Below are 57,511 nucleotides of genomic sequence, written 5' to 3'. Positions count from 1 at the left end.
CGCATTGCTGTATTCATAGCGCGCCCAGCGCCGCTCCCCCACCTTCTGGAGGCCGGCGTTCTCCTGCATCAGCTCCTGCATCAGGCGCCGGGCCTGGTTGCGATCAAAGCGGGTAATTTGCCGGATGTCCTTGTTGCTCAGGCCCGGCTCGTTACGACGGGCACGCTCCATCAGAATACTGAGTACGCGGGTTTTGGCGGCTTCCCAGTCGATTCGGCGGCGGGCTTCGCCCTGGCCGTCCTCGGCCAACCGATTGTATAGCTCGGGCTGAATGCACCAGTAAGCGCCTCGCCCGGTACCCCCGTGTTCGATGTAACCTGCCGACTCCATTGTGGATAACTTTTCGCGCATCTCCGCTTCGCCACGCTGGCACAGACTGGCTGCGGTGTTGGTGTCTATTTCCGGATGCTGGAGCAGGTATTGCAGCAGCATCAGTTCATCCACGCCCAGGTTACGCCCGTGCTCACTTTCCTCCGCCACAAACAGGCGGAAGGTGGCGTTCAGCTCCCGCTTGGGAAAACTGACCTGCACCGAGTCACCAATCTCCCGGATCTGAGGCGGTTCTTTGCCTTCCATCAGCAAGGCGGAGAACATGCGGTTAATGCCGAGGTTGCTGCGGTTTACCAGGCGCAGCCGGGTAAGGGCTTCCACCAGTAAAGGGTTTCGGGCAGCGGGTTGGTGATGAAGGATGTTGTTGGGGGTAATACCGGCAATAAAGCCCCCGTTATTGCTGATTTCCAGCCGATCAGCATACAGCTTGACCATCACCGGCCCGGCTATGCGCAAGTCCGCATGGCAGAAGGCGTTCATCAGCGCTTCGCGCACGGCTATTTCCGGCCAGGTTCGGTATTCGTAGTGGAACATGCCCTGTTTGTAGGTGGTGATGGGGTTAAAGGGCACCAGCAGTTCTTCTATGCGCTGAACGGACAAAGGCAAAGCGCTGACCCGATCCTCCCGGATGCCGTAGTCGGTATCCGAGGTCATTTGCAGGAAAGTCCAGTTGTGGCCGGGCAGGTGTTCCCGGATGGCCGCCTCGGTGCCGGCCAGCAGAATAGCGGCCCTGGTGAGTTTGCCCTGTTTGATCAGCCCGAGAGTGGACAGAAGTTCAGTGTCCGATAGCCTCAGCAAGTCTTCCGGCGCACGCTCCTTACTTGCCTGATTGCGCAGTGCTTCCAACGCTGTGGCGGACAGCAGGGAGTTATCCACAGGAGCAACGGCTTCTGCGGTGTAATCGGTTTCGCCGGTTTCGACACTGATCTTCCGGCGCAGTGTGCCGGTCAGCGGAACGCAGTCTTTGCTGACGCGAATGGTCCCTCGCCCTGCGGTGTCCGTGTACGGCGGCATACCAGGGTGAATCTGCATCAACAGTAACCGGCCGGTGCCTTCCGGCACGGCCAGCTCTTCGAATACCGGCATGATTTTTGGATCGGTCTGGTCGTAGACGGCCTTTTTCAGCAGGTTTGCGTCGATTTCTGGTGGCACTCCCAGAATGGCGCTACTTCGGCCCTGTATGCGGTCGGCCACGCCAAACACCACGGTACCGCCACCTCCATTGGCCATGCACACGGCCATCTGGACCACGGTTTTTACCGCGTTGTCCCGGCTTTTCAGGTCCCACTGTTTGAAGTCGAGGTCCTGGTCTTCCAGTTCGTCGGCTATGCAGTGGTCCAGCTCTGGCAGCAGGGCCTCAATGTTGGCGGCGGTTCTCATGATATCTGTCGCACTCTTTATTTGACGGAAATCGGGCCTTTTTCCAGGGCCTTTTTCAGCTGTTCTTTCACTTCTTCCGCCCAGGCATCAACGTCTGCCTCGGTTTTAAGCGTGCGGCGTGGTACCGATACAAATTGAATTTCCGGCTCGCATAACTCGGCGGCAGATACCGCTACGTTATCGAAACGACTGGGTAGCGCAGCTACCCTGTCTGCGAACATGGCCAGTGAGCATTGGTCCAGGGTGTTCAGTACTTCCTCCGTGGACTGAACGGCCACTTTCGGCTGATCAGCCAGGGTCAGCTTCTGCTCGGACAGCAGCTGGTTACGCTGCTCCGGCTCCAGCTGCTTCCAGTTTCCGTCTCCCTCCAGGCGGTTCATGCCCTGTTCGTGCCGGGCCTGGTAGTCCTGGTTCAGGGTGTTCAGGGCTTCGCGCAGGCTCTGGGTCAGGCTGGTGATCAACGGGTTGATCGGGTCTGGCTCTTCCAGCAGTTGGCGCTGTTGTTCGATGGTGTCTACCTGGGCGCGATACACCTCGGCATCGGCCAGAGCGGATGCGTGGTTTACCAGGCGTTTGAGAACCATCCAGCTCGGCCAGCGTTGCTGGATTTGTTCTGCCAGCTTCTCCCAGTGCTCAATGCTTTGAACGAGTTCTTCCCGGCGGTTATACAGGGCCAGCAGTTGTTCGTTACCGGTTGTCAGGCGGATATCATCAAGGAAGCGGGTGTCCGGGCGTTCGGGTTTGGGGGCTTCGCCACCGGCTTTGTCGGCCAGGTCACTGACTTTCTGCAGGAACGATGGCACGTGCGCCAGTTCTTCGCCCTGCTTGGCGGATACACCCACTTTCTGGAGCACTTTGCGGATCTGGATACGCTGCGGTGTGGTGACATTGGCGGACTCCACTTTGAATAGGGTTTTACCAATGCTCTTGCGCTCCAGGGCGGAAGGCTCGATGGGTTGCCCACGGTCGTCCTGGGCCCGGATGATTCCAGCCACCAGCAGTACCTGTAGGCCGCCATCCACTGCATCGCGGGACCAGCCGAAATCTTTTCCTTCAAAGTGAGCGCGTATGTCCGCACCTTTTTTGCCACCGGCAATGAAGCCCAAAATGGCTTTACAGACCGGGTTCTTGCCGGGTTCGCCGTCATCCCCGACGGCTTTGAGTGCATCCGGCGCGCCAGTCTTCGCCTTTTCGTAAGCTTTTTGCCAGCCGCTGTGGTCAGCAATGTGGAAGTTGGGGTACAAGCGTTGCAGCGAGTTGCCAGCCGCTTCCAGCACCATGTCCTGCAAATTGTTACCGAGGATTTCATTTCCACCACCCTGGAAGACCCGGGCGCCGGAGAAGGCTTCGCTGAGCAATTCCCGGATTTTGCCTTCGGCGGTCTGTTTGGTGGTTTCCATGGCCGCTTTGGCTTCAGTGCCTTCCGGCGTGTTGGGGGAACCGCGCTTGTCCAGGGTTGCGCTGGCCGCTTTGTAGTCGATCAGGTGATGGCGCAGATCGTCCGCCGAACGCTTGGGGATGAACACAAAAACGGTAGGCGACTGGTTCCCGGCTTGCCGGGCATCGGCCCGGACGGAGTTTTCATCACTGCTCCAGCCATCACGTACCCACACGCAGATACGCTCGTTGGCATCCGCCGGTAGCTGGGCATCAAACACCGGGTAGATATCCCGGGTAACCTTCGCGTCGCCCTGCATCAGCGACAGTTTGCGCGCGACCTCGCCGAACATGCGGCGTATGCGGTCGTCCCGTTCTGCGTGAATGCGATGGGCTTCATTGGAGAGCGCGGAACGCTGGCTGAGGAATTCGTCGGTCCAGGCGGAGCTTTCTTCAGTCTGGATGCGATATTCCTCGCCCACTTTCATCAGCAATTCGCAATTATCCAGCAGGCCAGGGAGCTTGCTGCGCAGGCTGCTGCTACCACTGGACAGATCTTCTACCAGCAGATCTGCCAGTGAATCGACGTTCGCACGAATGCCGATTTCATTGTTCTGACCGCCCAGCTTGTTGATCAGAAACACCAGGCCGCAAGCACGGGCCATCAGGCGCTGGTCTTCCGTCCCTTTTATCCAGCTCATGGTTTTTTCATGAACCTTGCGGGGCAGAATTCGGGCTTGCAGCAGTTTGTCTGCGGAATCGAAGTAAAGATAATCCGCCGGTACCACATGGCCGAGTGGATCATCCAGGTTGGTCTGGATGACTTTGTGAATCATGCTGAGCTGGTTACGCAGCTGACTGTCGGTGCCGGTCTGGTCCAGTATTCTCAGGGTGTTTTCCCAGAAGCGGCGACGCACCGGCAATATCGGGTAGTCCTGAGGGAAGTAAGCCAGATCATCCTGCCGGTGGCCAATGGTGGTGCCCGCCAGGTGCCGGGATATTTCCCCAAGGTTGGTTTGCATAACCTCGTCAATCGGGCCTTTCGCTTCCGGCTTCTTCGCGAGAATCACCTGTCGGATAACGGCATCAACGTCGGCGTCGGACAATTCGACGCGGATAGTGAAACGCCCTTCGAGTTTTTTCAGGTTGCTGGTGCCGGTAACGGCAGTCTGCCCGGTGCCAATAAAGAGCAGTTTTCCACCGAAGCTTTTGCTGCAGGCCTCGACCGCTTCCTGCACTGCAATAGAACGCTGACTATCCTCGCCAATGAACTGCTGCACTTCGTCCAGAACGATCAATGTGAGCGGAAATTTGCCATCTACAGTCAGCGCGTGGCGAATGGCTTTCAGCATATCGTCGCTGGAAATGTCCTGAACGAACGGATACAGGTTATTCAGGGTTTCCACGCAGGAAGCGGGCGAGGAGAACAGTCCGGGCTTGGCTTTAACCAGTGCTTCATGGAGGCCTTCGGCTACGTAGAAATTATCCAGCTCTTCCTGCCAGTCGTAACCGTTAGACTCAACACCCTGACGAACTTGATCGTAAATACCTTCGTGCTTCAACCACATCACGAAGCGGGCCACGGGGTATTGTTCTGGCAAACCAACCGACTTGAACAAGATTCGCAGCAGTGCCAGGCGCACACTCCCGCTGGCCCCAGAACCCAGAGTTCCGGATGCGGCATGCAAGCCGCCGTGGCGTTTGGCCTGTACGCTTAATTCTTTGAAGTTTTCCTTTACGCCTTGGGGGAGTCTGGCAATGCCCCTGGCGGAAGCACCGTCTTCGAACGGAGTATCTACCCACAGCGCTCTTAGCATTTTGACGAGGTGAGACTTACCAGAGCCGTAAAACCCGCTGACCCAAACGGCGGGCTGCTGCGCCTGGTCTACGTTCTTCAGAAAGGTTTCCAGAATGTGGGACATGCCTTTTTCGTACTGACCGTCACAAACGAAGGTTTCGAGCTCGTAACGGAGCACTGCCAAGGCGTGGCTGGTAGTTTCATCGTTAACATTGGCCACCCCTTCGTTGGCCAACTTTTGGGTGGTCGGATCTTTCTGATAAATCTCACGATTCTTCATGAACAACCTCTTCCTTAATCCTTGTCTGCGGTTATTGGTACTGCGAGATAGTTCCACCCGTCGTAACCATCCAATAACCGGTAGTTGTTGTTTTCATAGCTGCCTGGAAATAGAACCAGCAGCCGCCCCTCAACCAGGGGAGCCAACCTATCCACAACGTCTTTGACCTTCAGAAAACCGAATAGCGAGCCAACACCCTGCACAGCCACTACCGTGTTGTCGTCTGAATTTTTTTCCTTCAGAGCGCTCTCAAACTCGTTGACGATGTAGTCCAGGTATTTGGGCAGCACGGTGGCCAACAGGTGCGGTTTCTGGAAATAGCTCTTTGCGTATCTCTGGGTAGCTAGCCAGGCTGCAAAAGTATTGGTCAAATCAAACAGAACCCATTCATGACCCGCCTGCCGGGTGACAATTTCAAACTCGTCTACCCGGGCTCTGAGCCAACGCTCTTCGTTTTCATTGTAAACGCAGAAAACCACCCGCTGGGCTGCGGCGGCATCATCCCTCCAGGGGATAGCAATGTGCCGTCCGTACGATTGAATCAGGCGCTTAACCCTGCTCACGCAACCACTCCTGTTCCTGCTGATTGATTAGGTTGGGAAAAAGCACTTCGATCACATCCCCCACCCGCTTGTAGGTTATCCAGCCTCTACGTGAGGCCTGCTCGGCCAATTCAATGGTCTTTTCCCGGGAACAGTCCAGCAGCTTTGTGTATTCCGTACTGAACAGGCCTTGTCCCCGTGCACCGGCCAGGTAGCCCAGCAACAGAGCGTACGCCGCACTGCCTGCTGTAGGGGCAGCTCGGTTACGGGTTTTCTTGTTTCGGCCTGTAAGGTGGCCGGATTTGGTCCAGCTGGAGTTGATGTTCTGGGCTGTGGATTTCAAAGTCGCTTTGCTGAACCGGCCTGGCTCCAGGCTGTCGATCAGTTCCTCTACCGACTCACGGGTAATAACTGAACCTTCGGGAGTCTTGAGAATCATTGGTGCGCTGGCACGGAAGATAGAGTCTCTGGAGTAAGTAGCCAGCAGCGCCAGCATCGGCCGACCTGCTTCATCTCGCTGCCAGAAGTACAGCAAGGCACGGAAAAGCACATGGGCTGTGTCGAGCGAATAAAGCTCAGCCAAATGCTTGTACGTGAGGCGACGGGTTTTTCCTGAGCGTTTGCCGAGGCAGTTGTCTTCATCTATGGCATTCAGGTAATCGGCCTTGGTGGCCTCTGGACGGTTCACGTAATCGAGCAGTGCAGTTAGTTCATCAAGCATCATTGTACGGGAGCTGTGGGCGCCTCCGCGCTCAAACCGAAAACCGAAACGGGCAAGCTGTTTCTGATCAGGCATCGGCGCTACTTCCATCGCTTGCTCCGCCACTGCGTACCCATGCATCTACCTCGTCTTTCTTGAACTTCCAGGCTCGGCCTACCCGATGAGCTGGCATGGCTTGCTTATCAATCCACCGATAGATCGTGTCGCCACTGACCCCAAGGTATTTCGCGATTTCATTGACTGACAACCATCGGTCATCCAGCTCAGTCATCTACTCATTCCCCGTCTCTTGTTCAGGCTAGCTCACGTGATCTGGCGCTCACGGTGCTCACTTCGTTAGGGAACAATATATAGAGGCAACTGGAGTGTAACAACTGCATTGTGCTGCATAGACCTACATTGATCGGCAGCAAGAGGGGTTTTAGGCAGATATTACTTGTAAGCCACGACAGAGAGCATCGTTCTTCCTGCCTTCTCAAAGTGGTCAATGTAAATGGAGGAACAAAACCCGACGGCAAGAAAGCTTGCCGTCGAGAACCGACAAGCAGTATGCGACTCTGTCTCCAAAATCGACATCAGGAGTCCTGCTTGTCCCTAGCATTCATTCGCTCAATGAGCCAGCAGCGGACTTCTTCGTAGACGTAGAAAGCTGGGGCCTGCTGGGAGTTGCCATCTTTAATCGGCTTGGGAAAGCTGGGATCACGCTTACGAAGTTCGTAGAACCCACTACTGGAGAGATCGAGCATCTCCATCAGGGTTTTCTGGCGGATAAGGATTTTTTGAATCTTTCTGGACATAGGTGTCGCTCCTGAGTTTGTTAAGAACGACACCTATATTATTAACGCTTTGAGCACTTGTGTCGGGTCTAATTTCGCAAAAAGATGATTTAGACGAGGGCGGCCAACTTTAAGCAGCGATGTTTTGGGAGGCATCGACCGGCCGGTAGCGCTGCATGGCCTGAATAACACGTTGCTCGAAATCCGCTCTCTTGTCTTCTGTGAGCCCCTCTCTGAGGGCATCCAGATAGTCCGCATACCATTGCATCATTACCCGACATGCATCCAGGTAACCGGCCTGGTTGTATACCCCTGCCACGCCGGGCATCTTATGGGAAAGCTGAGCTTCAATGTGGAAATGGTACCAGCCATGCTCATGGAGGAGGGTAGAGGCTGTGTGACGGGAACCATGGCCGGTCAAACGTCCTTTATAACCGATTCCACGAAGCATCTTGTTTATTGAGTCTGTTGGCATGGTTGGGTTCTTTGGTCCAATACACGGAAACAGATAGCGAGATCGGCCCGTGATTGCCTTGAGCTCTCTCAGCAGGGCCACGAGCTGGGTGGAGAGCGGAACAATGTGCTGTTTTCTGTTTTTCATGTTTCCGTCTGGAACAACCCAAAACGCCTGGTCCAGGTTTACGTGAGTCCACTCCGCTTTCACAACCATTCCTGGTCGTGACGCGGTTAGCAGAGTCATTTTCGTCGCTATGATGGTTTGCGTCCGCGCGTTGGAGCACTCCAGAGCCTTCAGAAAATCAGGCAGCTCTGGCTCCAAAAGATGGGGAAACGGCGTTTTAGAGCCTCTCCGTGTGGCGATATACCTAAGCTCAGACGCCGGATTGTTATCGCAAATTCCGCGACCAATGGCATAGCGAAAGATCTGGTTCAGTGCCTGGCGAACCTTCTTACTTTTGTCGAGGCTTTGACTCAGTTCGATCTTGTGCTGCAGATCAGCGCACTGCTTCGGCGTAATCTGCCTGACAGGGAATTTTCCAAGCTCCGGCAAGATGTCGTTGTCGAGATACCCCCGCATCTGTTTGGCAGTGCTCTTTGCATAGCCTTCCTCAAGCTTCTTGTTGTACCAAAACTCGCACGACTCTGAGAAAGGATGTTCAATCAAAGTCTTTTTAGCTTCCGCTTCAGCGCGACGGACCTCCCGCGGATCCTTCCCATCCGACACAAGCGCCTGAATAAAGTCGGCCTGTTTTCGGGCAAGCTTGGCGCTCACAGCCGGATAACCACCAACACCCATCCAGCTCCATTTACCATCAAGCCTCTTGAATCTGACTTCCCAGCGCTTCGATCCGTTGACAGCCACGGTGAAATGAAGCTGGTTTGAACCGTCCTTGATCCGGTAAAGTTTGTTTTCAGGTTCAAGACTCCGCAGCACCGTCTCGGCGAGGGGAGTTCTTTTGATTTCATGACGCTTCATTGCGATCCCTGTATTTGTATGGCTGAGTTCGCCTTTGAAATTACCATACAAATCGCTATACACAACGGGGCCCGACGTACAGGGATCTATCAAGACGTACAAGGGTAAGAATTAGTCTTAATGCATTGATAAAAAAGACTTTAATGGAGATACGAGGGCGTAGAAGAATAGTGGTTTGGAGCGGGTGAAGGGAATCGAACCCTCGTATGCAGCTTGGGAAGCTGCCGTTCTACCATTGAACTACACCCGCAAAAAAAGGGCCGCGAAAGCAATATAAGCGGTCCGCCCGGCAATGGGCAAGCATTCTGTCTGGAGCAACAATGGATCCCACCCTGACTCTGATTGGCGCCCTGATGCTGGTCATCAGTATTGTGCTCAGCCCGCTTTCCAGCCGGGTGGGCATGCCGGTGCTGCTGATCTTTCTGGTGGTCGGCATGATGATGGGCGAGGACGGCCCGGGTGGCATCCAGTTCGACGATTTCGAGCTCGCGTTCCTGATTGCCAATCTGGCGCTGGGCGTGATCCTGCTGGACGGCGGCATGCGCACCCGTGCGGAAACCTTCCGCGTGGGGCTGAAACCCGCCCTGGTGCTCGCTACACTCGGGGTCGCGATGACCGCCGCTGGTGCCGCAGTTGTGGCCTGGTGGGTGTTCGACCTGCACTGGCTGACGGCCCTGCTGATTGGCGCCATCATCTCATCCACCGATGCCGCAGCCGTGTTTTCGCTGCTTCAGGGGCGGGGCCTGCACCTGAACGAACGGGTCAGTGCCACCCTGGAGATCGAATCCGGCAGTAACGACCCCATGGCGATTTTCCTGACCCTGATGCTGGTCACGCTCATCGGTAACGATGGCGATCACGCGGGCTGGGCCGCCCTGACCATGCTCGTGCAACAGTTCGGCATCGGCGCGGTTGCCGGGATTATTGGCGGTTTTGCCGTGGTGGAGCTAGCCAATCGTATCCGCCTGACGCCCTCCCTGTATCCCTTGCTGGTGGCAGCTGCGGGCATTTCGGTGTTTTCCGCCACAAACGCCCTCGGCGGCAGCGGGTTTCTGGCCATTTATCTGACCGGGGTGGTGATCGGTAACCGCCATGTCCGGATGATGCCGATGATCCTGCAGGTGCACGATGGTCTGGCTTGGCTGGCCCAACTGTGCCTGTTCCTGATGCTGGGACTACTGGTAACCCCCTCGGACCTGATTCCGCTGGCCGGCGGTGGGTTAATACTGGCCCTCTCCCTGATTTTCATTATCCGCCCGCTGACCGTCATTTTGACCCTCTGGCCGTTTGCCTTTAACCGCCGCGAGCTCGGCTTTATCAGCTGGGTCGGCCTGCGAGGAGCTGTGCCGATCGTGCTGGCCCTGTTCCCGATCATTGCGGACTTGCCGGAAGCCCAGCTGGTGTTCCACGCCGCCTTCTTTATCGTTCTGGTCTCGCTCCTGGTGCAGGGCACCACCATGACGCCACTGGCCCGGAAACTTCGCCTGGAAGTGCCCGCCGGTGAAGACCCGTACCGAAGGCTGCCCCTGGATGCCCCGGCGGCGGGCGACCACGAATTGATGCTGTTCCCGTTGCGGGGCGAAATCTGGGAAACGCCACGCCGACTCAGCCAGTTGCGCTTTCCGGAGAACACCGCTGTGGCCGGGGTATTCCGTAACCGGGTCTGTTTACAGCCGAAAGCCGATCTTGAGGTATCCAGCGGGGATATGGTTGCCATGTTCGCAACCCCCAGCGTATTGCCGGAACTGGGCAAGGCACTTAGCGGCCGCCACGCGCCCAAATACCTTGCCGAGCGGGCATTCTTTGGTGATTTCGTGCTCAACGGCGATGCCCTGCTCGGCGATGTCGAGCAGGTCTACGGCATCGAATTTGATGACCTGCCACCGGAACTGTCCCTGGCCGAGTGCTTTGCCCGGCGCACCAAAGGTCACCCCGTTGTTGGCGATGTTGTGACCCTCGGCCCGGTGACTCTGGTTGCCCGGGCCACCAGCGCTGACCAGGTGACCAAGGTGGGTCTGAAGATGGACAGTTCACAAAATGGCTGAACAACGAACCAGATAGCCAAAAAAGTTAACAAAACCCCTTAACAGATCCCTTGCAGGCTGTGGTATAAAACGCCTGTACAAAGATTAATCATTGGTAAGTTAAGGACATGAGTATTTTCCGCGCCCTGCTATCCACTCTCGCCCTGCTCTGTCTGGGGCTCGCGCCGAATGCCTTCGCCACCGAGCTGCTGGCGAAAGCCGACACCCGCATGCCCGGTGCGTCCCTGTATGAGCCCGCGGATATCGGCAGTGTCAGCAAGGTGGTCGTCCGTAAGGGAGAGCGTCGCCTGTACCTGATGGACGGCGAAGACGTGGTTCGCAGCTACCGCATTTCCCTGGGCGACAACCCGGAAGGTCACAAGCTGTATGAAGGTGACGAACGCACCCCCGAAGGCGACTACACGCTGGACTGGCGCAATGCCGAGAGCGATTTCTACAAATCCATCCACATCTCCTATCCCAGTGAGCGGGATCGGGAACTGGCATCCGCCTGGGGCCTGGATCCCGGTGGCAGCATCATGATCCATGGCCTGCCCAATAACGTGGGCGACATGGCCTTCGCCTACACCGGTCTGGACTGGACCGATGGCTGTATTGCCGTGACCAACGAAGAGATGGACGAAATCTGGCAACTGGTGTCGAACGGGACCCCGATCAGCATTCACCCCTGAGAAAAGCCTGACAGCAGAATTAAGTTGTTGTCATACGCTAAGAATATTTACCTATCCTGAGTTAACATTTTGGCTTACAGTGTTTTACACTGTTTAACGACTCCGGTAGTCAATGCCTATTATGCCTATCGGGCACAGGTTGACAGGAAGTCGTCTATACTGACTTTCGGATCACAGGAAATAACTCGACCAATAAGGGGATTTACAATGCGTAAACTGACGATCGCCGGGATTGCACTGGCCACTGCTCTGACTGCAGGTTGTGCCACGACTGACCAAGGCGCCCTCGACGAAGCGAATGCAACCGCCAGCTCCGCTGAGCGCACTGCTGAAAATGCAATGAACACCGCTAACAGCGCTGCAAGCTCTGCACGTACTGCCCAGCAGACTGCAGAAGAAGCTCTGGCCGCTGCCAAGGCAGCCCAGAAAGCCGCTGACGAAGCAAACGAGCGTGCCAAGCGTATGCTCGAGCGTGCCAGCCAGAAGTAAGGCTGATACGTAACAGAAAAGGCCGGCAATGCCGGCCTTTTTTTATGCCTCGGGTTCGGGTTTGTCCGGATCGGGCTTATCAGGCGTAAAGGGTTTGTTTTCCTTCAGGAACGTGGTCATCAACTCCATTGGCAGCGGAAACACAATGGTGGATGAATTGGTATTGCTCATATCCGCCAGGGTCTGCAGGTAACGCAGCTGCATGGAACCGGAGTTGGTAGACATGACATCCGCCGCTTCCACCAGCTTCTTGGACGCCTGTAATTCGCCCTCGGCGTGGATGACCTTGGCACGCCGCTCGCGCTCGGCCTCGGCCTGGCGGGCAATGGCACGAATCATGGACTCGTTGAGATCCACGTGCTTGATTTCCACGTTGGCCACCTTGATGCCCCATTCCTCGGTCTGGGCATCGATGATTTCCTGGATATCCGAATTGAGCTTGTCCCGCTCTGACAGCATTTCGTCGAGATCGTGCTTGCCCAGCACCGACCGCAGCGTGGTCTGGGCCAGTTGACTGGTCGCGGAATTGAAATCCTCCACCCGGATAATCGCCCGCTCGGGATCCACGACACGGAAGTAAAGCACGGCATTCACCCGTACCGTCACGTTATCGCGGGAGATGACGTCCTGGCTGGGAACATCCAGGGTGATTACCCGCAGATCCACCCGCACGATCTGCTGAATGCCGGGAATGACGATGATCAGCCCCGGGCCTTTGACACCCTGGAACCGCCCGAGAAAGAACACAACGCCACGCTCGTACTCCGGCAGGATCTTGATGGCCGAAGCAAGAATGAGCAGTAACACCACCGTTGGTGCCAGATAGGGAATCAGATCGCCAATCATACGGCCTCCTTGTATTGCCGTTACTTTGTCTGCCGGGTCAACCGCTTTCCTGGATGACCCTGACGGTTACCGTCAAACCTTCAATTGCTGTCACTTGAACCCGGTCACCCTCCTTGACAGGCGCTTCGCTGATGGCATTCCAACGCTCACCGCTAAGCCGGACATGACCACGGTAGTGGCCATGCTCTCCCGAGAACTCGTCCAGTGCCACGGCTTCCTCATGGGTGATCTGCTCGGCCCCACTGACCGGATGCCGTCGACGCAGGCCGATGAAGCGGGTCACCGTCCAGAGGATAAAGCCACCGGCCACCACGGCGGTGCCGCCAATTGTCGGTAGCGAAATATCCCGGTGACTGCCATCCATCAGGATGATCGAACCGGTCACAAAAGCGACAATGCCGCCGACCCCCAATATCCCGAAACTGGGCACAAACGCCTCCCCCACGATGAACGCCAACCCGAGGATGATCAATGCCAGGCCGGCATAATTCACCGACAGAACCTGGAAGGCAAAGAGCGCGAGAATCAGCGAGATAGCGCCAATCACGCCCGGCACCACGGCACCGGGGTTGGCCAGTTCGAAGATGATGCCGTAGAAGCCGATAATCATCAGGAAGTAGGCAACGTTCGGATCGGTGATCACCGACAGCAGGCGGGTGCGCCAGTCCGGCTGGGACCGGGCGATTTCCAGACTGGCCGTATTCAGGGTCATGTCGCCCGACGCCATGCGAACGGTCCGGCCATCCATTTGCTGCAGCAAGTCCTGAATGTTGGGTGCGACCACGTCGATGACGTTCTTTTCCAGGGCCTCATCGGCACCGAGATTCACCGCCTCACGGACGGCTTCCTCGGCCCACTCGGCATTCCGGCCGTGACGTTCCGCCAGCCCGCGAATATAACTGACCGCGTCTTCCAGAACCTTGCGTTCCATGGCGGTACCACCGCGCCGTTTGCCGTCATCGTCGCTGGCTTGCTGTTCGCCGTCAGACGAAGACCCGGATTCGGAATCAGAGCCTTCCTCCGTTTGCGGCTCGCCGGAGGCCGGATCGCTCTCCGGTTCCGGGCTGCCCGGCAGGCCGCCCATCTGAACCGGCGTCGCAGAGCCCAGGTTGGTCGCAGGGGCCATGGCGGCAATGTGACTGCCATAGAGAATAAACGTGCCAGCGCTGGCGGCCCGGGCGCCCTGCGGGGAAACATAGGTAGCCACGGGAACTTCAGAGGCAAGAATCACCTTGATGATATCCCGCATGGAATCCATCAGGCCGCCCGGGGTGTCCATTTCAATGATCACCAGGCCGGCACCCTCAGATTCGGCCCTGCGAATACCCCGGGTGACATAGTCCATGGTCGCGGGGCCAATGGCGCCCTCAACTGTAAGCACCAGAGCGGTCTCGGAAGCCTTCTGCTGGGCAAAAACCTGATGGGCGAGGGAAGCCAGTGCCAGCAGGGCGCCGGTCATCATCACCAGGGCCCAGCGCCGAAGCCGGGCAGGGTTCTGTGATCGCATGGGATGGTTTACCTGCATGACGCCTCCCCGGATCCGGAAAAATTCTGATTGCTGGACATACGATGGCACAGTGGCCGCGGTTCTGTCTCAGGCACTCACGCAGCGCGGCACTCTTGCCCGGAACTCTATGTCAGAAGTATAGCCGCTGCTCCGGCTCGTTGGCCGATTCCGGTGACTTCTCTTCCACGGTCTTGTCTGCGGCCATTTGGGTAACCCGTTCACCAATCATGGTTGGCAGACCATCGGCCTGGTCCACTGCCAGCTCAATGGCGCCACGCTTGACCTCAACGCCTGGGTGCTGGCTGCGGAAAGCTTCAACTTCAGCGAAGACCTGCTGCCATAAACGGTCGCGATCTTCTCGGGGGTAGTCTTCATGGGGGCGGTGCACCTCAAGCCAGACCTCACCATCCGAGAAACCGATCTTGACGGCATCGTGGACAACCTGAACCGGTGTACCTTTCTCAACCTGGTAAACAAACCGGGAGATATCCTCGTTGTACATCCGGAAACAGCCATGGCTGACCGGCATGCCCACACCAAACTTCTTGTTGGTGCCGTGGATCAGATAGCCTTTCTCGCTCAGCAACAGGGCGTGGGTACCAAGCGGATTCCCGGGGCCCGGAGGAATCATACGGGGCAGGTACTCACCTGATGCCTCGTACTCCGCGCGAATACTGGCCGGCGGATACCAGGCCGGAGATTCCAGCGGCATGGTGACTTCGGCATCGGTCAGCGGAGAGGGATTTTCAGCCGTTCCCACTCCAACCGGGTACACCTGAACTCCCCCATTGGTGAAGTAATACAGGCGGTACTCCGCAAGATTGATGACAATGCCCTCGCGCCGGGAGTCGGGCAGCACATAATGGCGCGGCAGGGTAATCGTAGTGCCTTCTCCGGGTAGCCAGGGGTCGACACCGGGATTGGCCTTCACCAACTCCAGATAGCCCATGGCCAGACGGTTGCCAATGCCGGCAAAAGTGTCCTCGTAACGGGTCTCGAATACGCCAAGCTCTCCGGCCAGGTCCCCCTGGATCGGGAAGGTGGGCACACGAGGGCTTCTGTCGGGTTTCTCCGGGGTATCCGAATTACTGACAGCCTCCACAGGCTGTTCCGAACCGATGGTCGGAAATGCCAGGAGCTGTGCCAAAGCAAAAACCATTAAGAATCTGAACCACATAGAAAACATTCCGAAAGCATCAGGCAACCGGGTACAGTGACAGCAAGTACCCTCAGGAGTTCATAAAGGTTGCCCACACTGTTACAACGGCAAGCACCACGAACAGAACGCTTGCGCCAATCCGGGCTGTGGCAAGGGGCAACCGTTCCATCAGCCAGCGTCCTGCCATGATAACCGGTATGTTGGCCAGCAGCATCCCCACCGTGGTGCCCAGAATAACCCAGAAGGTTTCGGTAAAGCGGGCGGCGAGAACGACCGTTGCCACCTGGGTCTTGTCGCCGATTTCCGCCAGGAAAAACATGATGGTGGTGGCCATGAACGCCCCCATGCCCAGAAACTTCGAGTCTGCGCTGTCATCCTTGTCGGGCACCAGTAGCCACAGAGCGATGGCGACAAAGCTGCCGGCCAGAATCCAGGGCAGCCAGGCTTCTGGAATAAAGGAAGCGACCCAGGCACCGAGCCAGGCAGATAAGGCGTGGTTGAGAACCGTTGCGACAAAAATGCCGAGAATAATAGGCAGGCGTGTGGCGTATCTGGCAACCAGGAAAAGCGACAGCAACTGGGTCTTGTCACCAATTTCCGCTATGGCAACAGCAACCGTCGAGGCGAGAAAAGCGTCCATGAAAAACTCCAGGGCGGATAACCAGACATGAGGCAGCCCACCTTCCGCCCAATGGAGGTGAAACCGCCTCAGGTCTTGCCAATATCACCGGTGTTGCGGTGAAACATGATAGCCATGGGGATTTGGCCCCAAGTATGTTGACTATCATCCGCTCGGACATTCCGATGCGGAGGCTACTCCCCTGAAGAGATGCCGGCATAATAATGAATCCGGCGCGGGGCCGCAACCAAAGGTCTTCCTAGACCCGCATTCGCCAAACCGGGATCGCCGCAACCGCTACGAATGCCGCCACCAGCCACCAGGCGGAATGGAACGCATTGATCGTTGGCATGCCCGCACTGTGCTCGCCGAACTCGATGGTCAGGGCCACCAGGTTGACACCAAAGGCGCCCCCGAGCTGTCGCATAAAGTTCAGGCTACTGGAGCCGGCACCTAACTCCTGTGGCTCCAGCGGGTTCAGGGCACCGGTCGACAGAGCCGGAAGCATGAATCCGATGCCAACGCGCCCCAAAACGGTCCAGAGAACCAGCCAGCCGAACGCCAGCTCGAGGTCTGACATCGCGAACAGTACGGCTGAAAGGGCAAATACACCAATCCCGAAGACAACCAGAACCCGGGCGCTATGTCTGTCCGCCAGCCGACCGGCCAGCGGGAACGTCATACCCAGGACAATCCCTGCAGGCAGCATCAGCAACCCTGCCTCCGTCGCACTGAACCCGAGGGCTGTCTGGACAAACAACGGAATAAGATAAGTGGATCCGAACAGCGCCAGCCCCAGCGCCATGGCCCCGAGGCAGGCGAACAGGAATGCCGGTTTGCGCAGCAAGCCGATGTTCACCAGCGGGTGCGCAGTCTGCCGTTCACGCAACACAAAGAACACCAGCCCGCAAAGGGCCAGCAATGCTTCAGCAAGAATCCACGTCTGCTGTCCTGACGCCTGCTGCAGTCGGTTGAGGGTATCCAGGGACAGGGCAATGGTGAGGCCGAGCAGTAACAAACCGGGCAGATCAAACCGATAGGGCGCCGGCCGGGAGACCGGCAAAGGCAGGAAACGCCAGGCCATCAACACACCCAGAAGCGTAACCGGAGCCGGTGCAAACATCACGTAGCGCCAGTCCAGCTGATCAACCAGAAAGCCTCCCAGCACCGGACCGAGGGCCGGGGCCAGAATCACCCCCATACCGTAGATACCCATGGCCTGGCCGCGGCGATCGCGGGGGAAAATCCGGAACACCAGATACATGCCCATGGGCTGCATCAGGCCGGCCATGGCACCCTGGCCGATCCGGGCGGCGATAAGCTGCCCCGGCGTCTCGGCAAAACCGCCGGCAAGGGAAATCAGGGTAAAGAGAAACATGGCTACGGCAAGGGTCTTGCGAACCCCGAAGTGATCCAGCAGCCAGGAGGAGGCCAGCATGGTGGTGGTCATGGCGGCGATAAAGCCCGTTGCCAGCCAGTGAACCTGGCCCTGGCGAATGCCGAACTCCACCATGATATCGTGCAACGCCACGTTGACTACGGTGGCGCTGAGTACGGTAGCCATGGTGCCTATCATCACCGTGGCCACCGCCAGCCAACGCCAGCGATCCCCGTAGCGGGCTTTCAGACCCTCAACTGAGTTATCAGCCAAGGGTTATTTCTGCTTTTCGGCGTTTTCCAGGATCTTGTGGAACACCTTTACGGTGCACTCGATCTCTTTGTCGCTGATGCCTTCCAGCATTTCCTCGCGCAGCACCTCGGCTCGCTCGGAAAGGTCATCCATAAACGCCCGGCCGGCGTTGGTCAGATGCAGCCGCCGCGCACGGCGATCGTTCGGGCAGGGCCGGCGCTCAATCAAATTCTGTTGCTCGAGACTGTCCAGCAGTCGAACCAGGGTCGGATTCTCGATCGCCATCAGGCTTGCCAGCTCACGCTGTGTGAGGCCCTCACCGCCTTTTTCCAGGTACACCATCGTGCTCCAGCGCGCCTGGGTGACGCCCAGATCCTTCAGGCGCTCGTCCAGCATTTTTCTCCAGCGCCGGGTAACCCGCGCTACCGCAAAAGGAAACTGGTCTCTCATTTGTCGTCACTCCATATCAAAAGAGGGCTTGGCCCGGGCCGGGCGCTGCCGCGCCTTCGGCCAATTAATCACATTATCGGAAAGTCACCAATAGTATGCTAACCATTGTGATAAAAACAGATACGGAAGTAAAAACAAAATTGGGGAAAACCGAAAGCAGCGTCAGCTCGCCTGACGCTGCTCTTCGTGCATTTCCTCGACTTCAGGAGACTCATGGAACTCGCTGTTCCGCGGATCGATTTCAGCAAGCACCGGCGACGCTTCCGGCATGGCAGGTACGAAGTGCTCCTGATCTGCAACGGCAACGTCCTCGGTATGACTGATCCGGTAGCTGGTAATCAAGGCCAGCAGCAGCAGGAAGCCGGCATTACCGAAGAACAGGCCTTTCGGCCCCAGGAGATTGATCAGCTCCGCCATGACAACCGGCCCGATGACACTGCCAACGCCGTAACTGAGCAACAGGGTGGCACTAGCGGCCACAATACGGGTGCTTTCCATACGGTCATTGGTGATGGCCACGGCTACGGGGTACAAAGCGGCTGAAAGCCCCGTGAACACACCAACCAGAAGGGTCAAAAGCCACGCATTCCCAGCCCCGAGAACTCCAACACCGCCTGCGGCTGAAGCCGCTACCAGAGCGATCCAGAACATCACGCGGCGCCGGTCGAAACGGTCGCAGAGCCGGCCCAGCGGCCAGGCAAGGATCATGGCCGCGACAATGGCACTGGCCATGAACGTGGATGTCCGTGCAACGTCCAGCCCGACCAGTGTTGCGTACACCGGCCCAAGCGCATAAAAGCCGCCGATCATGACGCCGCAGATCAGGGCGCCGGCAACACCGGAAAAGGATTCCCGGGCCAAAGTGAAAATAGAGATGCGCTGAACCTGCTCAATAACGGGCGCTTCCATTTTGGTCAGTGCCAGCGGCATCAGCGCCAGCGCCAACAGAATCGCGGCAATCGAGAAAGGCATGAAATTGGCGGGGTCGCCGATATTCACGATGAGCTGGCCGCCGGCGGCGGACAGATAGAAAACAATCTGGTACACCGCAAACAACGCACCGCGGTTGGCATTGGTGGCACGGCTGGAGAACCAGCTCTCGATGACCACCAGCACACCGGCAATACTGAACCCGGAGAGTACCCGCAGAACAGCCCAGAAAATCTCGGAAACGGCCATCGGATAGAGTAACGACGTGACAGCGGCAGCGGCGGCAAACACCGCGAACGCCCGGATATGACCAACCCGGCCGATAATCCGGTGAACATAGAGCGTACCCAATACAAAACCGATGGAATAGCAGACCAGAATCCAGCCGATAATATCCGGCGATATCGCCTCGATACTCAGACGGATGCCCAGCAGTGTCATCAGGAATGCATTGCCACTGACCAGCAGAATAATGCTTAGAATCAGGGCAGACAGGGAGGTGACCATTCGGGTCATTACATCGGCTCCGGGCGTTACAGGGTATTTTCGCTTGGATGACAAACAAAATAGCAACAAGTCCCGGACTTTGCCGGCGACGTATTAGATCAGTAGCGGGAAGTGAAGCCACTAGGCACTTCCCGAAACCTGTTAACTGCATCACAAAAACCCGCAAAGGCCGCCGTGTAGCGGTTTAACAGGGTTTTACATTAATGCGCCGTAACAGACCATGAGTGCCGGAGCAGGTAACATGAAAACGAGCTATTCATTGGACCGTGAGCGCCTGGTTATGAAAAAAACGGACTGGCCCATCCGCTGGGATCTGCTGCTTCGCTATCGACTTATCGAAACGATTGCCCTGTGGGAAGGTCGTCTGACTACCAACCACATCTGCCACAGTTTCGGGATCGGTCGTCAGCAGGCGTCCAAGGATATCAACACCTATCTGCGCGAACTGGCGCCGGGCAATCTGGTTTACGACCGTCACCTGAAAGGTTATGTCCCGGCAGATAGATTTCGCCCGGTGGTCACCCGAGGCGTGGTCAATGAATATCTGGACCTGCTTGCCCGCCAGCAAAACCTGAGCACCACATTTGAATCCCTGAACATTGGCCTGCCGGACAGCACCGTGGTTCAGGGTCCGAATCGCGTCATCGCGCCGGAAACCATGCGTGCGGTGGTGACGGCAACACGACAGGGAAGACAGCTGCGGGCCAGCTATGCCTCCCTTAGCCGACCGGAAGCGGTGGAAAGCATACTTGAGCCGCACACTCTGGTTTGTGCCGGCGACAGCTGGCACTTGCGGGCATGGTGCGACTCAAACCGGGAATTCCGGGATTTCGCCCTGAGCCGATTCCGGACCTCGCCGGAGGCTCTCCGACAGCGCGCCAGACACAATCGGGACCAGGACGAGCATTGGAACCGGGAGGTTACCCTGGTGGTTACCCCGGATCAGCGCCTGACCCAAGCCCAGCAAGAGATCATTGCCCGTGACTACGGCATGGAACAGGGTCGCCTGGAAGTTGCTACCCGTGCCGCGCTTGCCCCCTACGTGCTATCACGGCTCGGTATTACCTTCGACAATCAGCACCCGGATCCGCTGGTGCAACAGCTTGAGTTGGCCAATCCCGACCAGTTGGGATTTGGCAGCAAACGCGAACAGGCCCTCAAAGCCGTTGCCGGCCTCAGCTAAACTGCCAGTGTGAGCCCTGGGACCTGGCGGTATGTCTTTCTCGGCGTTCTGATTCTGTCATTTCTGCCCGCAGCAGGGAGGGCAGAATCGGCCTGTGGTGATCCCGCAACGCCCATTTCCCGGGTCCAGGGCACTGGACCGGCCTCACCCATGGCAGGAGCTACCGTCACCGTCGAGGGCATCCTGACCCAGGATTCCCGGGCAAAGGGCGGCTTTGGTGGTTTTTACCTGCAGCAGGCCGACCATCAGACCGACGGAAATCCCGCCACTTCCGAAGCGCTGTTTATTTACACCGATCGTGAAATCGCCGATGTCGGCATGCGAGTGCGGGTAACCGGAAAGGTGAAGGAATACCACGGGCTGACCGAACTGGTGTCGGTTCGGAGCATCCGGGCGTGCGGGCGTGGGCCGCTTCCAGCGCCCATTGCCATCACCCTGCCCTGGGCCGTCGATCCGAAACATCTGGAGAACATGAGAGTTACCTTTCGCCAGCCCCTGACGGTGGTGGACAACTACAACCTGGCTCGCTACGGCGAGCTTGGGCTGGCGGCCTCAGACCAGGTCCAGCCTACGGAATACCTGCCCCCCGGCAAAGAAGCACACCGGGCATTCACCCGGGCCGGGGCAAACCGCGTTCTGCTTGATGACAACCGGTCCAGGAGAGACCCCCGCCCGGTACCCTGGCCCCCGGGCGGCCTGTCTTCGGCAACCGTAAGGGCCGGGGATCAGATTAAAGGGCTCATCGGTGTGCTGGATTTCCGCTTCGATGCCTGGCGGCTCCAGCCCTCTCAGGAGCCGGCTTTCCTCGCCACCAATCCCAGAGAAACCGCACCCGGGCCGCGGCATGAGGCTTCGGTGCGGATCATGGCTCTGAACCTTGGTAATTTCTTTAACGGAGATGGCCGGGGCGGCGAGTTTCCAACGAGTCGCGGGGCCGGGACACCGGCGGAATTCCGGCGCCAGCAACAACAACTGGTGAACACACTTCTGGCCCCCGATCCGGACATTCTTGCGCTGACCGAACTTGAGAACGACGGCTATGGACCGGCAAGTTCCATAGCGGAACTTGCAGAGGCCTTGGGCGGCACCTGGCGGTTCGTCAGCACGCCCGGCCAGGACGGCGATGACGAGATCCGGACCGGCCTGCTCTACCGCAGCGACCGGATTAGCGCGGTTGGCTCGCCAGAACGGCTTGCCAAAGGGCCATTTGAATCGGGAGGCCGGCCTCCCCTGGCTCAGGATTTCGGCCGAACGGACGGTGATGCTACCGTTCGGGTCATTGTTCCTCACCTTAAATCGAAATCCTGTCGGGGCGCCCGTGGCGATAATCAGGACCAGGCCGATGGCCAGGGCTGCTACGCGAGCCGGCGGACCAACGAAGCGAAAACACTGGCGGCCTGGTCCGGCAGCGATACCCGCAGGCACCATTCAGTCGGCACCCTGATAATCGGTGACCTCAACAGCTATGCCCGCGAACATCCCATCGCAGTGCTGGAGCAGGCAGGTTTTACCAGCATGGTGCACCATTTCCATCCCTGCACCGAAAAGATCTGTGGTCACTACACCTACCGTTACCGTGGTCAGAAGGGCTCGCTGGATTTCGCACTCGCCTCCGAGACCTTAAAACCAAGGGTTACGGGCGCCTGGAGCTGGCTGGTGAACGCCGATGAGCCCCGGGTACTCGACTACCGGAGCGATCACCCGGCATCCGGCCGGGGACCCTGGCGATCCAGCGACCATAATCCGGTGATTGTCGACCTGAAGCTCTGACTTTCGACGCCCCGTCACGGGCAATCTGTTGCCCATTCGCCGACGTCCACGGGCACTGTGGCCAAGGCTCCGGATACTGGTCCCGGTAGACTGGTGGTCAGACCCAAAACCGGTGATCGCTGACAACCATGAGAATTCCTGCCCCCAACTTCTGGCCCGCTGCCCGCACGGGACAACGATTACTTCTCCAGGCCCGCCGCCATGAAACCATGGTCGATGGCCACAAGATGGTTTTCCTGGAACGGGGATCGCCAGGTGTCGGCCGCCCGACGATCGTCCTGATTCATGGCTTTGCCGCCATGAAGGAAAACTGGGGGCTGTGGCTGCAAAGACTGCCAAGACGCTGGCATCTTCTGGCGCCGGATCTGCCGGGATTCGGGGAGAGTGATTACCGGCCGGAGGCCTGCTACCGCTACGAAACCCAGGCCCGTCGACTGGCTCAGTGGCTTGCGGGCGTTAACACGGACAACATCCATCTGGCCGGCAGCTCCATGGGTGGCGCGATTGCCGCAATACTGGCCCACACACTGGATCCGGCGCCCCGCTCGGTGACGTTGCTCAACAGCGCCGGCATCCCCGAACATAAAGAGGCAGACATTCACGCCCCCCTGAAGCCTGACCGGGATGGCATCCTGATTCCACGGGACTGGAAAGGCGTCTACCGCATGTTCAACAGTGTTGGCACCGGCAAGCCCACGGTCTCCGGACTTGCCATGGCCGGCCTTCTCGGACCGGATCTCCTGGGCCGCACCGAGGCCCTCCGGCATATCTTCAGTGACATGGTGGCAGACGCGCTGGCACCGGCCCGCTACCTGGGCCCCGAGACACCACCACTGCAGGTTCAGTGGGGCGACCGTGACGTGATTACCCCGACCCGCTGCGTTGACTGGTTCAGCTCGGCCACGCCTCAGGCAGAAATCCACATGTTCCGGGGTGTCGGACATCTTCCGATGCTGGAAACGCCCGGGCGATCTGCCGCAGCTCTGGAACACTTCGTCCGCCGTCATGGCCAGTGATCGATCCGGATGCTTCCTGCCAACCGGCCGATGATTGGCCTTTCAGGCCATTTATTCCGTCACCGAAGTCATGGGGCAACGAGCCGCGAGGCGCCATAATCGTCGAAACCAAGCGTTCTGCGACATAACAAGAACAGAATCAGACGAGGAAATCCCATGCGCGCCTCCGTTTCAACGGCACAGGACCTGGGCATGCCGGCCATCTACCTGCATCTTCTGGCCCAACTGCTGAACACCATCGGTGTTGACGAACAGGACCTCCTCCTCCGGGTCGGTCTTGACCCGGTCCGCCTGCAATCCACCGATCGGCGGGTGAGCCAGACCCAGGCCAGCGAATTCGTCACCCGGGCCATTATCGAGAGCGGCGAACCGGGGCTCGGTATCATGCTCGCCAGGGAGCTGAAGCTGCCCCTGCACGGCGCCCTGGGTACGGCCGTCATGAGTAGCCGTACCCTGGGCGATGCCATGGAGCTGATGACCCGATACCTGACGCTAAGGGTGCCTCACCTTCGGGTCTGCAAACGGGAGACCGGCAACCTGGCCTGGTACGTTGTGCATTGTGATATCGACCTGGGGCCTCTGCACGGCTTTATCATGGATGCCATGCTGTTCGGTTGCGTTTCCATGGGGGCACAGTTGACAGGCTCGGTCATTGACGGTTTGCGGATTGTTCGCCGGGGAACGGAGCCGGCCTATTTCCAGCGTTTCCGCTCACAGATCCCGGTGCCGGTGGAATTCGGCGCTACGGAGAATGCCCTGGTGATTCCGGTTGGCCGTCTGAGCCTGCCCGTGCGCTTCACCGATGATCAACTGGCGGCCTCGTCCAAAGCCCAGTGCGAGGAGGCGCTGCGGCAGCTGACCGAAGACGCCGGATTTGCCTGTCGCGTCCGACGGGTAATCGAGACCAGCCACCCCTTCCCGCCAAAACTGGCCAGGGTAGCGGCCACCCTGTTTGTGTCCGAGAGAACGCTCAAGCGGCGGCTGCAGGAAGAAGACGCCAGTTTCCAGCAGCTGGTAGATCAGGTCCGCCTGGAACGGGCACAGGATCTGCTCCGCAGTACCACCATGAATCTGAGCCAGATTGCCGATGCCCTCGGTTACGCCGACGCGGCGAATTTCACCCGGGCTTTCAAGCGCTGGACCGGCAGCAGCCCCAGCCATTACCGAATTTCGCAACCCGGCCCTGGGCTGATTACCGCCAGGCGGGCACTGGCCACGGGGTAATCAGTCGATGCCGATGATCTTGTGCATTTGCAGGGTCAGGCGCCACTGCGGATGCGCGAGACAATAATCGGTGGCGCGTCGGGTATTGCTTTGTTTGATCTCATCCACAGCCGTTTCCGGTATCGAGGGAGAGGCCATCGGCGACAGGAAATAATGGCTTGCGCGAATGCCCAGGAATCGCTCCGGCATCGCCAGGGGCTGGGGATAGACCAGCTTCAGCTCGTCACAGGCCTCAAGCACCACCGGGGCATCGGCTTTCGGACTGACGCAGAGCCAGTCGATGCCTTCGGGCGCGGGCAGGGTACCGTTGGTCTCTACCCCTACCTCGAACCCTTCCCGGTGCAGAGCCTCGATCAGGGGAGCATCCAGCTGCAGCAGGGGCTCGCCACCGGTGCAGACCACGTAGGGCTTGCCGGGTGCCTCCGGCCAAAGATTGCGTATGTGACGGGCCAGTTCCTCCGGGGTTTCAAAGCGACCACCATTCTGGCCATCAGTACCGACAAAATCGGTATCACAGAAATTGCACACGGCAGTGGCGCGGTCCTTCTCGCGACCGGTCCAAAGGTTGCACTTGCTGAAACGACAGAACACGGCAGCACGCCCGGCCTGGGCACCTTCACCCTGCAACGTGTAGAAGGCTTCCTTGACCCGATACATCAGCTTGCCGCCTCGTAGTCCAGGGGATCTTTGACACCATTGGCAGCGAAGGCTTCCAGTCGTTCAACACAGGAGCCGCAGCGTCCACAAGCCCGCTCCCGGCCGTTGTAGCAGGTCCAGGTCTGTGCATAGTCCAGTCCCAGGCGCAGGCCTTCAGCCAGGATCTGACCCTTGTCCATGGTCATGAAAGGCGCCTCAATGCCGACCGGCTCGTAGTTGGCCACGCGGCAGACCGCGTCTATTTTATCCACAAACTCCGGGCGACAGTCCGGGTAGATAGCGTGGTCGCCACCATGAGCTCCGTACCAGACGGCGCCAGCACCTGCGGTCACGGCGTAACCGGTCGCCAGGGACAGGAGAATCATGTTTCGGTTAGGCACCACGGTCGCTTTCATGCTGTCTTCTTCATAGTGGCCTTCCGGCACATCGATATCCGAGGTCAGCGATGAGCCGGCCATCACCTCACTCATGGCGCGGATATCGATCACCTTGTGGGGTACACCCAGCGCTTCACAGACCGAACGCGCGCACTCAAGCTCCCGGACATGGCGCTGCCCGTAGTTGAAGGACAGGGCATGAACCTGGTAGCCGCGCTCCCGGGCCAGATGCAGCAGGGTGTAGGAGTCCATGCCTCCGGAATAGATAACGACTACGGTGTCTGTCATTCGGGCTCCCCGTATGGTGCGGTTCGGATTTGGCTGGTTTACTGTCGCGCCCGAGGCCTGTTGCTGTCATCGGGCTTTTACAATGAATGGACATATTGTAACAGTGCAGGAACAGGTTGGGTTCGCGTCTCGCTTGCGGGGCGGGTAATCTCAGCGAAAAACAACTCATCAGCTACACTGACTCCATGACCACTATCCAGCCGGCATTCATCGATTTCGAGGCATCAAGCCTTGATCTGATCGCGAGCTACCCCATTGAGGTGGGAATCTGCATGCCGGATGGCACTCTCCACAGCTGGCTGATCAGCCCCCACGTGCTGTGGCAGGACTGGTCACAAAGCGCTGAGCAGATTCACGGCATTTCCCGCGAGACCCTGGAAGCGGATGGTATTGCGGTGAGCGAAGTCGCCAGTGCCCTCAACGAACTGCTGCCGGAACAGGTGTTTTGCGATGCCTGGACCTTCGACAGTTTCTGGCTGCACCGTTTGTTCAAGGCCGCCCGCATGACGCCAACGTTTCAGCTTGAATCCATTTCAGCGCTGTTGGACACGAGGCAGGTGCGCGAATGGTCAGCACTTCGCCAACAGGTGATTACAGAGCTTGGCCTGCCTGTGCATCGGGCCGCAAACGATGCCCTGATTCTCCACAAGACCTGGGAACGGATTGCGCCGAATCAGGACGAACTGGCGCCGTTAACGGGTCAAACCCGGCAGGCCTGACGCATTCCCGGTTGATCAGTGCCTGGCGTGACGGACACGCAGTGCGATGACCTCGAGACCATCCCGAAGGGTATTCAGCGTCCAGTAGGTCACCAGGGCCATGAGCGCGGCTCCGGTCACGGTAAACACGAGATTCTCACCCACGACCTGCTCCTGCGCGACCAGCAGGTAAAGACCAAGTGCAATAATCAGGGCGAGTTCAATCAATGCGTGGGAACGGAACTTTTTACTGGCAGATCCGGCTTCGTCGGACATTTTGCTAGGTTTCAACCTCTGTCTGTTGATGGCGATTAATCGAATATTAGTGTGCGAATTATCGCCGGGACAGGCCGCAAAATCTGTAAGAAGTAATGGCTACGAAGATTCCACTACCCAAAAAAAACGCAGCCATAGAGGCTGCGTAGAAAGGAGAGATCCATCGACTGCCTGGCGCGGCAGGCAGTCGGGATTGCACAACGTAAAACACGTGACGGAAAGAATTATGCCAAGCGCCCCTGGAGGCCGTCTGTAGGGGTTTGCCGAAGAAGCCGGGCTATTGCAAACGGCCCATTAGCCTATACACTGGTAGTCGAACCGAAACATAAGAGCCGGTATGACCAGAATGATTCCACAGTTCAGCGCTTACACAGCAGCAGGTTGCCATGCAGGGCAGTCTGTCCGCGCGATGGTGAAAGACATCTAACGGCTTTCGGTCAGTCCCGGGAGCCTATGTAGCGACCGGGTCAGCTTCTCCGCGAAACCCCGGTCGCTTCAGGCACCGGGGTTTTGTTTTTGCAGCCGCAAAACGACAAGGAGAACATCATGAAAAGACATCCGACAACTCGCGCAGCAAACCAGCCCATGAACAATCGCCAGGGCCCGATCAAGCGTCCGGAGAAGCTGCCGCTGCTGGATGCCATCTGCAAAAAACTTAATCAGCGCGTCAATCTGGATGACGAACAGCGGGTGCTGGGAGTGTATGAGCGGGGCTGGATCTTCAAGGGCGTCCTGGGCAATATGAACGACGCCGAGGCAAGGTACGTCAGAGCATTGGCGACCCGTTACAATTCCTGGATTGCCCGGCAGGTCGCCTGATTCAGAAGCCGCGTGTCTGAACCGGTCAGTGGCGCCGGTTCAGACCCTGCATCATCGCCATATCGCCGCCGTGAACCATGGCGTAATTGTTGACCACATCGTGTATTTTTTCCTGGGAATAAGGCTTGACCACGTAGCCGTTAGCGCCGGCACTGATCGCACGCTGAATACTCTCGATCGAATCGTCCGCCGTCACCAGCACAATGTGCTGTTCCTCACGGGCGTCCATGAATTCCAGCATCAGTTCGTGCCCATCGCCGTCCGGCAACCCCAGATCCAGCAGGATGATGTGAAATTCCCCGGCTTTGAAAGCCGTCCTGGCGGAAGCTGCGTCAATACACTCGATCACTTTGGTTGCGCCAGCGTTGTAGAGCATATCCACGAGCCGCTCTCGCATCACAGGCTCATCTTCCACTACCAGCACTTTCAGATCCGTCATGTGGGTTGCTCCTCTCAAACTGTCGGGTCGTTGCCTGTGCGCCGTGGCAGGTCCAGCGGCGCTGGTCGGGGCTCGCTCATGTCACTGTAGTCAGAGCGTGGCGAGGTCTCCGGATTGGCCGTCGTCCCGTCCTCCATGCCAAACCGTGTCAGTATATTGCTGATGCTCACAGCGGTTGTGTAGAGGGATATCGCAATAATCAGAAGGATCGGCTGAACAAAGGTTACAAAACCGGGTACATCCGCGCTTCCCAGTATACTCAGGATCAGAATGATTGCCGGCCCCAGCACCACGAAAAGCGTCAGGGCGATGAAGAAAACAATGCGCTCCTTGTAGCGCCCGAGCTCCCGGTTGGTCACGAGACCGAGCACGAACTTGCCGATAGCCAGACCGGCAAGGATAGCGGCGGCGATGCTCAGGTCCGGTCGCAGCAGGGTTTCGTAAAGCCGGCCTTCCCACAACCGTTGCATACCGATAATCAGAAAGGGAAACAACACAAACAGGATGTCGGCATAGGTACCATACATCATGCTCAGGGAATGGTGTTCTCGGCGTTCCGGCAGCTCACTCATCGGGTTCTTCCTGTTGGTCATACTCACACACGTCAGCCTGGCGTTTTCGCAGCGGCGAGGGCACGGTCTATCATTTCACCGAGTTCCTTCAGTTCGCTGCGAACACGTTCCCAGTCCGGCTCAGTGACTTTCAGCAGCTCTTCCAGTATACCCGCCTGTCGGGTCATCAGCGGATAGCCCATGGCACCCGCCGTGCCCTTGATCTGGTGGGCTTCGGTTTTCATTGCTTCACGATCTGCGTCCGCCAGCGCGGCATCCATTCGGGTCCGCCGCGCGGCAAGCCCATCAAGAAACTGTGCCACCAGGTGGGCAATTTCAGCGTCTTCGCCGGTATCCGCGGCGAAAACGGGGCCCGTGCCCAGCAGCCGATCCAGCAGGGCCGTCAGGTGGGACTGATCAATGGGCTTGTTCAGCACGCCGTCACATCCGGCCTCAAGCAATGCATCGGTTTCCTGCTGATCGCCGGCTGTAAAGGCAATCACCGGCCGGCGGAACCCGGCCTGGCGCAGCAACCTGGTGGCATCAACACCATCCATTCCCGGCATGTGACGGTCCATCAGCACCAGATGAACCGTATCGGACAATGCAGTCCGAACCGCGTCCTCGCCGCCGGTCACTGCCACGACGTCCAGACCTTCCCGGCGCAGCATACGCTCTACCAGCTGCCGGTTTTCGGTGTTGTCTTCGGCAACCAGCACCTTGCCCTGATAGCGTGAGGTTCGTTCATTAGCGGAGGCCGGCGTCACCGAAAGGTATCGTCCCAGTGTTTCATAGAAGCGCTGCTTGTCGATGGGCTTCGCCAGGTGTTCATTGCAGCCGGCCAGGCGATAATCGGCAATGTCCTCGGACATCACATTGGCGGTGAGCGCGATGACCGGCGTATTCACCCCGGCTTCGCGAAGTGCCGCCGTGGCGTCACGGCCGTTCATCACCGGCATCTGTATGTCCATCAGGATCAGATCAAAGGGTTCGCGAATCGCCATTTCCAGGGCTTCCGCTCCGTTGCTCACATGGACAAGCTCGGCTCCGGTTCGAGACACCAACAGGGAAACAAGCCGCCGGTTCACCTCGTTGTCCTCGGCACACAGGATACGCCCTGACAATCGCGGCGCGACAACCATGGGGATGGTCCGGCGGCGCTGGCTCAGCTCCGAGGCGTCGCGCAGGAAATGCACCTCATCCAGTGGCCCGGTCCGGATCGAAAGCTCAAACTCGCTGCCCTCGCCATAGGTGCTGTTCACCCGGATACTGCCGCCAAGCATTTCCGCCAGACGCCGGGAAATGCTGAGCCCGAGGCCGGTGCCACCATATTGCCTGGAAATGGCGGCGCTGCCCTGGGCAAAGGGATCGAACAGCCGCCCCAATTGCTCCGGCTTCATGCCAATGCCGGTATCCACGACCCGGGCCACGAGCAATTCCTGATCGCGATCACAACGGACCACCAGGGAAATGGACCCCTTATCGGTAAATTTAAGGGCATTACCACACAGGTTGATAATGATCTGGCGCAGTCGGGTGGGGTCAGTGCGCACCTGCTCCGGCAACGGGTATTCGCAGATGATGCTGAAATCCAGTCCTTTTTCCCGGGCTCTTGGCGCGAAGAAGGCGCGAATCTCGTCAAGAAGTTCCGGCAGATTGACCGATACGATGTCCACATCCAGTTTGTTGGCGTCGATTTTCGAGTGGTCGAGGATGTCGTTGACCAGGTCCAGCAGATGTCGGCCGCTGCGCACCACCGTCTCGGCACTGCTTCTTTTCTCCGGTTCACTGAGATCCGGATCAAGCAGCGTTTCTCCGTAACCGATGATGGCTGCCAGCGGTGTGCGGATCTCATGGCTCATATTGGCCAGGAACTGGCTTTTCGCCTCCGCGGAATTGCGGGCAAGCTCCTTCTCGAGACGCTCCTGCTCGCGCTCCCTCTCGATCCTCAAGCGATTGTGACTTTCGGTGGCGTCGATGCAGGTGCCTTCCAGATGGGTCGGCTCACCCTCGGTGTCATACACCGTATGCAGTGAGATGGTCGCCCAGCGCTCGTCACCGTCCCGGGTAAGGTATCGGGCCTCAATGCCCTTGACCGTGCCCCGGGCCTCCAGCTGCTCGATCACCAGCCGCCGCAACCGCTCGTCGGCGATGCAGGTTTCCAGTACGTCCGGGTTCCGCTTGAGCAACTCGCGGCTGCTGTTATAGCCCAGCAGGCGCGCCATGGCGGGATTGGCCGTGACAAATCGCCGGTCCGGCGACATCTGGAACACGCCCTCGATGGCGTTATCGAACAGCGACTGGTAACGCTGAAGGTTCGACAACGCCCGCTGGCTCCAGCCCAGGGCCTCGCCCTGGACCTGCTTGATCCTGTCTGCGAGGGCAAAAGAAAACAGGATAATCTGCGCGGTCAGACCAAACTGGGGTGAGTAAGCGGTGAAGGTGTTCAATGGCAGTATGCCCATCACCGTCAGGGCATAGATACCGAAGCCCACCAGCGCCAGTGTCCAGGCGAAAAAATAGGAACGGGCCGCCGGATTGTAATAGCGCCAGGACAGGTAACTGACCACGATCAAAATCAGGCTCAGCAGAATGGAGCCAACCACAATCCATTCCATGGCGACGTGGTAGGGCAGGAACAGCGACAGCACGAAAGTGGCAACCACCGAATACAGGCACAGGCGGATGACCTGATCAAGATCGGCCGACCGTTCCCGGGTTTCAAGCAGCGACCTTGCCATCAGCAGGCCCCAGAACCAGGTCAGAATAATCTGGAAATGCAGGAACTGTTTGTCGAACAGAGCGGGCCGGCTGTCGAGAAGCTGGATACCGTGAACCTGTTCGGTGAAGATAAAGATGGCCGCAAAGACCAGGTAGAGCACGTAATAGATGTTGCTCCGCTCGCGAACCGAGACCGCGACGAACAGGTTGTAGGCAAGAATGGCCAGCACCGAACCAAGCAGGATGCCCCGCACCAGCTCATCCACCGAGACTTTTTCGATGTAGCTGTCCGGATGCCAGAGGCTGATCGGCAGACGGAAAGTATTGGTGTTGACCACCCGCAAGTAGACGTGGCTCAGGGAATCCGGTGCCAGTGAAAGGCGGAATGTCGGGTTGGGGACAGCCAGGTCCCGTTCCACCCAGTTGTCCTCATAACCCGCCTGTCGCTGATCGACCAGATCCCCGTCGCGGACCATGAACAGGGTGACTTCATCCACCAGAGGCAGGGCAAGCTCAAGGATCCATCCGTTCTGGTCCGGATTGCCCGCGGAGCGGAGATCCAGGCGCACCCAGTATGCGGACTCGGTGTAGCCGAAGTTCAACACGCCGCCTTCGTGGCGGGTGAAGGCACCCGATTCCAGTTTGCGAACCTCTTCCAGAGTCAGTGCCTGCTCCGGATCCTCGAGGTACCAGATACAGCCACCCAGATCACGGATGCTCTCGACACCGCCATCCAGGACAATCTCGCCATCACGGCAGGGCCCGGCTGCACTGGCCGAGGACGGCATCATGGCCGTGACCAGGAGCAGCAGAACTACCATCAAAGACGTCACCGCCGGGGGCGCCAATTCAAGCCGTTGCCGCAAAATGTGATCTCCGCGAGGGTAGATACCTGTTTTTTGTTTTACTGTCGGTAACCGCACCGGGGCCATACCGTCCTGGTGACTCACTTTAGCCGTTTACACCGTTTATCGCATCCCGGGGCCTTCTGAAATGAGACATTCCTGCATTTTCGCTGCTGTTGCCATGACCACGCTTGTCCTGAGTGGCTGCGGACTTGAGGACACCGGCCCTTCAGCGTTCAATCCGGCCACCAATGTGGATCTGACGTTCTCGAGCTTCGCCCTGGAGAACACCGAGGTGGCACCGGACAACCTCGGCAATACCCGTTTCTGGGACTTTTACCGGGGCATCCAGCCGGCAGCAGACGATTCCGACGACCTGCAAACCACCGGGGAAATACGCAGCCACATCGAGGTTTTCATCCGCGCCACGCCAACGGACGCCGGCACCAGCTATGACAGTGTGCGCAACCCGCTGGACCTGATGAACCAGGTGCTGGCTTCCGGCGAAGTCACCAATTTCCAGGAAGGCAAACGGTACATCAGCCAACGCATTGCCGATGGCGTCGCGGGCACCTACAACACCCGGGGCAACGGCGCCCAGATCCGGTTCACAGACCAGTCGGCGGTGATTGCCGATCTGCCACTGAACGACCAGCTCTGGATCTACCCCACCCTGGACTGGCGTTACCTGCCGGATGGCCCGGAGGAGTCGGATCTGGAAAACAAGGTCTATCGCACTATCCAGTACGTCAGCCGCAGCGTGGAGGAAGACGACCAGGCAGCCCAGCCGGAACTTGTCAGCGTGCTGGCAGGCAGCCGGTTCGATGCCAACAGCTTCATGACGCTGGGCTACAGTCCCACCGAGTTTGCAACGGCCGACTACCTGAGTCGGAACCATGGCAGCATTGAACTGCGCCAGGATTTCATTGACGAAAACACCGACACGCTGTTTATAAAGAATGACGAATCCGAGGTGATCACACTCGATCGCTATCCAGGTTATGGCCTGGGAGACAACAGCCCGGACTGCCTGAGAGTCGAGCTGGATTACAACATGGATCTGGTGAGGATTTTTGCCTCGAACGGCGAGCCAGCGCGCATTGACGACCCTGACTCAACCGACGGGCAGGACACCATTCCGAATCCGGCCAATTGCACCTACCAGGAAGATGCCGACGCGATTACCAGCTGGACAACAGTGCCTGTCGCCGGCCGCTAGCCGGCGCCGCCATCCCTGAGGTCCCAGTTCTGCAGGAAGCCTTTCTTGCGGTCGATCATGCGTTCATAGGTGGAGATCATGATGGCCGCGTGGGGTGCTTTGACAAGACGCAGGGTTTCTATTCGGCGCTCCAGCCGTTCAACTTCAGAGCGCACCTGCTGGTGCACATGATTGCGAACGCTGTCGTGATGGTCCAGCTTGACCTCGCGGGAGGCTGACTGGTGGCTGGGGGGTGTGGGCTTGTCCATTCGGCTTCTCGTCCATTGAGTCGTGATAGATCCTTTTCCCATCAGGCAAGTCTGCACAACTGTCAGACAAAGTGCAATTAAAATGAATAGAGTTTCATTTTTATTTGCAGCCTTGCCGGGCTTCCTGCGATCTACACGACCGAAGCCCTGCTATAGTTCCCTGTAGATACGACATTGCCCACCGACAGGAGTTCCCATGACCCAGACATCCGTGGCGGATACCCTCCGTGAATATCTGTCGCTACTGGAACTGTTGGACGACGCCTACTGGGAAGCCAGCAGTATTCACCACAAGGACATGCTGTACGACATCATCAGCATCTTCAGCCAGGAAGTGGCCGAGATTAACAAGCTCAGTATCCAGGACCACCATTACCCCTACGAAGTGATCACCGAGGGCATTCGGCGGGTGGTCCCCAAACTGGAGCGGCTCGATGAAAACCGCGAGGACGTGATCCAGCGCACCCAGACACTGACGGATTTCCGCGACATCCTGTCATCGGTGCTGGGTATACTGGAAGCCCAGCTGAGGACCCTCTAAAGCAGCCGCCTCAGGCCGCGATCAGCGGTCGCCGGTGTTCCGGTATCAGTGGGAAGCGGTTGCCCACGGTATACACAAACTTCGCCAGCGCCGGCAGGTGATGACCGACAATCGGGATGCCCGTGTTCAGCAGGCTGACCGAAATATCACGGGCAGCGTCTGCCCAGCAGAGCTTGTTGATCAGCCCGACGTGGCCGAAAGCAAAGCGGCTTTGCTGGCCCCAGAGGCCCACGGGATTGCCGCCCAGCATCATGCCGGCACTGAAGCGCATGGGTATCATCATGGTGCGGTCTATCTGCAGGGAACCGAACTGCTGAATGGCCCGGCGAATGGTAATCTCGCTGCAGATTCGCCGGCCGTTCCAGAGTCCGCCGTTCAGCATCATCTGGAAGAAACGACCCATCTCCTCGGCGGTCCCACACAGATTCCCTGCCGGAATCACTGCCTCCTGGAACCGGGGATCGTTGGTGACCCGCTCAACGGTCCGGATATCGCCGCCAAGAGCCCGGTTAACCACCCAGGAAACCGGGAACCGGGGCGTTGGCCCGGTGGCGTAGTTGCAGGCCAGATCGTTCAGATGCTCCGGGGCGATACCATAGGTAAACCACTTCATACCCATGGGTCGTCGCAGGTGCTTGTCGAGGTAGTTCTCGATGGTGTCGCCGGTCACCCGTTCGAGTACCTGCTGGAGGACAAAGCCGCCGGTGATGGCGTGATAGGCCACCTTGGCGCCATCGACCTCCACCGGTCGGGCGGCACAAAGCAGTCTCCAGACTTCGTCATTGTCCCACAGCACATCGATTGGCGTATCCCGGGAAATTGCGGGAATGCCACCCCGATGGGAGAGAATCTGGTGAACGGTGATCGTGCGCTTGCCGTTCACCCCGAACTCCGGACAGTAGTACGACACGGGGTCCATCAGATTGACTAGTCCCTGCTCTGCCAGCATGTGCATCAGCAATGCTGTCACGGCCTTGGAGGCAGAGAAATAACAGATGGGCGTCTCTGTGGTCATCGGGACTTTAACCGCACCTCGCGGGTCCTGGGGGCCGTTGCCACTGGCATGGCCAATGGCCCGGTGCAGGATCTGTTCGCCCCTGTGGCGAATGGAGATCTGGATCCCCGGATGCACGCCGGTGCGGTAGATGCTCTGGACGCTGCGCCACACGGCATCAACCGTTTCCTGGCTGACGCCTGCGGCGGCAGGGTTTTCACCAGCGGCATCCCGGAAGGTGACGGCTTCAAGGTCCTTGGGAATCTGGCTGGTGTGGAGGGCACGGCGGGCAAGTCGGTTCATCAGTTCAAACCTTTTTCAGTAACGTTGTTGTTTTTCTATCTTCAAAGGAACCGACCCGTTTTACATTGGCCGGGTCGCAATCGGGCGGGCGTCACCGTCTCCACCCGGTCCGGCACACGGGTCTCATTACTGATTATGGACCTGGTCGTGCAGGTGCGCCATGGCGACACAGTTTCGACCGCGCTGTTTGGCCAGATACATCGCCTTGTCGGCGGCGGCACAGAGCGTGGGTGCAGTCTGCCCGTGATCGGGATAGACCGCAACGCCCACACTGATGGTCAGCGGCACCTCCTGGCCATTCCCCAGCGGCTGCGGCTTTTCCGCCACTTTGCGCCGGAGCCGCTCGGCCGTATCCTGGGCTTCCTCAAGATCCATTTCCGGCAGCACGATGACGAACTCCTCACCGCCAAACCGGCCAATAGCGTCGACGCTGCGCACGCTGCCCAGCAGCAGGCGACTGATGGACCGGAGGACCGAATCACCGGCGGCATGGCCGAAGGTATCGTTCACATCCTTGAAATGGTCAAAATCAACCCAGAGCACCGCCATGGGTCGCTGATACCGCCTGGCGCGGTCCAGTTCCTCCTCCAGAACCCTGGACATTTCCCGGCGGTTGAACAGGCCGGTCAACGGATCCCGGGTGGCCATTTCCTCAAGCTCGTTTTCAAGGGTCTTACGATCGGAAATGTCCAGCACAATGCCTTCAAGCACAACCGTGCCATCCTCTTCCTCGACGCCCCGGCCACGCTCCCACACCCAGATCCGACTGCCATCCTGGCGGGTAAGGCCATATTCCACCGAAAACGATTCGTCGTTGTCCAGAGCCGCCTGCACCTCGCCCAGGATCCGCTCACTGTCCTCTTCATCCATCAGGCTGGCGTAACTGGCCACCCGGTTATTGATAAGGTCCTCAGGCTCATAGCCGGTAAGGCGGGCACAGCCCTGGGACACGAACAGCATGGTCCAATGCCGGTCATACAGGCACCGATACGCCATACCGGGAAGGTTATCCATCAGGACCTGTAGCTGACGCTCCCGCTTGCGCAGGGCCTGGCGCTGATTATGCTGCAAGGTGAGCAGGGCACGGTCCTTGGTGAGCTGGCGCAGGAGCACCACGAACAGCACCAGGCCCGTGGTCAGGACAAACAGGAACCCCTTCCAGGTCTGGACCAGGGAAAAGGTCTGAGGGTCGGGAAACCACGCCTCGGCGGCGGTATCGGAAAACGCAATCCACGCGAAGCCGGCAATCAGATAGACCAGCGCAGCCCAGCCAGCCCGCCGCAGGGGTGTCCGGTTATCGTTCAATCTGTTCATTCCTTGAGGGTCTGGCCGCAAAGGCTCCACGAACACACGGCCATCGGTGTTTGGACATTTATAATGTACGAAAAATAGTCATAACGGGACGTTAAGTCGAGCGACAAATGTCATCCCTGGTAAAATCGCCGGCGCACTATGACTTGCCCCTGGCCCGGAGCAGTTGTTGCAGTGCCGGTTAGCTGCTTTAATTCCCGGTCTCTGTCCTCTTTCAGGAGCCGAGCATGACGCCTGGCATCAACGCTGCGCGCAAAGCCGCTGTGCCTCATACAATCCATGAGTACGAACACGATCCGGCGAACGAGAATTATGGTACCGAGGCCGCCGAGAAAACGGGCGTGGCTCCTGCCCGGGTGTTCAAGACTCTGGTAGTGGCCATCGATGGCAAGGAGCTGGTCGTGGGCATCGTGCCGGTGACCGCCATGCTCAACATGAAACTGATTGCCCGGGCCGCAGGTGGCAAAAAAGCCGGAATGGCTGACAAACAGTTGGTCGAACGTACTACCGGCTATGTCCTGGGTGGGGTCAGCCCGCTGGGCCAGAAAAAAAAGCTGAAAACCATTATCGACGATTCGGCCCTGGGCTTCGACACCATCTTTGTCAGCGGAGGGCGACGGGGGCTGGAGATTGAACTTGCGCCCCGGGACTTGGCCCACCTGACCAGAGGCTCTTTCGCTCCGCTGCACTCTCCTCCTCACCAGGAGTAACCCGTGAATCACGCAACGGATCTGCTACTGATCGGCGGCACCATGCTGCTGGCCCTGGCCGCACACGGCATCGGCCAGCGCATACACGTGCCCAGGGTCACCCTGTTGCTCTTGCTTGGGGCCCTCGCCGGACCGGAACTTCTGGATCTTCTGCCAACGGGTGCAGACTATCACTTCGGATTCATTACCCAGTTAACGCTTGCCATGGTCGGCTTCCTGCTGGGCGAGCGCATGGCTGTGAAGAATCTGGCGGAAGGCCGGGAGGCGGTGATCGTGAGCATTGCGGTCACCCTGGTAACGGCAGCCTTTGTTGCCGTCGCAGTCTGGCTGGTTACCCGGAATCTTCCCGCTGCGCTGCTCCTGGGTTCCATCGCAACGGCAACAGCGCCGGCAGCAACACTGGATACGTTGAAGGAAGCGGGTGCCAACGGCCCGCTGACCCGGCTGGTGTTTCAGGTCGTCGCCATTGACGATGCCTGGGGCGCCATCCTGTTCAGTATCTGCCTGGTCGGCGCACAACTGCTGCTGGGCGATGGCGGTACCGGGCTTTCGACCCTTGGAATCGGTCTTCTGGATGTCGGGGGGGCGGTTCTTCTGGGCATTGTCCTGGGTCTGCCCATGGCCTGGCTCACTGGCCGGCTGCGGCCCGGGGAGCCGATGTTGCTCGAGTCCGCCGGGTTTGTCTTTGTGGCCGCCGGCATCGCGTCGTTTCTTGGCCTCTCCTATCTGCTTACCTGCATGACCCTCGGCATCGTGGTCGCCAACCGGGCAAGGCATCATGTGCGCCCGTTCCGTTCAATTGAAGGGATTTCCGAGCCGTTCCTGGCCCTGTTCTTCTTCATGGCCGGCTACCAGCTCGAGTGGGCCATGCTACCAACTCTCGGTGCACTGGGCCTCGCCTATGTTGCCGCACGGATTGCCGGCAGGTTGGCCGGCGGACGGTTCGGCGGCTATCTGGCCGGTTCTGCATCTCATACCCGGAAGCGGATCGGCGCCTGCCTCATGCCCCAGGCCGGCGTTGCCCTTGGCCTGGCACTGCTCGCCACAGAACGGCTGCCGGAACTGACGTATATTCTGCCTCTGGTTATTGGCGCAACGGTGATCTTTGAACTGGTGGGGCCGCCGCTCACGCTGATTCAGCTCAGGCGAGCCGGCGAAACCGGCAAAGGCTATCAGGACGAACCGGACGAGGACTGATCGCCCGGTACACGGCCATAAAAAAACCGGAGAACCCGCAAGGGTTGTCCGGTTTTTGAATGCATCCGGATGTCAGTCCGGATGCTTCAACGCTGACTTACTTCACAGATGCACGGGCATCCTCAAGGATCCGGTTCAGCGTGGCACTGGGCTGCATCACTTCGCAGACCTTCTCCATCGGCGGGTGGTAGTAGCCACCGATATCCGCCGGGTTGCCCTGAACCACGGTCATCTCCTCCAGGATCTTGTCCTTGTTCTCTTCCAGCTGTGCGGACAGCTTGGTGAAGAACTCCTTCAGCTCCTTGTCGCTGTCCTGGTTGGCCAGTTCCTCTGCCCAGTAGCGGGCAAGGTGGAAGTGGGAACCACGGTTGTCGAGCTCGCCGGTAACCCGGGACGGAGACTGGTTGTTTTCCAGCAGACGCTCGGTGGCCTTGTCCAGGGTCTGACCCAGCAGACGCGCGCGCTCGTTGTTCTGCTTCTCGCCCAGCTCGTCCAGGGAGACCGCAGTAGCCAGGAACTCACCCAGGGAGTCCCAGCGCAGGTGGTTTTCCTGGATCAGCTGCTGCACGTGCTTGGGTGCGGAACCGCCGGCACCGGTCTCGTACAGGCCACCGCCGTTGAGCAGCGGAACGATGGACAGCATCTTGGCACTGGTACCCAGCTCGAGGATCGGGAACAGGTCGGTGAGGTAGTCACGCAGTACGTTACCGGTCACGGAGATGGTGTCGAGGCCGCGAATCAGGCGCTCCATGGTCCAGCGGATGGCGCGAACCGGGGACATGATGCGGATATCCAGACCTTCAGTATCGTGATCCTTCAGATAGGTGTTCACTTTCTGGATCAGCTGCGCGTCGTGAGCACGCTCGTCGTCCAGCCAGAACACGGCCGGCATACCGGTGGCACGGGCACGGTTGACCGCCAGCTTGACCCAGTCACGGATCGGCAGGTCCTTGGTCTGGCATGCGCGCCAGATGTCGCCTTTCTCGACGTTGTGCTCGGTCAGCACGGTGCCGTCTTCGGCAACAACGCGAACAACACCGTCTTCCTTGATTTCAAAGGTCTTGTCGTGAGAGCCGTACTCTTCGGCTTTCTGCGCCATCAGACCAACGTTCGGCACGGTACCCATGGTGGTGGGATCGAAGGCACCGTGGGTCTTACAGAAGTTGATCACTTCCTGGTAGATGGTGGCGTAGGTGGACTCGGGCATAACCGCCTTGGTGTCCTTGAGCTTGTTGTCACGCGCCCACATCTTGCCGGAGTTACGGATCATCGCCGGCATGGAAGCATCAACAATGACGTCGCTTGGAACGTGCAGGTTGGTGATGCCCTTGACGGAATCGACCATGGCGATTTCCGGACGGTGCTCGTAACAGGCGTGCAGGTCTTCCTGGATCTGCTCCTGCTTGGATTCCGGCAGTTGCTTGATCTTCTCGACCACGCTCGACAGACCGTTGTTCGGGTTCACGCCGATCTCGTCGAACAGCTCGCCGTACTTGTCGAACAGATCCTTGTAGAAAACCTTCACCGCGTGACCGAACACGATCGGGTGGGAGATTTTCATCATGGTGGCTTTCACGTGCAGGGAGAACATGACACCGGTGTTCTCGCAATCGGCAATGGCGTCCTCGAAGAACTTCACCAGCGCCTTCTTGCTCATGAACATGCCGTCCAGCACTTCGCCTTCCTGCAGCGGCAGGTCGGATTTCAGAACGGTCTGCTTGCCCTGCTTATTCTCGAACACGATGTTGACTTTGGTGGCCTTGTCCAGCGTTACCGACTGCTCGCTGGAGTAGAAGTCGCCGCCACGCATGTGCGCCACGTGGGTACGTGAGGCCGGGCTCCACTCACCCATGGAATGCGGGTATTTGCGGGCAAAAGCCTTTACGGCAGTCGGCGCACGACGGTCGGAGTTGCCCTCACGCAGCACCGGGTTAACGGCACTACCGAGAACCTTGGCATAGCGGGACTGAATTTCTTTCTCTTCGTCATTTTCCGGGTTTTCTTTGTATTCCGGAACGTTGTAACCCTGCTCGTTCAACTCCTTGATCGCGGCCCGCAGCTGGGGAATGGACGCTGAGATATTCGGCAGTTTGATGATGTTGGCGTCCGGGTCCTTGGTGTATTCACCCAGTTCGGCCAGGGCATCCGGAACCCGCTGATCTTCCTCCAGATAATCCGGGAAGTTCGCCAGAATACGCGCCGCGAGAGAGATGTCGCTGGTTTCGAATTCAATACCAGCCGGCTTGGCGTAGGTTTCCAGGATGGGAAGAAGCGACCGTGTTGCGAGGGCTGGCGCCTCGTCGGTCAGTGTGTAGACAATCTTGGCTTTGGATGATGTCATTTTCGTCCTCAGGCTAATGGGTGGGTTCAGGACGGTCATGGCGGGGTCAGGCGTCTTTTGAACGTCCGACCTGAGCAATGACTGATTAGGAACTTTTGATAGGGCTACTAAGATACCATTTTTTCGTTAATTTTGGTTACGATCTTAGTATAAGAACGGACTAAAAATGCCTGATCTTCGGTTACAAGACGATGAAATGGCGGGAATTTACGAAACTTTCTAACATCGGACATTCGGGTAGAGCGGCAGAAGAACCCCTTTCCAAAACACGCTCCTAACGGCACATCCCTGTGACGCTTGGGCTCCGCCATCCCTGGCTCCGCACAGTTTTGGAAAGGGGTTCTTCTGCCGCTCACCGGGCCTCTCGGTGTGCCTCCGCGCGGTCAATCAAGGCCATTCTCGGAAGCATTTTTGTCGACAAAATCAAGAGAGTAAGTCGGATTAGCACAGCATAAACCGACAGCCTCCATCAGATTTCAGACCTTCAACTGGGCAACAGCCCAACCTCGGCCAACCGCTCCCGAATGTGATCCAACGCTTCGGGGTTCCCCAAAGCATCCCGATTGTCCGCCTTCTTCGAACCATTGATCAGACGGGCCACTGCCAATTCCACCTTTTTGCCACTGCGGGTGTACGGAATGTCGTTCACCTCCACAATGTGCTTGGGCACGTGCCGTGGGCTGGCGCCCTCGCGGATTCGACTCTTGAGCTGTTTCAGCAGATCGTCGGTGATTTCCTGACCGTCGGCCGGAACCACCAGCAAAACCACTTCCACGTCGCCGTCGATCTGGCGGCCGACGACGAGGCTGTCTTTGACCTCGGCCACGGTTTCAACCTGGCGGTAGATTTCCGCGGTACCGATTCGAACGCCGCCCGGGTTCAGGGTGGCGTCGGAGCGACCATAGATGATGGCGCCGCCGTGTTCGGTGAACTCGATGAAATCACCGTGGGCCCATACGCCCGGGAAGGTGTTGAAGTAGGCGTCGCGGTAGCGCTCGCCATCCGGATCCTGCCAGAAGCTGACGGGCATGGATGGCAGCGGCTGACGGCAGACGAGCTCGCCGCGACCTTCACTGACCGGCTGGCCATCGTCGCCGTAGGCAACCGCGTCGACGCCCAGGAAACGGCACTGGATTTCGCCGCGGCGAACAGGCAGCAGTGGCGTTGAACCCACGAAGCAGCCGCAGATGTCCGTGCCACCGGCAATGGAGCCAAGCAGGGCGTCGGGGGCGCCATCGCTGTAGACCCAGTCATAGTCTTCCGGCAGCAACGGTGAGCCGGTGGAAAACACCACTCGCAAATTGCTCTGATCCAGTGTTTTTACGGGCTTGAGCTCGCCTTTGCGGCAGCCGGCAATGAACCGGGCGCTGGTTCCAAAGTGGGTGACCTTCTCTTCCGCCACGGTATCCCACAGGAAGTTCAGGCTCGGGTAACCCGGAGAGCCATCAACGGTGATTACGGCGGCGCCGGTCATCAGGGCGGAGGCCTGCCAGTTCCACATCATCCAGCCACAGGTGGTGAAGTACAGGAACCGGTCTTCGGGGCCAACGTCGCCGTGCAGCATCAGCTCCTTGGCATGATTAACCAGCAGGCCAGCATTGCCGTGCACGATGCACTTGGGTTTGCCCGTGGTGCCGGAGGAATACAGGATATATACCGGATGATCCGGAGGCAGAGGCGTAAAGGAAGGAGCCGTTCCTTCGCCAGCAGCGAGGGCGTTTTCCCAGGTAGTCACCAGATCGCCGGAAATCGGAGCCTCGTCTGGCAGTTGCTGGACACTGACAACCGCCTTGAGCGTTGGCAGGCCGGCAATGAGCTCGGCAAAATCCTGCTGGCGCGCAAACACTTTGCCGCCGTAGCCGTAGCCGTTCACGGCGATCAGAGCCGAAGGTTCGATCTGGCCAAAACGGTCAAGAATCGCGCCGATGCCGAAATCCGGTGACGCGGAACTCCAGATGGCCCCAAGACTTGTAGCGGCCAGCATCCCTACCAGGGCTTCATAGCCGTTGGTAACAACACCGGCTACCCGGTCACCCTGTTTGATGCCTTTACTTCGCAGGAAGGCTTCCAGGGCACCGGCGTCGGCTTTCAGTTCGGCATAGGTGCGACGCAGCACCGGACGGGTTTCACAGTACGCCACCACGGCTTCGCGATCGCGGTGCTCACCATCTGCGAGCCTCAGCAGGTTGGCGGCAAAGTTCAGCTTCATCCCGGGGAACCATTCGGCGCCCGGCATTTCATGCTTGCCCAGTACTCTTTCAGCCGGTGTATCGCAGACAAGACCACAGTAATCCCAGACTTTTTGCCAGAAGGTTTCCAGCTCATCAATGGACCACTGGTGCAGTGCGTGGTAGTCAGCAAACGGGCCGAAGCCCTGCTGCTCCAGCCAGGCCTTGAACTGGCCCATACGGGAATTGGCCAGGGTGTCTTCCGACGGAGACCAGACTACCGGTGATTGTTCTTCATTGCTCATCCATATCTCCTGAATGTTACTGCATATGCCAGCCGTGACTGACTACGATGGACTGGCCAGTCAAAGCCGCAGAAGGGAATGCAGCCAGATGAACGGCCAACTCTGCCACGTCTTCCAGGGTGGTGAATTCCCCGTCCACAGTGTTCTTGAGCATAACTTTACTGATCACTTCCTCTTCGGAAATGCCCAGCTCCTTGGCCTGTTCCGGAATCTGCTTGTCCACCAGGGGCGTGCGCACAAACCCGGGGCAGATGATGTTGCTCCGCACCCCGTGTTCCGCACCTTCCTTCGCCACCGCCCGACACAACCCCAGCATGCCGTGCTTGGCCGCCACATAAGGGGCTTTCAGGGGAGAGGCCTCCAGAGAATGCACCGACCCCATGTAGAGCATGGTGCCACCGCCGCTCTCGTACATGTGCTTGAGTGCCGCGCGAGTCACCAGGAAAGCGCCATCAAGATGCACATTCATGACTTTGCGCCAATCGGAATAAGCCAGTTTGTGCACCGGATCAATATGCTGGATGCCGGCGTTCGCAATGGCGATGTCCAGACCACCCCACTGTTTAACCACAGATTTGACGTTTACGTCAACTGCACCCTCGTCAGTCACATCCATCTCAAGGGCAATGGCAGTTCCGCCGGCCTGCTCGATGGCGTCTACGGTGTCCTGGGCCGCCTCGAGTGTCAGGTCAGCCACAGCGACCTTGGCGCCTTCGCGGCCGTATGCCTCGGCAATGGCCCGGCCGATGCCGCGACCGGCACCGGTAATCAAAGCAATCCGGTTTTCCAGACGCATTGTTAATGTCTCCTTAGTCGTAAGCCACACTCGGCAGCCAGGTCGCAATTTCCGGAACCACGAACACAATGGCCAGAGCTACAAGCTGGATAATGATGAACGGAATTACGCCACGATAGATATCGGTAACGGCGATCTCCGGCGGCGCCACACCCTTGATGTAGAACAGCGCAAAACCGACCGGGGGTGTCAGGAACGAGGTCTGCAGGCACATCGCAAACAGAATGGTGAACCACACCAGGTCAAATCCCAGAGTCTGAACTACAGGCGCAACCAGGGGCAGGATGATCAGCGTAATCTCGACCCAGTCCAGGAAGAACCCCAGCAGGAAAACACCAAACAGGATGGTGAGAACCACACCGTAGGGTCCGAACGGCAGGCCCAGCAGAGCGTCTTCAATCACCTGGTCGCCACCCAGCCCGCGAAGAACAACGGAGAACGCGGTTGCACCGAGGAAGATGGCAAAGATGAACGCAGCCGTGCGTGTTGTCTGCTGCATGGAGGAGTTGAGCACGCTCAGGTTCAGTCGACCCGACATCAGGGCCAACAGCAGGGCGCCCAGGGCGCCAACACCCGACGCCTCCGTCGGGGTAGCTATGCCGGCGAAAATAGAGCCCAACACGCCCAGAATCAACGCGGCGGTTGGCACTACGGCCTTGGCTACTTCCCAGACAATGGCCCAGCTGACTTTCTCGGTACCTTCCGGCACCGGTGCAATATTCGGTTGCAGCATGGGACGGATGATGGCGTATGCCACATACATGGCACCCAGCATCAAACCGGGAAAGAACGCGCCCATGAACAGGTCGCCGACTGAGGCCTCTGGCACCGCCAGGCGGTCAGCCATCAAGACCAGCATGATGGAAGGCGGAATCAGGATGCCCAGGGTTCCGGTGGCACAGGCGGTACCCACGGCAAACCCCTTGTCGTACTTGTTCTCCATCATCACCGGCAAGGACAACATGCCGAGGAGTACGACCGACGCCCCGATGATACCGGTGGTCGCGGCCAACAGAACGCCGATAACGATGACGGTCACCGCATAGCCGCCGCGGACGGCGCCAAAGAGTTTCACCATACTGTTCATCAGTCGCTCGGCAACACCGGACTGGTCAAGCATGATGCCCATGAAGATAAACATGGGCAGGGCAACAAGGGTTTCACTGCTTACCACCTTCCAGATTCGCTCGGGCACAAGCCCCATGGAAGATTGATAATCGAACCACAGATTGGCTCCAAAATTCTCAACGGCGACGACACCAACAACGGTCCAGATAACCGCGGTGCCGCCCAGTACCCAAGCGACCGGATAACCGGTCATCAACAGCGCCCCGAAGGTGAGGAACATGCCGATTACAAAAAGGGTTTCAAGCTCCATCAGGACGCATCCTCTTTCTTGTTCTCACCGGATTCGATCCGGATTGGCTTCGGAAAGCCGAAAAGCAGGGCAGTGACTTTCAGCAGACGGGACAGGGCAGCAATAATCAGCAGCACAAAGGACAGTGCCAGAACGCCCTTGAGGATCCAGCGGTAGGGAAGCCCGGCAGGTGCCTGACTGGTCTCACCCTGCTCCCAGGAACTGACTGCGTACGGGATCATTTCGTAAACCGCCAGCACGAGAAACGGCAACAACAGGAATACCAGGCCAAACAGTTCAATCCAGGCCTGACCTTTCAGTGACAGGCGCTCATGGATCACGTCGACCCTGACATGATCGTCGGTAACCAGGGTATAGCCCAACCCCAGCAACCAGCCCGCACCGGCCAGATGCCACTGGACTTCTTCCAGAGTGACCGACCCCATGCCAAAGGCATAGCGACCCACTACCGCATAGATGATCACGCCGGTGACCACAATCCAAAGCCAGGACGCACTCTTGCCTATCGCAGAAATCACAGCGTCCAAAACCTGGCTTAGCCAGGTGGTCGGAAACACTGTGTGATGATGAATAAATTGACCGGCGTCCGACGCCGATGCGTGCACATCGGGCGGTGAGCCTTTATCAGACACTGCCATACAACAGTTCCTCGTTCAGAAAGCCTGTCGTTAAACAAGGATGGCCCCGCAGGGCCATCCAGACTATATCAGTGGGCACCGGAATTGCGTCCGGTGCCCAGGGTCAGCCCCGAACCTTAGAGGTCCGCCGGAACATAGGCGCGGGTATCCCAGATCTTGTAGGATTCCATGAACTCCTGCTGGCTTTCATAGACACGCTTGAAGTCGGCATCCTTGGACGCTTCTTCTTCCAGCACTTCCTGGGTTACTTCCCTCAGCTTGAGCAGAACTTCGCGGGGGATCTGGTCGGCCTGAACGCCCTTGTCCTGGAACTCGGCCAGAACCTTGCCGTTCTTGTACTCGCCCTCGGCCAGACCACGAGTGGTTGCCGCGGTGCAGGAAGCCTCAACCAGCGCCTTCTGGGCTTCGGTGGCTCGTGCCCACTCGTCCTTGTTGATCAGCATGTACTGGGCTGTAAACTGCTGGTGCCAGCCCGGGAACAGGTTGTACTTGACCACCTGGTTGAAGCCAAGGATCTGATCGATGGCGGGCATGGAGAATTCGGTGGCATCAATGGTGCCCTTCTCCAGTGCCTGGTAGAGCTCGCCGCCCGGCATCATGGTGACAGAGGCGCCCAGTTTCTCGAGAACCTTACCACCGAGACCGGCGAAGCGGATCTTCAGGCCTTTGTAGTCTTCCAGTGTTTCGATGGGCTCGGAATACCAGCCGGCTGTCTCGGGCCCAATGATACCGCACAGCTGAGCGTGAACGTTGAAGCCCTTGTTGGCATAGGTTTCCTGCAGCATTTCATGACCGCCACCGTAGTAGTACCAGCCGATATAGGCAGGCGGCTTCATGCCGAAGGGAACAGCGGCGAACAGGGGAATTGCAGGCACTTTGCCCTGGTCATAGCCGATCCAGGTGTAACCAGCGGATACCTTGCCGTCTGAGACGGACTGCAGGATGTCGAACGGCGGAACCAGCTTGCCGGGCTCATAGACACGGACCTGGATGCTGCCATCGGAGGCGGTGGTGAGGTTATCTGCAACCCAGGCGGCGGGAGAACCGAGGCCCGGAAGGTTGGTGGCGAAGGCAACGGGCATTTTCCAGCGCAGATCTTCTGCAAACGCAGAGCCCGTGGTAAGAGCGATCGCACCGGCCACACCGGTGAGAGCCTTGAGAAGTTTCATTGGCAAGTCTCCTAACTTTGTTGTTTTGTCTGGCCTGGCGGCTTACAACCAGAAAGGCCTGAACTGAGTATAGTCAGAGAATGCAGGAACAGACGGACAGGGTAATGTTTGGGGTCCAACAGTTAGCGTCAGTCTTGTTCTGTGCATTGTTCTGACGTCCTGCGCCTCGGATATAGCAGACACTATGCCATGTTAATTTTATTGATATATTTCAGCTAGTTATAAAATACGGCCGGGGCCGGCACGAGGGAAAGTGTCCGGAATCGAGGACATCATTAGACGTCAGTCGTAAGGGATTGTACGGATGAGCAGACAGTCGTCCGGATTTCAGGACAGCTTGGCCAGTTTCTCGTACAGAACAGATCGGGATATACCCAATAGCTTGGCAGCCCGGGTACGGTTGCCACGGCTTGCCACCAGAGCTTCTTCGATCGCCTGGGCCTCTGCCTCGGCCAGTGTCTGGGACAACGGCCTGACCGGTTGCGGTGCAAGAGAAGACACCGGGCGCGTCCCGGCTCGGGGCAACACCTTGAAAATCGCGTCGGCATCGAGCAAGCCACCTTCCTCGCCCATGGTCATTGCCCGCTCGAGAACGTTGCGCAACTCACGGATATTGCCCGGCCAGTCATAACTGCCCAGCGCCGAGACGCCGGCATCCGTAATCTCACCACGCAACTCCAGACCCTCGCAGATCTCTTCAAGAAGCGCTTCGCAGAGCACACCGAGATCCGCCAGCCGATCCCTCAAGGGTGGAATGGGGATTTCCAGGACATTAAGGCGGTAATAAAGATCGGAGCGGAAAGTACCTTCGGAGATCATGACCTCAAGATTTCTGCTGGTGGCAGCAATAACCCGAACATCCACCGAAACCACCTTGTTGGAGCCCAGCGGTTCAATCTCTCCCTCTTGCAGGGCCCGCAGCAGCTTGGCCTGAAGCGGCAACGGCATGTCACCCACCTCGTCGAGAAACAGGGTGCCACCGTTAGCCAGTTGAAACTTGCCTTCCCGGGTGCGGCGATCGGCACCGGTGTAGGCGCCGGGTGCGACGCCAAAGAACTCGGCCTCAAGGAGGTTGTCCGGAATGGCGGCCACGTTCACTCCCACGAACGGTTTCTCCGCACGTCCCGAGACCGTATGAATCGCCTGGGCGAGTACTTCCTTGCCGGTGCCCGTTTCTCCCAGCAGTAGAACCGGCATATCGCGTCCGGCCGCCAAGCGCGCGCGACGCTTGACCTCCAGCGCTGCCGGGCTGGCACCAACGAAATCACCGAGGCTATAGCGAGTACCTCGTGCCTTTTTCGCCAACGCCTTGCGCGCGGCCGCAAGATCCTGGTGGAGCCGACGGTATTTCGACACCAGTGGCGTCAGGGGCTGAAGGTCGTCGTAAAGTACAAAGGCCACGGCACCGACGATTTTTCCGTTGTCGTCGTAGTACGGCAGGCGCGTTACCACCAACTGTTGCTGGTTGTGCTCCATGATGTCCAGCAGCAGGGGTTTACCGGTTTCGACCACTTCGGGCATTCGGGTGTGAGGGATTAGCTGGCGCACCGGTTTGCCGATGATGGTAGACGGATCGCCCAGGCCAAGAAGATGGGAGTAGCTGCTGTTAATCCAGGTAATCCGTGCATCGCAGTCCACGGCGATGGCACCGGCGCTGGCTTCCTCGAACATGGGAAACAGGGCTTCGATCAGGTCTCTGGTCAGGCCACTTTTATTGTTGTCAGAAAACAGCTGTGTCATGTACCGCGCACCAACGGGTCGAATGTCATTCATCTGGATAACCCTCGCACCCGACAGGCCGGGTGCAGTGACGGAAGTATATGGGGCCCCCGGACCGGGGGCAAACGAAGCCGGCCCCGCAACGGGCCGGCGCGTGTCACACTTATTCCGGGATCCGGACCTGGTTGTCAGTAAAGACAATCCGGTCGCCAGCATCCGGCGCGGGATTGATCGCCGGCAGGTTGACCTCCGCCAGCGGTGTTGTGATAGCGCCCCGTGGCACCGTCCGGACTACCTGGCTTGGCGGCAACGCCTGCTTTTCGGTCAGATTGGCCCAGACCAGGTCCAGCGCCTGGAAATAATAGTGGTGCAACGGCACATACCGGTCAGCAACGCCCGGGAACCCATTAAGTACGTCCAGGTGATGCGCGTTCAGGATTTCGTAGTACCGCAGGTTACTTTTCTCCCCCTCCACTCGCTGGTTCAGGCCAAAATAGGGCCGGGAGGTGTGGTTGATGGGTAGAATCGCATCGGCACGGCCGGTCACGAAGACCGTCGGCTTGCCCTGCAGATCACCCGAGGCACGGACCTCGGCGATACCCTCGGCAATAGCCGTTGCCAGCTCGGCGTCAGAGCCCTGCAGATCAGCTCCGCTGACGGCGTCGCTGCCCTGGGCAAGGCTACGAAGGCACAACAGTGCATCCAGGCCATAGTCCAATTGGTTGGTACTTGGTGAAGCACTGGCAGGCAGATTGGTGGGCTGACCATCGGCACCATCGTAGACGATGTTCACCTCGGCCGACGGCGGAATGCCATTGCTGATAGAGAACAGAGCGGCCTCTACCCCCGGCGCTATCGGAGCCACTGCCCCGGCGCCATCCACGGCCGCCAGGCTGAGATCACAGACACGATCCTCGACACCGGCGCGACCATAAGCATTGGCATAGGTCATGGAAATACTCTGGGCTACGGCGAGCCCGAAGTGCACCGGCGCCAGCAGATTCTGCTCCGGCTGAATACCAAAGTCCTCGTTCAGGATGCGCAGTGCGTCTGTGGCTCGGTCATCCAGCGTGGCACCACTTACCAGACCCTTGTTGGCAAGGGAGTTACAGATATTCTCGCCGATTGCAGGGGGATTGAAGGTGGCGTTCAATGGCGCATCGTCCCGGATCGCCGGCGCCTGGTTGGCACAACCCTGATAGACGGCAAGGGCCGTGGTGTAATCCAGCAGGCTGCGGCTGTGCTCGGTAATCTCCGGGCCCTCGCCCTGGCGTATGGTGAAGCTTCGGTCCACCTGCGGGTTCACGTTGGGCTCGGACACCGCCACTCCATCGATAAGGCCCTTCGTATCCTGCTCGGCTGCACGGACGGAAGAACCACCACCGTTGGAGACACTGGAGGCAATGACCACGGTGTTTTTGGGTTTGATGGTCAGCAGCGTTTCGCCGTTGCCCAGCTCACGGCCAAACTTCTCGTTCAGCACGTAAAACCCGAATTCAATGGACTGCAGTACATGCTGGCCCCAGTCGGCTTCCGGATTGGCTCTGGAGTGAGCGTGCTTCCAGGCAAACCGATCCGGCCAGGCGCTGTCGAAATCCGCTCGCTGCCCATCGGTCAGGTCGGCCCGGAACTGCACTGGTTCGACATCGGAGGTGAGCGTGCCATCAATCCGCTGGGCGGTGTTTGTAGCCAGGTTATGGGAACCTGTTCCTGTGCCCTTGTCGGTGTATACGACAGCACACCCTTTTTTCAGGCCCCACTCGCCGGCCGTACCGATAGCACCGTAGATGCCCCGGGAGCCGGAGGACGGCGCCGTGACCATGCAGGGTCGATCCGGGTCAAAGCTATCGGGCACCTGAGCCATCACCGTAACCGGCATGTCGGTTCCGGGCACTGACATGTAGGCAATGAATTCTTCACCCGCAATCAGGCCTTCACCGCTGGCGTTAACCTGCGGACCAAAGAAGGTCCCATAACCGCCTCCGGGGGCGGTATCCACCAGTGCGCGATAGTTGTTATAGATCGCCAACCGTCGAAGTTCTGCAGCGGTAGGGTTCAAAGGGTCTGCGAATGCAGGCCCGGGCGCACTGGCCAGACCGCTGGCACCCAGGCCCGCAGTAAGCAGGTCATCGGTAATACCGTCGTAGCTGGTCTGACTGATATCGCCCTGAATGAAATCGGGGATTTCGTTGAACGGTGGATTATCCTTGCAGGCTGAGAGGGTCAACCCCGTGGCGCCGATCAGGGCGCAGAGCATTATTCGTTTCATGATCGTTCCTTGTTTGTTGTTGTAAACGAACAGACCAGGCCGCAAGCCGGGCCCCGGGAACGCCATGCGCATCCTGTGCCAATTGGCTATGTCTATGATTTATAAAAATTAAATTTACCTCTTACTTGAGCCTTAGAGAATAATTCCGGATTTCCGGACAGCCCCGGGGCCGGCAATCATCGAAAAACACGCCTATTGCGAGCCTTGCAGAGATTGTCCTTGAAACCGGACACTGTACTGAATGTCAGACAATGGAGTCTGGATAAGGCAACCCGCCCCGTACCGGCATCCATCAATATCAGTCTGTCGTAAATTTGGTGTGAAACCTCAATTCGCCTGAAAAAGGAGAGCCCAGTGCCCGGTTACCGAACAGGGGGCAGACGGGGTGGGTTGGTCGGCGTGATTGGCAGCCTGCTGTTGCTGGCCGGGTGCGCGACCCACCACAATGCACCAGAGAACGCGGCCTTGCCGGGAGAACAATCCTTTCAGGTAGAGCGCAATGTACAGTTCTCCCCCGATAACTGGCCACAACGACTGTTCGCCGACCTTTACCTGCCCGAAAACGGGGCCTCAGGGCATCGCCATCCGGTGGTCCTGATGGTTCACGGGGGTGGCTGGCAACGACGGTCCCGTGAAGACATGGCCTGGATCGCGGAAGAAGTGGCCAGCCGCGGTTTCGCGGTGCTGAACATCGACTACCGGTTTGCACCGGAATACACCTTCCCGGCGCAGCTGCATGATCTCCAGCTCGCCCGCCAGTGGTTGAACGAGCATGCCGACAAATACCGCCTAGACCGCAAGCAAGTCAGTGGTTTCGGGTTTTCATCCGGCGCCCATCTGATTGCCCTGCTGGCCCTGGTGGCAAGCTCCGACAGCGAGCTGAACCAGCCCTACGGCGGGCCGGAGTCCCGGCTGCACGCTGTTGTCGCCGGCGGCTTGCCGTCTGACCTCATGGCGTTCGGTTCGAGCAAGTTGATCCGGCAGTTCCTCGGTGGCGAGCAGCAGGCGATGCCGGACACCTATCGCAGTGCCTCACCGATCAGTCACGTGACGGCCAACGCACCGCCCTTCTTCCTGTTTCACGGCGCCGTGGACATGCTTGTGCCCTTCAGCCAGGCCGAACGTTTCCGGGACGCACTCGCAAGTCATCAGGTATACAGCGAACTCTATGAAATGCATCTGCGAGGACATGTCACCAGCTTTCTCACAGCCGGCGATGCGGTTGACGAGGCAATCGCATTCCTCGACCGAAAGAAAAGCAACTGATTGCCGGGTCGCTATCCGATCCGGATGAACGGCAGCAGGCTCAGACCCATGATGACCAGAATGGCAATGCAGGCCGCCAGAGTCCGGATTGGCCTCTGCCTGAGCATGAACCAGAAACCGCCGGATTCGCCCCGGGCCAGGTGCTCCTCGTAGGCCTGTCGCTGGGTTTCATAGCGTTGCCTCTGATACTCATCCAGCAGCGCCCTGGCCCTGGCCGCCTCATCGTCGTCGTGCACCCAGAAACCGCCCATGCTGATGCCCCAGCGGCTTGGTGGCGTCTCGTAATAGGCTACCTCGTGGGCATCAAACAGGGCCCGGATTTCATCGGCTTCGTCATCGGGTACATGGCGGAGGTTCATCAGATGGTGGGGCATGGAGTCTCGTTGTCTGGTATCCGGTGCGGGTATGCCTATATCCTAGCCCGGATTTCTCATGAAGGGATAAAAAGAAGCGGCTAAAAGTGCTATAGTTTCAAGAACCTAACCAATCCACCAAGCACCAGTAGCCGCATCCAGAATGGTACCTCAAAAACTGACCTTCTCGCCACTTTCCCGCCGCCAGATTGAAACCGACTTCTCCGGAGGCCATATCACCTCCGATGCCGGCTTGCTGTTACTGCGCGAAGTCGACAAACAACACCGGTTAACCCAACGGCTGGCCGAGACTCTGACCGACCAGCGGGATCCCCGGATGATTCGTCATGAGCTCAAGTCCCTGGTCCGGCAACGGGTCTACGGTGTGGCCGGTGGCTACGAAGATCTGAATGACCATGAAGCCCTGCGCTTTGATCAGGCGCTACAAACCGCCACGGGTAACGCCTCCGCTCTGGCTGGCAAATCCACGCTGTGCCGAATGGAACAGGCAATGGACCGGCAAACCATTGTGAAGGCCCATGAGCTGCTCTGGCACCACTTTATTGAACAACACGAAGAGCCGCCGAAGGAAATCGTGCTGGATTTTGACGGCACCGATATCCCGGTGCATGGGGATCAGCCGGGTAAATTCTTTAACCGGTATTACGACCATCACTGCTACTTCCCGCTTTACGTCTTCTGCGGCCGGCACTTGCTGGTGAGCTACCTGCGCACCAGCAACCGGGGTGATGCCCGGCACAGTTGGGCCATTCTGGCGCTGCTGGTGCGATTTATTCGCCAGTATTGGCCACAGACCCGGATCGTATTCCGGGGCGACTCCCACTTCAGCAAGCCCCGACTGCTGGCCTGGTGCGATCGCAACCAGGTGGATTACATCGTAGGCATGGCCCGCAACCAGCGGCTGGAGGCGCTTGCCGCCCCAGCCATGGACAAAGTCCGGACCTACTACGAGGCTCATGGCCATAAGCTCGCCAGCACCTTCCGCTTCCGCTACAAAGCCCGAAGCTGGCATAAGCCACGCTGGGTGGTTGCGCGCCTGGAATATGGCCCTCAAGGCCCGAACCCCCGGTTCGTTATCAGCTCCCGCTACGATGACGGATTCAAGCTCTACTACGAACAGTATTGCGCACGGGGTGATATGGAGAACCGGATCAAGGATCAACAACTGGATCTGTTTGCCGGTCGCACCTCCAGCACACACTGGTGGACCAACCAGTGGCGGCTGATCTTATCCGGCTTCGCCTACACCCTGTTCGAGCGTTTGCGGGTGCATCTGAAAAACACGCCCTTCGAACGTATGAGTGCCGGCACCTTGCGCTTGAAGCTGATCAAGGTTGGCGCAGTCATCATCCGCAACACCCGCCGAATACGGGTGTTTATGAGTGATAGCTATCCACACAAGAACGATCTCTCAGCACTGGTTCAGCGCTTGGTGCCCCAGTAGATAATCGGGCTCCCCCGGCCCGATACCAATGGGGGAACGGGGGAGTTGTGCCTGAATGCCGGAAACTGGCTAAATAATCGCCAACTTCGACCATGACCACTCGGATCTGGCACTACCAGTGCTTGGTCTGCGAAGGTTGTTGGAGCACTATGAGAAATCCGGGCTAGCACTAATGCCCCACTGGGCCCGACTGCCCGAATTCGACACCGGAACACCGAATGACCGACAGCCCTCTCCGACTGCTGCTGGAATTTGAAGACCAGGCGCAACGGGACAGAACACAGCCTTCAACCTTCCTTCATCGGCGGGACCGAAAGTTTGCCCTGGTTTGCGAAGAGCAGGGCGTGGCGCCGGACGCCGCCCGCTGGCTGGGCCACCTGAACCGACTCAGCGGCCCCCGGACACCCCCGGCATCCACCGACCGGACCCTTCGGGCCTGGCGCCGGATCACCGGTGGTTTTGCCGCGATTGGGGTGATCGCTGGCATGCTTACCATGGCCGGGCTGCTGTTCTACGATGGCGGCCAGCGCATCAACATCACGGTTTTCCTGGCGTTCGTGTTGCTGCACCTGATATTCGCCCTGTTCACCACCGTGCAAGCCATGGCCGGATGGCAGCCCTGGCGCTGGTTGGCGCATCGATTGGGGGTCAACCCGGGAGATGGCGCCTTCACCAGGCTTCAGCCTGCCCTGATGGCCAGAGCGGCTCACCTGGGCGGCATTGCGTTCGCCATCGCAGGGCTGTTTACCCTGCTGGCCATGGTCGTCTTGCAGGACCTCGCCTTCGGCTGGAGCACCACGCTGGACACTGCCGCCACCAGCTATCACGGATTGGTTAAGGCCATTGCGACGCCCTGGGCCTGGCTCTGGCCTGCCGCGGCCCCGGATCTTGCGCTGGTCGAGGCGACGCGTTTTTTCCGGGCCGGTAACCCAACGGCAAGTACTGACCCGGCCCTCTGGGGTCTGTGGTGGCCGTTTGTGGCCATGATGTGGGCAACCTGGGTTCTTCTGCCAAGGATAATTCTCTGGGCGTGTGCGTCCGTGCAGGCCCGGCAAAAAGCTCGGCGCCTGCTCACCAGCCATCCAGCCATGCACGCCCTGCTGTATCGCATGGAAACACCCGCCCTGGACACTGGCAACAGCCATCATGACGCCGACGATCTGCCGGACACCGATACTCGAGGCAACCTGCTATCACTGCCAGACAGCGACATTCTGTTGTGTTGGGCCGGCGCCGGTGAACCGGAATTGCCAGAGTCGCTTCGGTCAGGCAAGCAACTCGTGCTCAGGGCAGGCGGCAGCGCCCGCCTTTCGGACGATGATCAAGCCCTGCACCGGATCGCCGAGCATCTGAAAAACAACACCAAGGCAGTCATCCTGCTGGTTCGCTGCTGGCAACCTCCTACCGGCGAGCTTCAGGATTTCCTGGCGGCCGCCTGGGACATCTGGCCCGACAACGCCAGGGTCGCGCTGGTGCCACTGGCCACGGACAGCAATCAGCAACCCGATGCCCACCAGATCCAGCCCTGGCTGCGATTTGCCCAAAGGGTGGGCAGCGAGTTCGTCCAGGTGTCTCTGCCCCCGCTCCAGATGCGGGACCCCTACACAGCCATAGGGGACGGGTCATGACTCGGATACCCACGTTTGCCGTCGTCGGACACCCGAACAAGGGTAAATCCAGCGTGGTGGCGACTCTGTCCCAGAACGATGCCATTGCCATTGCCCTGGAACCCGGCACTACACGCAGGCATCAGGCTTACCCGCTGAAGGTGGACGGCCAGACCCTCTACACTCTGGTCGACACGCCCGGATTCCAGCGGCCGAGACGGGTAATGGAGTGGCTGGAAGCCCACAGTGTCTCCGCCTCGGATCACGCAGACACCGTCAAAGCCTTTGTGGCACAGCATGAGGGGGACGGCCGATTCACCGATGAATGTGAGCTTCTCAGACCGCTGATCGAAGGCGCCGGGATCATCTACGTGGTGGACGGCTCGGTGCCTTACAGCGCAGAGCACGAGGCAGAAATGACCATCCTGCGCTGGACCGGCCGTCCGAGCCTGGCCCTGATCAACAGCATCGGCGCCGACGACTACAGTGACACCTGGCAGGCTGCTCTGAGCCAGTTCTTTCAGGTTGTCCGCCGTTTCGACGCGGTTCGCGCCCCATTCGAGCAACATCTGGGCCTTTTACGGGCTTTCGGACAACTGGAGCCGGACTGGGAAACACCACTGGAACAGGCCACTCACTACCTGTCCGCCCAGCGGCAGCAGCGCCGCCATCAGGCCGCAGTACTGATCGCCGGGACACTTGAAAGCATGATGTCCTACCAGGAAAAACGGACGCTTACCGCCGGCCAGGCTGCAGAAACCAGTGACGGCTCCCTGGCCGAACAGCTGCGGGACCGTTGGTATCGCCACCAGCGCAAGCGGGAACAGACCCTGCGCGTCGATATCGAACATCTTTATCAGCACCAGCGCATCCGCCGCCAGGAAGCCGAATTGGAGTGGCACAGCGAACACGACCTGTTCTCGGAAGACAGCCGCAAAGCCTGGGCGGTCAGCAAGCGCTACCTGGCCACCGCCGGCTTCGGCGCGGGCGCCGTCAGTGGTGCCGGAATCGACGCGCTGACCTTCGGCTCCTCCCTAGGAACCGGCGCTCTGGTGGGCGGTTTGATCGGTGCTGCCGGCAGCTATTTCTACGGTGATCGGTTGGCCTTGCCGGCGCTGAGTATCGGCGTGCTCAGGGACGGATTGAAAACAGCCACCT

49 protein-coding genes, 1 tRNA gene and 1 riboswitch (2 of these 51 only partly in view) are annotated in these 57,511 nt (G+C 58.7%); of the genes, 17 read left to right on the top strand and 33 right to left on the bottom strand.

The genetic code is table 11. From position 1 onward, the window contains the following. The 8 genes from AC5JQH_RS10245 to AC5JQH_RS10210 form a co-directional block, all read right to left on the bottom strand. Positions 1-1,710: the 5' portion of an ATP-binding protein gene (locus tag AC5JQH_RS10245; protein ID WP_493791700.1), read on the bottom strand. Its footprint begins 12 nt before the window's first position; the window shows 1,710 of its 1,722 coding nt (coding positions 1-1,710); its start codon is at positions 1,708-1,710; its stop codon lies off the left edge, out of view. A 17-nt stretch (positions 1,711-1,727) separates the two neighbouring features. Then, positions 1,728-5,165, bottom strand: a complete 3,438-nt coding sequence (brxC, locus tag AC5JQH_RS10240; RefSeq protein ID WP_493791701.1) for a BREX system P-loop protein BrxC — start codon at positions 5,163-5,165, stop codon at positions 1,728-1,730. 14 nt (positions 5,166-5,179) lie between these two features. Next, entirely contained in the window at positions 5,180-5,728 is a 549-nt protein-coding gene (locus tag AC5JQH_RS10235) for a BREX protein BrxB domain-containing protein (RefSeq protein ID WP_474546725.1), read from the bottom strand. Then, complete coding sequence (locus AC5JQH_RS10230) at positions 5,715-6,503, bottom strand: hypothetical protein (RefSeq protein ID WP_474546726.1); 789 nt, start codon at positions 6,501-6,503, stop codon at positions 5,715-5,717. Before AC5JQH_RS10230 ends, AC5JQH_RS10235 begins: the two co-directional genes overlap by 14 nt. Continuing rightward, positions 6,496-6,699 (bottom strand): helix-turn-helix domain-containing protein, encoded by a 204-nt coding sequence (locus AC5JQH_RS10225; protein ID WP_474546727.1) that lies wholly within the window; start codon positions 6,697-6,699, stop codon positions 6,496-6,498. Before AC5JQH_RS10225 ends, AC5JQH_RS10230 begins: the two co-directional genes overlap by 8 nt. Before the next feature lie 304 nt (positions 6,700-7,003). Beyond that, a complete protein-coding gene (locus AC5JQH_RS10220; RefSeq protein ID WP_474546728.1) occupies positions 7,004-7,225 on the bottom strand; it encodes a helix-turn-helix transcriptional regulator in 222 nt (73 codons plus the stop codon). A 109-nt stretch (positions 7,226-7,334) separates the two neighbouring features. Next, positions 7,335-8,639 (bottom strand): tyrosine-type recombinase/integrase, encoded by a 1,305-nt coding sequence (locus AC5JQH_RS10215; RefSeq protein WP_493805552.1) that lies wholly within the window; start codon positions 8,637-8,639, stop codon positions 7,335-7,337. 176 nt (positions 8,640-8,815) lie between these two features. After that, positions 8,816-8,889 (bottom strand) — tRNA-Gly (locus AC5JQH_RS10210). Between the two features lie 70 nt (positions 8,890-8,959). Here AC5JQH_RS10210 and AC5JQH_RS10205 point away from each other — a divergent pair. From AC5JQH_RS10205 to AC5JQH_RS10195, 3 genes are all read left to right on the top strand, one after another. After that, positions 8,960-10,684 carry a potassium/proton antiporter gene (locus tag AC5JQH_RS10205; RefSeq protein ID WP_273072697.1) on the top strand — a complete coding sequence of 575 codons (1,725 nt, stop codon included), beginning with the start codon at positions 8,960-8,962 and terminating at the stop codon, positions 10,682-10,684. 107 nt (positions 10,685-10,791) lie between these two features. After that, the gene (locus tag AC5JQH_RS10200; RefSeq protein WP_493805551.1) at positions 10,792-11,355 is read left to right on the top strand and encodes a L,D-transpeptidase family protein; all 564 of its coding nucleotides are present in this window, start codon (positions 10,792-10,794) and stop codon (positions 11,353-11,355) included. A 207-nt stretch (positions 11,356-11,562) separates the two neighbouring features. Further along, positions 11,563-11,844 (top strand): Lpp/OprI family alanine-zipper lipoprotein, encoded by a 282-nt coding sequence (locus AC5JQH_RS10195; RefSeq protein ID WP_008176834.1) that lies wholly within the window; start codon positions 11,563-11,565, stop codon positions 11,842-11,844. 42 nt (positions 11,845-11,886) lie between these two features. Here the strand turns inward: AC5JQH_RS10195 and AC5JQH_RS10190 are convergent, their stop codons facing one another. The 7 genes from AC5JQH_RS10190 to AC5JQH_RS10160 form a co-directional block, all read right to left on the bottom strand. Then, positions 11,887-12,690: a slipin family protein gene (locus AC5JQH_RS10190; protein ID WP_008176832.1), complete on the bottom strand. Its 804-nt coding sequence runs from the start codon at positions 12,688-12,690 to the stop codon at positions 11,887-11,889. A gap of 37 nt (positions 12,691-12,727) precedes the next feature. Then, the gene (locus AC5JQH_RS10185; RefSeq protein ID WP_493805550.1) at positions 12,728-14,215 is read right to left on the bottom strand and encodes an NfeD family protein; all 1,488 of its coding nucleotides are present in this window, start codon (positions 14,213-14,215) and stop codon (positions 12,728-12,730) included. Between the two features lie 112 nt (positions 14,216-14,327). Continuing rightward, positions 14,328-15,374 carry a L,D-transpeptidase family protein gene (locus AC5JQH_RS10180; protein ID WP_008176827.1) on the bottom strand — a complete coding sequence of 349 codons (1,047 nt, stop codon included), beginning with the start codon at positions 15,372-15,374 and terminating at the stop codon, positions 14,328-14,330. A gap of 52 nt (positions 15,375-15,426) precedes the next feature. Beyond that, positions 15,427-15,996 carry a TMEM165/GDT1 family protein gene (locus tag AC5JQH_RS10175; RefSeq protein WP_008176825.1) on the bottom strand — a complete coding sequence of 190 codons (570 nt, stop codon included), beginning with the start codon at positions 15,994-15,996 and terminating at the stop codon, positions 15,427-15,429. A gap of 4 nt (positions 15,997-16,000) precedes the next feature. Further along, positions 16,001-16,183, bottom strand: a riboswitch (yybP-ykoY riboswitch). A gap of 51 nt (positions 16,184-16,234) precedes the next feature. Beyond that, positions 16,235-17,626: a DHA2 family efflux MFS transporter permease subunit gene (locus AC5JQH_RS10170; protein WP_008176822.1), complete on the bottom strand. Its 1,392-nt coding sequence runs from the start codon at positions 17,624-17,626 to the stop codon at positions 16,235-16,237. Positions 17,627-17,629: 3 nt separating this feature from the next. Beyond that, the gene (locus AC5JQH_RS10165; RefSeq protein WP_008176821.1) at positions 17,630-18,055 is read right to left on the bottom strand and encodes a MarR family transcriptional regulator; all 426 of its coding nucleotides are present in this window, start codon (positions 18,053-18,055) and stop codon (positions 17,630-17,632) included. Between the two features lie 162 nt (positions 18,056-18,217). After that, entirely contained in the window at positions 18,218-19,501 is a 1,284-nt protein-coding gene (locus tag AC5JQH_RS10160) for an MFS transporter (RefSeq protein WP_092032257.1), read from the bottom strand. 271 nt (positions 19,502-19,772) lie between these two features. On the opposite strand from AC5JQH_RS10160, the gene AC5JQH_RS10155 reads away from it, so the two are divergent. The 4 genes from AC5JQH_RS10155 (at position 19,773) to AC5JQH_RS10140 (ending at position 24,685) form a co-directional block, all read left to right on the top strand. Further along, complete coding sequence (locus AC5JQH_RS10155) at positions 19,773-20,675, top strand: helix-turn-helix transcriptional regulator (protein WP_169702234.1); 903 nt, start codon at positions 19,773-19,775, stop codon at positions 20,673-20,675. A gap of 150 nt (positions 20,676-20,825) precedes the next feature. Next, positions 20,826-22,445: an ExeM/NucH family extracellular endonuclease gene (locus AC5JQH_RS10150; RefSeq protein ID WP_493805549.1), complete on the top strand. Its 1,620-nt coding sequence runs from the start codon at positions 20,826-20,828 to the stop codon at positions 22,443-22,445. A 128-nt stretch (positions 22,446-22,573) separates the two neighbouring features. Next, positions 22,574-23,461, top strand: coding sequence for an alpha/beta fold hydrolase (locus AC5JQH_RS10145; RefSeq protein ID WP_008176813.1), 888 nt, complete (start codon positions 22,574-22,576; stop codon positions 23,459-23,461). 156 nt (positions 23,462-23,617) lie between these two features. After that, complete coding sequence (locus tag AC5JQH_RS10140; RefSeq protein ID WP_493805548.1) at positions 23,618-24,685, top strand: AraC family transcriptional regulator; 1,068 nt, start codon at positions 23,618-23,620, stop codon at positions 24,683-24,685. On the opposite strand, the gene queE is transcribed toward AC5JQH_RS10140, so the two are convergent. Continuing rightward, on the bottom strand, positions 24,686-25,342 hold the full coding sequence (gene queE / locus AC5JQH_RS10135; RefSeq protein ID WP_008176809.1) for a 7-carboxy-7-deazaguanine synthase: 657 nt from the start codon (positions 25,340-25,342) through the stop codon (positions 24,686-24,688). Beyond that, positions 25,342-26,007: a 7-cyano-7-deazaguanine synthase QueC gene (gene queC, locus AC5JQH_RS10130; protein WP_493805547.1), complete on the bottom strand. Its 666-nt coding sequence runs from the start codon at positions 26,005-26,007 to the stop codon at positions 25,342-25,344. Before queC ends, queE begins: the two co-directional genes overlap by 1 nt. Positions 26,008-26,192: 185 nt before the next feature. Here queC and AC5JQH_RS10125 point away from each other — a divergent pair, with 185 nt between their 5' ends. Further along, positions 26,193-26,726 carry a 3'-5' exonuclease gene (locus AC5JQH_RS10125; RefSeq protein ID WP_039882176.1) on the top strand — a complete coding sequence of 178 codons (534 nt, stop codon included), beginning with the start codon at positions 26,193-26,195 and terminating at the stop codon, positions 26,724-26,726. Between the two features lie 15 nt (positions 26,727-26,741). Here the strand turns inward: AC5JQH_RS10125 and AC5JQH_RS10120 are convergent, their stop codons facing one another. After that, entirely contained in the window at positions 26,742-26,996 is a 255-nt protein-coding gene (locus AC5JQH_RS10120; RefSeq protein WP_257903044.1) for a hypothetical protein, read from the bottom strand. A gap of 531 nt (positions 26,997-27,527) precedes the next feature. On the opposite strand from AC5JQH_RS10120, the gene AC5JQH_RS10115 reads away from it, so the two are divergent. Then, positions 27,528-27,800 (top strand): hypothetical protein, encoded by a 273-nt coding sequence (locus AC5JQH_RS10115; protein WP_041645887.1) that lies wholly within the window; start codon positions 27,528-27,530, stop codon positions 27,798-27,800. A 25-nt stretch (positions 27,801-27,825) separates the two neighbouring features. Here AC5JQH_RS10115 and AC5JQH_RS10110 read toward each other — a convergent pair whose 3' ends face one another. From AC5JQH_RS10110 to AC5JQH_RS10100, 3 genes are read right to left on the bottom strand one after another with little or no spacing between them, the layout of a single operon-like run. Further along, positions 27,826-28,239: a response regulator gene (locus AC5JQH_RS10110; protein WP_493805546.1), complete on the bottom strand. Its 414-nt coding sequence runs from the start codon at positions 28,237-28,239 to the stop codon at positions 27,826-27,828. A 14-nt stretch (positions 28,240-28,253) separates the two neighbouring features. After that, on the bottom strand, positions 28,254-28,811 hold the full coding sequence (locus tag AC5JQH_RS10105; protein ID WP_008176794.1) for a hypothetical protein: 558 nt from the start codon (positions 28,809-28,811) through the stop codon (positions 28,254-28,256). A 32-nt stretch (positions 28,812-28,843) separates the two neighbouring features. Next, complete coding sequence (locus AC5JQH_RS10100) at positions 28,844-32,332, bottom strand: response regulator (protein WP_493805545.1); 3,489 nt, start codon at positions 32,330-32,332, stop codon at positions 28,844-28,846. 172 nt (positions 32,333-32,504) lie between these two features. On the opposite strand from AC5JQH_RS10100, the gene AC5JQH_RS10095 reads away from it, so the two are divergent. Then, positions 32,505-33,575, top strand: coding sequence for a hypothetical protein (locus AC5JQH_RS10095; protein WP_493805544.1), 1,071 nt, complete (start codon positions 32,505-32,507; stop codon positions 33,573-33,575). Here AC5JQH_RS10095 and AC5JQH_RS10090 read toward each other — a convergent pair. Then, entirely contained in the window at positions 33,572-33,823 is a 252-nt protein-coding gene (locus AC5JQH_RS10090) for a hypothetical protein (protein ID WP_491713063.1), read from the bottom strand. The genes AC5JQH_RS10095 and AC5JQH_RS10090 overlap by 4 nt on opposite strands. 196 nt (positions 33,824-34,019) lie before the next feature. On the opposite strand from AC5JQH_RS10090, the gene AC5JQH_RS10085 reads away from it, so the two are divergent. Further along, positions 34,020-34,364, top strand: coding sequence for a hypothetical protein (locus AC5JQH_RS10085; protein ID WP_008176786.1), 345 nt, complete (start codon positions 34,020-34,022; stop codon positions 34,362-34,364). 10 nt (positions 34,365-34,374) lie between these two features. On the opposite strand, the gene AC5JQH_RS10080 is transcribed toward AC5JQH_RS10085, so the two are convergent. Beyond that, positions 34,375-35,661, bottom strand: coding sequence for a serine hydrolase domain-containing protein (locus AC5JQH_RS10080; protein WP_491713062.1), 1,287 nt, complete (start codon positions 35,659-35,661; stop codon positions 34,375-34,377). 126 nt (positions 35,662-35,787) lie between these two features. Then, positions 35,788-36,975, bottom strand: coding sequence for a GGDEF domain-containing protein (locus AC5JQH_RS10075; RefSeq protein WP_491713061.1), 1,188 nt, complete (start codon positions 36,973-36,975; stop codon positions 35,788-35,790). 224 nt (positions 36,976-37,199) lie between these two features. On the opposite strand from AC5JQH_RS10075, the gene ybaK reads away from it, so the two are divergent. Further along, positions 37,200-37,682, top strand: coding sequence for a Cys-tRNA(Pro) deacylase (gene ybaK, locus AC5JQH_RS10070; RefSeq protein ID WP_491713060.1), 483 nt, complete (start codon positions 37,200-37,202; stop codon positions 37,680-37,682). A 3-nt stretch (positions 37,683-37,685) separates the two neighbouring features. Beyond that, entirely contained in the window at positions 37,686-38,879 is a 1,194-nt protein-coding gene (locus tag AC5JQH_RS10065) for a cation:proton antiporter (protein ID WP_491713059.1), read from the top strand. 97 nt (positions 38,880-38,976) lie between these two features. Here the strand turns inward: AC5JQH_RS10065 and AC5JQH_RS10060 are convergent, their stop codons facing one another. The 8 genes from AC5JQH_RS10060 to AC5JQH_RS10025 form a co-directional block, all read right to left on the bottom strand. Then, positions 38,977-41,220: an NADP-dependent isocitrate dehydrogenase gene (locus tag AC5JQH_RS10060; protein WP_493805543.1), complete on the bottom strand. Its 2,244-nt coding sequence runs from the start codon at positions 41,218-41,220 to the stop codon at positions 38,977-38,979. A gap of 484 nt (positions 41,221-41,704) precedes the next feature. Then, positions 41,705-43,693 (bottom strand): acetoacetate--CoA ligase, encoded by a 1,989-nt coding sequence (locus tag AC5JQH_RS10055; RefSeq protein WP_493805542.1) that lies wholly within the window; start codon positions 43,691-43,693, stop codon positions 41,705-41,707. 16 nt (positions 43,694-43,709) lie between these two features. Beyond that, positions 43,710-44,489, bottom strand: a complete 780-nt coding sequence (locus AC5JQH_RS10050; protein WP_273155826.1) for a 3-hydroxybutyrate dehydrogenase — start codon at positions 44,487-44,489, stop codon at positions 43,710-43,712. 13 nt (positions 44,490-44,502) lie between these two features. Next, complete coding sequence (locus AC5JQH_RS10045; RefSeq protein WP_273155827.1) at positions 44,503-45,867, bottom strand: TRAP transporter large permease subunit; 1,365 nt, start codon at positions 45,865-45,867, stop codon at positions 44,503-44,505. Further along, the gene (locus tag AC5JQH_RS10040; protein ID WP_273155829.1) at positions 45,867-46,505 is read right to left on the bottom strand and encodes a TRAP transporter small permease subunit; all 639 of its coding nucleotides are present in this window, start codon (positions 46,503-46,505) and stop codon (positions 45,867-45,869) included. The genes AC5JQH_RS10045 and AC5JQH_RS10040 overlap by 1 nt, the downstream gene beginning before the upstream one ends. A gap of 116 nt (positions 46,506-46,621) precedes the next feature. Next, a complete protein-coding gene (locus tag AC5JQH_RS10035) occupies positions 46,622-47,674 on the bottom strand; it encodes a TRAP transporter substrate-binding protein (protein WP_273084090.1) in 1,053 nt (350 codons plus the stop codon). A gap of 327 nt (positions 47,675-48,001) precedes the next feature. After that, a complete protein-coding gene (locus tag AC5JQH_RS10030; protein ID WP_014578922.1) occupies positions 48,002-49,414 on the bottom strand; it encodes a sigma-54 interaction domain-containing protein in 1,413 nt (470 codons plus the stop codon). A gap of 142 nt (positions 49,415-49,556) precedes the next feature. Continuing rightward, complete coding sequence (locus tag AC5JQH_RS10025) at positions 49,557-51,662, bottom strand: 3-hydroxybutyrate oligomer hydrolase family protein (protein ID WP_273155831.1); 2,106 nt, start codon at positions 51,660-51,662, stop codon at positions 49,557-49,559. Between the two features lie 354 nt (positions 51,663-52,016). On the opposite strand from AC5JQH_RS10025, the gene AC5JQH_RS10020 reads away from it, so the two are divergent. Continuing rightward, complete coding sequence (locus tag AC5JQH_RS10020; protein WP_008176757.1) at positions 52,017-52,928, top strand: alpha/beta hydrolase; 912 nt, start codon at positions 52,017-52,019, stop codon at positions 52,926-52,928. Positions 52,929-52,939: 11 nt separating this feature from the next. On the opposite strand, the gene AC5JQH_RS10015 is transcribed toward AC5JQH_RS10020, so the two are convergent. Further along, entirely contained in the window at positions 52,940-53,302 is a 363-nt protein-coding gene (locus tag AC5JQH_RS10015; protein ID WP_493805541.1) for a DUF6164 family protein, read from the bottom strand. Positions 53,303-53,444: 142 nt separating this feature from the next. On the opposite strand from AC5JQH_RS10015, the gene AC5JQH_RS10010 reads away from it, so the two are divergent. The 3 genes from AC5JQH_RS10010 to AC5JQH_RS10000 form a co-directional block, all read left to right on the top strand. Further along, complete coding sequence (locus tag AC5JQH_RS10010) at positions 53,445-54,746, top strand: IS1380-like element ISMaq3 family transposase (protein WP_493805540.1); 1,302 nt, start codon at positions 53,445-53,447, stop codon at positions 54,744-54,746. Positions 54,747-54,964: 218 nt separating this feature from the next. Continuing rightward, positions 54,965-56,374 carry a DUF2868 domain-containing protein gene (locus AC5JQH_RS10005; RefSeq protein ID WP_493805539.1) on the top strand — a complete coding sequence of 470 codons (1,410 nt, stop codon included), beginning with the start codon at positions 54,965-54,967 and terminating at the stop codon, positions 56,372-56,374. Then, positions 56,371-57,511 carry the 5' portion of a GTPase/DUF3482 domain-containing protein gene (locus AC5JQH_RS10000; RefSeq protein ID WP_491713054.1) on the top strand. It continues 290 nt past the right edge of the window, so 1,141 of the gene's 1,431 nt are visible here — the first part of the coding sequence; its start codon is at positions 56,371-56,373; its stop codon lies off the right edge, out of view. The genes AC5JQH_RS10005 and AC5JQH_RS10000 overlap by 4 nt, the downstream gene beginning before the upstream one ends.

The organism is Marinobacter sp. H13 (assembly GCF_059072335.1).
This window is presented reverse-complemented; position numbering and strand designations above follow the sequence as displayed.

What these genes read in the sequence shown, in the direction of transcription:
- brxC (WP_493791701.1), bottom strand. Translation starts at nt 5,165, where the DNA reads ATGAAGAATCGTGAGATTTATCAGAAAGATCCGACCACCCAAAAGTTG.
- AC5JQH_RS10230 (WP_474546726.1), bottom strand. Translation starts at nt 6,503, where the DNA reads ATGCCTGATCAGAAACAGCTTGCCCGTTTCGGTTTTCGGTTTGAGCGC.
- AC5JQH_RS10225 (WP_474546727.1), bottom strand. Translation starts at nt 6,699, where the DNA reads ATGACTGAGCTGGATGACCGATGGTTGTCAGTCAATGAAATCGCGAAA.
- AC5JQH_RS10220 (WP_474546728.1), bottom strand. Translation starts at nt 7,225, where the DNA reads ATGTCCAGAAAGATTCAAAAAATCCTTATCCGCCAGAAAACCCTGATG.
- AC5JQH_RS10215 (WP_493805552.1), bottom strand. Translation starts at nt 8,639, where the DNA reads ATGAAGCGTCATGAAATCAAAAGAACTCCCCTCGCCGAGACGGTGCTG.
- AC5JQH_RS10205 (WP_273072697.1), top strand. Translation starts at nt 8,960, where the DNA reads ATGGATCCCACCCTGACTCTGATTGGCGCCCTGATGCTGGTCATCAGT.
- AC5JQH_RS10200 (WP_493805551.1), top strand. Translation starts at nt 10,792, where the DNA reads ATGAGTATTTTCCGCGCCCTGCTATCCACTCTCGCCCTGCTCTGTCTG.
- AC5JQH_RS10195 (WP_008176834.1), top strand. Translation starts at nt 11,563, where the DNA reads ATGCGTAAACTGACGATCGCCGGGATTGCACTGGCCACTGCTCTGACT.
- AC5JQH_RS10190 (WP_008176832.1), bottom strand. Translation starts at nt 12,690, where the DNA reads ATGATTGGCGATCTGATTCCCTATCTGGCACCAACGGTGGTGTTACTG.
- AC5JQH_RS10185 (WP_493805550.1), bottom strand. Translation starts at nt 14,215, where the DNA reads ATGCAGGTAAACCATCCCATGCGATCACAGAACCCTGCCCGGCTTCGG.
- AC5JQH_RS10180 (WP_008176827.1), bottom strand. Translation starts at nt 15,374, where the DNA reads ATGTGGTTCAGATTCTTAATGGTTTTTGCTTTGGCACAGCTCCTGGCA.
- AC5JQH_RS10175 (WP_008176825.1), bottom strand. Translation starts at nt 15,996, where the DNA reads ATGGACGCTTTTCTCGCCTCGACGGTTGCTGTTGCCATAGCGGAAATT.
- AC5JQH_RS10165 (WP_008176821.1), bottom strand. Translation starts at nt 18,055, where the DNA reads ATGAGAGACCAGTTTCCTTTTGCGGTAGCGCGGGTTACCCGGCGCTGG.
- AC5JQH_RS10160 (WP_092032257.1), bottom strand. Translation starts at nt 19,501, where the DNA reads ATGACCCGAATGGTCACCTCCCTGTCTGCCCTGATTCTAAGCATTATT.
- AC5JQH_RS10155 (WP_169702234.1), top strand. Translation starts at nt 19,773, where the DNA reads ATGAAAAAAACGGACTGGCCCATCCGCTGGGATCTGCTGCTTCGCTAT.
- AC5JQH_RS10150 (WP_493805549.1), top strand. Translation starts at nt 20,826, where the DNA reads ATGGCAGGAGCTACCGTCACCGTCGAGGGCATCCTGACCCAGGATTCC.
- AC5JQH_RS10145 (WP_008176813.1), top strand. Translation starts at nt 22,574, where the DNA reads ATGAGAATTCCTGCCCCCAACTTCTGGCCCGCTGCCCGCACGGGACAA.
- AC5JQH_RS10140 (WP_493805548.1), top strand. Translation starts at nt 23,618, where the DNA reads ATGCGCGCCTCCGTTTCAACGGCACAGGACCTGGGCATGCCGGCCATC.
- queE (WP_008176809.1), bottom strand. Translation starts at nt 25,342, where the DNA reads ATGTATCGGGTCAAGGAAGCCTTCTACACGTTGCAGGGTGAAGGTGCC.
- queC (WP_493805547.1), bottom strand. Translation starts at nt 26,007, where the DNA reads ATGACAGACACCGTAGTCGTTATCTATTCCGGAGGCATGGACTCCTAC.
- AC5JQH_RS10125 (WP_039882176.1), top strand. Translation starts at nt 26,193, where the DNA reads ATGACCACTATCCAGCCGGCATTCATCGATTTCGAGGCATCAAGCCTT.
- AC5JQH_RS10115 (WP_041645887.1), top strand. Translation starts at nt 27,528, where the DNA reads ATGAAAAGACATCCGACAACTCGCGCAGCAAACCAGCCCATGAACAAT.
- AC5JQH_RS10110 (WP_493805546.1), bottom strand. Translation starts at nt 28,239, where the DNA reads ATGACGGATCTGAAAGTGCTGGTAGTGGAAGATGAGCCTGTGATGCGA.
- AC5JQH_RS10105 (WP_008176794.1), bottom strand. Translation starts at nt 28,811, where the DNA reads ATGAGTGAGCTGCCGGAACGCCGAGAACACCATTCCCTGAGCATGATG.
- AC5JQH_RS10100 (WP_493805545.1), bottom strand. Translation starts at nt 32,332, where the DNA reads ATGGTAGTTCTGCTGCTCCTGGTCACGGCCATGATGCCGTCCTCGGCC.
- AC5JQH_RS10095 (WP_493805544.1), top strand. Translation starts at nt 32,505, where the DNA reads ATGAGACATTCCTGCATTTTCGCTGCTGTTGCCATGACCACGCTTGTC.
- AC5JQH_RS10090 (WP_491713063.1), bottom strand. Translation starts at nt 33,823, where the DNA reads ATGGACAAGCCCACACCCCCCAGCCACCAGTCAGCCTCCCGCGAGGTC.
- AC5JQH_RS10085 (WP_008176786.1), top strand. Translation starts at nt 34,020, where the DNA reads ATGACCCAGACATCCGTGGCGGATACCCTCCGTGAATATCTGTCGCTA.
- AC5JQH_RS10080 (WP_491713062.1), bottom strand. Translation starts at nt 35,661, where the DNA reads ATGAACCGACTTGCCCGCCGTGCCCTCCACACCAGCCAGATTCCCAAG.
- AC5JQH_RS10075 (WP_491713061.1), bottom strand. Translation starts at nt 36,975, where the DNA reads ATGAACAGATTGAACGATAACCGGACACCCCTGCGGCGGGCTGGCTGG.
- ybaK (WP_491713060.1), top strand. Translation starts at nt 37,200, where the DNA reads ATGACGCCTGGCATCAACGCTGCGCGCAAAGCCGCTGTGCCTCATACA.
- AC5JQH_RS10060 (WP_493805543.1), bottom strand. Translation starts at nt 41,220, where the DNA reads ATGACATCATCCAAAGCCAAGATTGTCTACACACTGACCGACGAGGCG.
- AC5JQH_RS10055 (WP_493805542.1), bottom strand. Translation starts at nt 43,693, where the DNA reads ATGAGCAATGAAGAACAATCACCGGTAGTCTGGTCTCCGTCGGAAGAC.
- AC5JQH_RS10050 (WP_273155826.1), bottom strand. Translation starts at nt 44,489, where the DNA reads ATGCGTCTGGAAAACCGGATTGCTTTGATTACCGGTGCCGGTCGCGGC.
- AC5JQH_RS10045 (WP_273155827.1), bottom strand. Translation starts at nt 45,867, where the DNA reads ATGGAGCTTGAAACCCTTTTTGTAATCGGCATGTTCCTCACCTTCGGG.
- AC5JQH_RS10040 (WP_273155829.1), bottom strand. Translation starts at nt 46,505, where the DNA reads ATGGCAGTGTCTGATAAAGGCTCACCGCCCGATGTGCACGCATCGGCG.
- AC5JQH_RS10035 (WP_273084090.1), bottom strand. Translation starts at nt 47,674, where the DNA reads ATGAAACTTCTCAAGGCTCTCACCGGTGTGGCCGGTGCGATCGCTCTT.
- AC5JQH_RS10030 (WP_014578922.1), bottom strand. Translation starts at nt 49,414, where the DNA reads ATGACACAGCTGTTTTCTGACAACAATAAAAGTGGCCTGACCAGAGAC.
- AC5JQH_RS10025 (WP_273155831.1), bottom strand. Translation starts at nt 51,662, where the DNA reads ATGAAACGAATAATGCTCTGCGCCCTGATCGGCGCCACGGGGTTGACC.
- AC5JQH_RS10015 (WP_493805541.1), bottom strand. Translation starts at nt 53,302, where the DNA reads ATGCCCCACCATCTGATGAACCTCCGCCATGTACCCGATGACGAAGCC.
- AC5JQH_RS10010 (WP_493805540.1), top strand. Translation starts at nt 53,445, where the DNA reads ATGGTACCTCAAAAACTGACCTTCTCGCCACTTTCCCGCCGCCAGATT.
- AC5JQH_RS10005 (WP_493805539.1), top strand. Translation starts at nt 54,965, where the DNA reads ATGACCGACAGCCCTCTCCGACTGCTGCTGGAATTTGAAGACCAGGCG.